The following is a 57,671-nucleotide window of genomic DNA, read 5'->3' as shown; positions in this document are numbered from 1 at the left end:
CAATAGTAAGCAAGATCAAATAGAATTTACAACTGCTGTTTCTTGGCCAATCGCCGTCGCCTTTATTCAAGGCTATTTTGAAATTATTAGGCAGAACCCTCAACCAGAAACCCGCTATGACACACTCAAACAATATATTTCTTTCTTATATAAAGGCTTGCAATCATTCATTTGATTAAACGAAAAAGAGGTCCTCTATTATGGGTAAAATTGTTGACTGTTACGTGACTAGCTCTGGACACCAACTCGAATACTCCATTCAAGGAGCAGGCATCCCCATTCTCGTTTTACATGGTGGACATTCGAATTGCCATGAGGATATGGGATATACCGAACTTATAGAACAGGGGTATTCCATTATCACACCATCAAGACCCGGCTATGGACGTACTGCTAAAGCACTTGGATCATCTCTTGATGATGCATCTTCTGCCTATGTGGAACTACTCGTCTATTTAAATTTACAGCGTGTACATGTTATCGCGATTTCAGCAGGCGGTCTGAGCGGGATATATCTGGCTTCTAACTACCCTAATTGCGTAGAAACCCTTACCTTGCAATCAGCCGTTACCAAGCAATGGCTAACACCTCATGATCGATTGTATAAAGCTGGACGGATCATGTTCAATCCTTTTACAGAACAAATCGTATGGACACTCCTCCGTCTTATGAATAAGATTTCCCCTAAATTTGCTTGTAAAAGCATGATTGCATCCTTTAGTTCGCAAAACCCACAACTCGTCACCCAACAATTCAGCGATCAGGATTGGCTTAAATTCAGTAGGATGTTAACTAGACAACGGTCTGGATCTGGCTTTATGATTGACCTTACACAAACTTGTCAGAATATCGCCCATGAATCCAAGCTATCCAGCATCCAAAGTCCAACACTCATCTTACATAGTCAATACGACGCATCTGTCCCAGCGGAACATGCTTATCACGCTCAACAAATGGTTCCTAAGTCAGAGCTACATATCCTTAAGACGTGGGGGCACCTCATCTGGATTGGTGATACGAGCAAGGAAATGTATCCGATATTATTTGAATTTTTAGAAGCAAATCAGATACGTAATAAAGGAGTTTAAACCATGGCAGAACGAACACGAGTTATTGAAATTGTACCGTACAAGCAAGAATGGAAAGAAGCCTTCGAACAAATCGCAGCCATGATTGGATCGTACATTGGTGATCTCATCTTGCGAATTGAACATGTTGGCAGCACTTCTGTCGAAGGCTTACCTGCCAAACCCATCATTGATCTGGATATCGTGATCGATTCATACGAAATGCTTCCTGCAATCGTTGAGCGATTAGCGAAGGAAGGCTATGTCCATCAAGGCAATATGGGGGTTGAAGGTCGCGAGGCATTCCAGCGTACGTTCAATGATGGGCACATGAAATATCACCTCTATGTGTGCCCGAAGGACGGTAAAGGATTTCTGGAACATATTGCACTCCGTGATTATCTCAGGCAGTATCCAAGCGCTCGGGATGCTTACGGTGAATTGAAACAACAGCTCGCCAAGCAGCACCCAAGCGATATTGATCGTTACGTAGAAGGTAAAACCGACTTCGTAAGAAGCATTCTCGATAAAGTATTGTTCACACCAACAACAGGTTGGAAGAGTGGTGCTGACGGCCGAACGTTCGTCGCTTTGTTTAGTGGTGGTAAAGACAGCACACTAGCTTTATACAAAGCGATACAAGTCGGTACATGTATCGGTGTCATTACAATGCTAGAAGAGGAAGGTACGCGCTCAAGAGCACACGGAATGCCACCCGAAGTCGTCAAAGCGCAAGTGGAATCCATCGGTGTTCCTCTCTACGCCTCCGCCACAAGCTGGAAAGCTTACGAAGAAAACCTCATGCGTCTATTAGCCGAAGCAAAAAGCCAAGGTGCCGAGGTGCTCGTATCTGGAGATATTGATGTTCCTGCACATGGCAACTGGCTCGATCGCGTCACGCAGAATGCTGGCTTAAAGCTTGGGATGCCGCTTTGGGAAATGGGTCACCGTGAAGCAGTTGAGGACTTTATTCGTCATGATTTCATTACAATGATTGTCTCTGTCGATTTAACGAAAGGGATGACCGAGCAGGATTTAGGTCGTATTTTCACACTTGATTATGTACAAGAATTAGAAGATCGTGGCATTGATCCTTGTGGTGAAAGTGGTGAGTTTCATACGACTGTAATTGATGGTCCATTGTTCCAACAGCCGATTCCGGTCCGCAAGAGTGAAATTACCTACGATGGGAAATATGCATTCCTCCCCCTTGAACTCGATCTATAAATAATTATTATGTTAAAACAAAAAGCAAGCATTCCGACGAACGGAACGCTTGCTTTTCTTCATCATATTCGCTTACTTCTTAAGTGTAACCGGCACTTTTACATCTGTATAAATGTACGGTTTGGAGGAAGAAGCGATTCTCACCGTTAAATTCACCTTCACATCTCCCTTGCGAGGAAGATTATACAACCTGCCTGAATCGCTGATGTAGTAGGAATCACTGCTATCCACTACGCGATACGTAATGCCTGGCGTATTCGGGAAAGTGAGTACATCGGATCTGAGCTTCGTCGTATTCACGCTAGTAGGAGCGAAGCTGCTCTTCGCATCTGCTACACGCTGTTTCTCAGCTGCATCTGCATCCTTCAGAACCACTTTAACTTTCACTGTATCGCTTATGAATGGATTACTAGCAGAAGAGATCGTCACTGTCAGTTCTACATTCACATCACGACCACGTGGCAGATCAATTAACTTACCACTATTGCTAATGTAGAAGAAATTACTGCTGCGAGTTACCTCGTACTTAATTCCTGGCGTACTTGGTAATGTCAGTACAGGTGAGCGAAGCTCCGTCGTATTTACTTTAACTGGAGCAAAGCTACTCTTCGCTGCTGCTACCTTCTCCTTCTCAACAGCATTTACATCACGGAGTACAACTTTGAAAGTCGTTGTGTCCTTGATTTGTGGCTTCGCCACGGATGAGATCGTCACTGTTAGATCGGCATTCACATCACGTCCGCGAGGAAGATCAATTAATGTGCCACTATTGTTAATATACTTCGAGTTATTGCTGCTCGTCACTTCGTACTTGATATCTGCTGTAGTCGGGAATGTCAGTACAGGCGACTTCACTTTCGTCGTATTCACGCTAGCAGGCACAAAACCGCTCTTCGCTGCAGCAACGGCAGCTTTTTCTTTCCAATCACGCTCTTGAAGCGTAACTTTAACCGGAACAGTTGTATTGATGCTCGCTTTCTTCGCCGATGCAATCGTAACCGTTAAGTCCACAGTTGCACTGCCTGACTCTGGCAAGGAAAGAAGCGTACCACTGTTATTAATCAAAGAAGCGTTGCTGCTGCCCGTTACTTGATAGGTCACACCTTCAGTAGTAGGCAACGTAAGCACGGGTGCGTTTGTAGCCGTTGTATTCGTAATGTTCGCAGTGAAGCTATTTCTAGCATTCATCACCTTCTGTAATTCAGCAGCATCACCGTTTACAGGTGGTGCCTTAAGAATGACATTAACGTTTACTGTAGCTTTAACCGCAGGATTGACTTTTGATGCAATCGTGACTGTCAAATCCGCATTCACAGTGCCACTTGGAGGCAAGAATTTCAGAACACCATCGTTGCCGATGTATGTCGGCTTGCTGCTGTTGGTCACTTGATACGTGATACCATCTGTAGTCGGGTGTGCAAGAACTGGCGAGCTAATGACCGTTGTATTCACGATGTTAGGAACGTATTGATCTTTTGCTGCATTCACTTTTTCTTGCTCTAAGGAATCATTGTTCTTAACAGCGAACGAACGGCTTCCCTGATAGATGAGCAATGTTCCATCTGGTTTACGGACGAATTGACCCGTTTTTGGATTAATCTGTACTGCTGCAATGCTCAATTGATATTGACCAACAGGAAGCATCTTAGTCACTGGTGTTGCACCTGTATCATCCGTGTATTCACGATTCACACCAAATGAATAATAACCAGTTGAAAGCATGCTCAAGTTACTATTGAAGAATGCGCCAAAATTACCTACATAATCGTTATTGTAGTCGTAAATTTCGAGGATGATGTAGTTAGAATCTTTAGCTGTAAGCTTAAATGATCCTTTTATTGGCGTTCCATTAGCGCCATCATCATTAATCGATGCTGTATCAATGTTCAATTCCTGTATGCCAAATCCGTTATCCGGAATCTTGCTACCTACATTCACAGCGAACGGAAGATGCAGAGAAGGCAGACCACTATTGCTTGTTAATAGCACTTCACCTTCATAGACACCATCAACTGCAGCAGCAGTAGGATTTACAGTAAGGGAGAATGCTTGTGTATCATTGCCGCCTACTGTAATGGATTGACCCACACCAACGCTATCAAGGGATACTTGAATGTTGGAGACGTCTGGTGTACGTACAGGCTTCGCCGGATCAGACGTGACGCTTGCATGCATACGAACTTCAGCTTGATAGGAAACTGTGCTGCCAGATGTGTTCTTCAATTGAAGCACATTCGTCTTCACATCCCCTTGCTTCATCAGACCGAAACTCGTGCTGCTGTTGTAATTCGTAACGACTTGTGGATTCAAGTTCTTATCCAGAATCGTTAACTCTTCAACTGCTTGTAACAAAGCTGGTGTTTGCAGTGCATTCTTCACGTTTACACGACCAGCACCTTGTGAGTACACATCGTACAACGTACCAAATTCATCACGAGTTTGATCAGCCGTATTCGCTAATGCAGCACGAATATCGAATGGGGACCATTCTGGATGAGCTTGCTTAAGTAATAGCGACAGACCTGCAACATGCGGTGTAGCCATACTTGTTCCGCTCATACGTTGATACCCCTCAGAGTATGAGGCAGACGGATCGAATTTACTGTATTCTGGTTTTACTGAAAGAACGTTAACCCCTGGTGCCGTAAAATCTGGCTTGATGCTAAATTTATCATCCGACTCAGGGCCTCTAGAGCTGAATGTAGCCATTGTATCGCCAGCTGCAATAGCTGGAATGTAGTTGCTGCCAAATGTGAATGTTAATTTGGAACCTGGATTATCCAGTAATTGCTTTGCAAGCTTACGTCCGTCTTTACCTACCATATCAAATGCAGGAATGAAATCGAATGAATCGCCAACGTAACCGGTACCGCCTACTTTACCATCTCTTCCTGCAACGGATTCAGATAAATCAGGCGTGCTTGTTCCTGGCAATACGTTACCATTGAAAATAATGATTCCTCTAGCATTGTTAAGCTTCGCGATCTTAATCTTATCGACAAATGCAAGGGAACCTCTGGAAACAAGGACAACTTTCCCTGTCACATCTTTACCAACGTAATCAGATACATTCCCAATTCCAACATAGACCGTCTCAATTGGATCCGTTCCAAAGATGGACGCAAAATTATCTTGACCCGAATACCACGCCATCAAGTCAAAATTGTTGGAAGCTGTGGATGCCGCATCAATCGCCTGCTGTGCGGGTACCAATTCTGTTGCTGGAACAGAAACTTGATTGTCTGAAGCTGGTGATACAACCGTTACTGGTGCAGAAGTTTCAACCGGTGCAGCTGTTGCTTCTACCGCAGGTGTTTGATCTAAATTTGTTGCCAAACCACCTTTGAATGCAACAACAGAAGCTGGAGCAGGTTGAATGGTTTCTTCTGGTGCAGATGTAGATTGCGGTATTGGTGTCGGAACTGCGCTTGGTGTAGGAGAGACTTCTGGTGTTGGGGCTGGTGTTGGGGCTGGTGTCACGCTCGGTACAGGCGTAACTTCTGGTGTTGGAGCTGGTGTTGCACTTGGTGTTGGTGTAACTACTGGTGTCGGAGCTGGTGTTGCGCTCGGTGTTGGAGTAACTACTGGTGTCGGAGCTGGTGTTGGTACAATTGGAAGTGTTACTGTACTTGTAGCATCCACTGCATAACGCTTCGAAGGACTATTAACTGCACCTACGGACATTGCAAGAAGTGAAGAAGCTGGGGAACCCATGGAATAGTAATACGGACCTTTATCTCCCGCATTACCACTTGCTACTGCTACAACAATACCTGATAATACAGCATTGTTCAGTGCAATGGATTCCGGTGAGTTCGGATCTTTATCTGAATCCGACCCGAGTGAAAGGTTAATCACGTCCATACCATCATTTACAGCGTGCTCAATACCATCTAGCACCTGTGCGGTGCTACCTGACGACTTGCCAGTTTCCGTATTGTAGCCGAGCACTTTATAAGCGTAAAGTTCTGCATCATATGCAAGACCTTTTTGCACAATATCAGAAGTTTTATTGGCAGCTCTACCAACGATGGTACCTGCAACATGTGAACCGTGAGATGTACCTGCAAACGCAGTTCCAGGCACAGGCGGTTCTTCATAAGGGTCATTATCTTGGAAATAAGAGTCAAATCCGCCTTTGTAGGCACCTGCTATATCTGGATGCAGATAATCGATACCCGTATCAATGACACCGATCTTAAGTCCCTTACCTGTATACCCTTTACTCCATGCATAATCTGCACCAATCTGCTGAATCGGTAAGGATTCATAATTCGGTCCACTTGCATCCATTGGCGAAACGCTGTTCACTGGGAGTTCATAGTAAACATGGTTCTCATGAATGGACTTTACACCTGGAAGCTGCGCAAGCTGTGGAATTTGGTTAGCTGGAATTGTGACTTCCATACCATTAAACACCGTGCTGTACGCGTAATTCTTCGTGAGTTGAATTCCTTCTGTACTCGCTTGACGAAGGAGATTCGTTTGTTCCGTGCGGATTGTAGTCTCAGATGACGTGCTCATGGACCGAAGGCCCATCTTGGAAGCATATTTGCTCATAGCCACGGGGTCACTTTGCAATTGAACGATAACCCGTACTAGTTGTGGGGATTCTGTGTTAATCTCAGGAGAAATGGTTGCAGGTTGCTGTGGAGCAGACTTTGCTAAAGACGGTGCGAGAATCTTGTTTAACGCAGGTACAATCGTCTTTTGGAGAGCAGGTCCAGTTGTAGCTGCATACGCACTGCTTCCGGCAAATACGCCACCTGAACCGAGTAGGGTGAGTGAAAGTGCCACTGCTGAGATTTGTTTAAATACCTTCTTTCTCAAACTTTTCCCTCATTTCTAATGTAAAATGATAATTCACTTCTACAACCGAACCGAAAGCACTTACACCGTATCAGTCATAGAATAAATAGTACATTCTACTATAGTGGGACGAATTCCTTTTTATTCTTTTATAGCAATATTAAGTTTAGTATGTAATATTGTGTAAATATTTGCGGTGAAATTTTTGTCTTTCTATTGTCCAAATCGAACTTACATCCAGAGTTATGCACGCTACTCTTATCCCAAAGACATTCAATAATGGAGAGCTTTAAAGTAATACAGAAATGAAGCGCTTGCGAAATATATCTGATTTTGATGAATTATGATGATAAATAATTTTAATTTTTTTATCATAAATTGTAAGCCACAAACAAATGGCTGCCCTCCCATGCACGGAAGGCAGCCACAAGTCATTTTCTATGAAATACAGACTAATTACTTTTAACTACTTTCTTGCGACCAGTTAAACGGAATACTTGCTCCAGTACAATACAAGTTACCATACCCATAATAAGTCCATTATTAGCAACCGTCCGAAGTAGTCCTGGCAAATGTCCAATTGCAGATGCCGGTATAAACATACATCCAATCCCGATCATAAGTGATGTACCCAGAATAAATTTATTGTTATCATTCAGTTCAATGTTGCTGTATTCTTTCAGTCCCAATGCGAACATCGAAGCAAATGGAACGAATATCGTTGCATATCCAACTGGCATCGGAATTGAGGAGAAGAATGCAGTAAGCGGCGGGAAGAAGCTAATTCCCATCATAAACACACTCGCAATGATAAACGGCAGACGTTGGAAAATCCCTGTTGTCAGGATAAATCCTGCTGTCCCTGAGATCGGTACACAGCCCATCGCCGAGAATACGCCGCCAAGTACGCTGTTCACACCCATGATTGCTGTTGTACGGTTATATGGGATTGGCTTTACGTCGCCGCCCTTACTTTTCACCACATCTGCTGTGACCTTAATGCTCGTAATCATGTTCGTTAAAAGCAACAAGCTAATGAAGATTGAAGTAACCAGAATACCCGAATCAAAGACCGGCATGCCCCACTCGAATGGCTTCGGTGCGGAGAATACGGTGCTTACAGGTGTTTGTGGCTGACTGACACCAAATAGGATAAACAAGATCCAACCCATTGCAAGACTAAGTAAAATCGAATTGTTCCGGAAGAATGTAATTTTCACTCGTGGCAAGATCATCGCTATAAATAGCGTTAGTATGGACGGAACGGCCACATGTAAATTCACTTCTGTTGAATCTAAATAACCAATCCCCATCATGCCTTTCATGAAGGAACCACTTAACTGTGCGACAAGTAAAATCAAATAAGTACCAACAACAAGCGGAGTAAATAATTTCGTGATCTTCTCTGTCCATTTAAAAAGAGCTACGATCGCGAACAATACACCCGCAATGATCATCCCCATCTCAAGCTGTTGCAAGCCCGCAGATAGCCCAAGCGTACCGGATGCAATTAAACCTGCATAAACGGTAAAAACACCCCACCAGAGCCCGGCAGGGTTTTCCATAAGAGGTAAACGATGACCGAATACTGTCTGTAATAAACCTGAAATACCAATAAGTAAGAATGTGCGTTGCATCAAGCTGGATATTTCCTCAGGCGGCAATCCAAATGCATGCCCTGCTGCGATTGGTGCAACCAAGCTACCTGCCAGAATGAATACAACCCATTGGAATGAAGAGAAAAATACTTTCATGAGTTGTCGCTCCTATCTTTGTTACAAAACTATCTCATTGTAGAGGAACTGGAGCCTCTTGTAAATAACAATAATAAGAAGGATATCACAATAATGCAGCCGCACCATGCCCATGCAAGCTGCATTTGACCTGTTTCAACGGCTACATAAATCGCAGTTGGGATCGTCTGTGTTTTCCCCGGAATATTGCCTGCAAGCATTAATGTTGCACCAAATTCACCAAGACCACGAGCGAATCCAAGAATGAGTGCGGTCAGAAGTGAGCGTGATGCAAGCGGCAGCATAATCCACCTTAACACTTGCCATTCACTCGCACCACTGGAACGCGCCGCTTCCATATAGCTTGAATCAATGGCTGCAAAACCATTCTTCATTGTCTGATATACAAGCGGGAATGCCACCACGACCGCTGCGATCACCCCTGCCCACCAAGTAAATACAACGGGTTGGTTAAACACCCATTCGATAGCCTGGCCGATTGTACTTTTTCTTCCTAATAACATAAGCAAAATAAAACCAACAACCGTTGGCGGCAGAACGAGTGGCAGCATAAAGCACGTTTCAACCGCCGTTTTCCCCCAGAAGGATTTACTGCTCATCCACCATGCAGCAAATCCACCCATAACAAACACAATAACAGCAGATAAGCCTCCAATTTGTAAGGACAGTAGGATTGGCTTTAAGAAGGATCCCCAGTCCATCATTTATTTCCCTGGAATAACGAATCCATATTTCTCAAACACTTGCTGTGCAGGTTTACTTTGTAAAAATTGAATCCAAGCTTGCGACTCCTTCACATGCTTAGAACCTTCTACTATTCCTATTGGATACTCAATCGGCTTATGACTGCCAGCCTCTGCCGTAAACGCAACCTTCACTTTATTCGAAATTCGAGCATCTGTCTTATACACGAAACCTATGTCTACGTTACCGCTCTCTACATAAGTCAACACTTGGCGAACGTCTTTGGCAAATACCATCTTCGCGTTAAGACTTTCCCATAGACCATTATGTACGAGCATTTCCTTCGAATAGCTGCCAGCTGGCACTGCTTCTGGCTCACCTAATGCAAGCTTCTGAATATTTGCCTTGCTTAAGTCTTTTGCCGACTGCAACTGTAAGCTCGATTCCGATGGAATAACAGCTACCAACTCATTGTTCACGACATTTGCAACATATTGACGATTCATCAAGTTTTTACCCACTAGTGCGTCTACTTGCTTCTTCCCAGCCGAGAAAAATACATCAACTGGTGCACCTTGCTCAATTTGTTGTTGTAAACTGCCTGATGCACCAAAGTTAAAAGTGAGTTTAACATTCGGATGTTCCACTTCATACAACTTCTGAATTTCATTAAGACTATCTGTTAAGCTCGCTGCTGCTGAAATCGTTAACTCAATCTTGGGCTCATCCTGCTGCTTCGCACCATTCGAACAACCCGCTACTAATGCCAGTCCTATAATTAAAGCAAAAATAAATCTAATCTTTCTCATTTATTTCTCTCCCCTTATAAGTAACTATCTTTTCTTCACAAAAAACCGCCGACCATAATCGACGGTACTTGCTTGCCTCTTATTTTTTTAATAAATCATCATCATTCTTGCCTAAGATTTGCGTCAGTTCTTTTAAGAACATATTAATATCCTTGAATTGACGATACACCGATGCAAAACGGATATAAGCCACTTCATCTACCGGATACAATTGTTCCATGACAACTTCTCCAATAGCCCGCGCTTCCACTTCTGCTAGTGCGGTTGTGCGAAGCTGCAGCTCGACTTCAGTCACTACTTTCTCTAAGCGTTCCATCGATACCGGTCTTTTCTCACAAGCACGAATTAATCCGCGGAGCATCTTCTCGCGCGAAAACTCTTCCCTGGACCCGTCCTTCTTAATGACGATTAGCGGCGTTTCTTCAACCGTCTCAAATGTTGTGAATCTTTTTAAGCATTTTTCGCATTCTCTGCGGCGGCGAATAGACTTATTCTCGTTCGCAGCTCTAGAGTCGAGTACCTTCGTACCCGAATGATCGCAATATGGGCATTTCATATGACTTCACCACCTTAATAATTGTTCGAATTTGCCAATTATAACTTGTAATGAACTTTGAAAAAACGAGCATAATAGATTTACCAACCAAGAGGAGGTGAACACACATGGCAGGTAACAACACTTTGGTCGTTCCTCAAGCTAACGCAGCTTTGGATCAAATGAAATATGAAGTAGCTCAAGAGCTAGGTATCGCTATCCCTCAAGATGGATACTATGGCAACATGGCTACTCGTGACACTGGTTCCATCGGTGGTAACATCACTAAACGTCTAGTCCAAATCGCTGAACAACAATTAGCAGGACAAAGCCGTTAATTCACCAACGATACTTCAAAAGTAAGGGGTGCTGAAGGAAACTTCAGCACTTCTTGCTATACCTATTGGGTCAAGCTGTGTACCAGCTCTCTCCATAAAGTTTATAATATTTATGATAATAGTACAAAACTCTTTGAACAAAATGTCTGGTCTCCCCATAAGGAATTTGCACCGAATTTTTCTCTGTACCATCCCAAACACCGTTCATGATCCATTTCTTCACATTACCTTGTCCAGCATTATAAGCCGCGACTGCCATTACCATATCACCATTATATTGATTGAGCAGGAAGTTTACATACCAAGATCCCATCTGAATATTAAAATCGGCATCCATCACCTTGTCCATCGAACCGGAAAGCCGACCAAATTCATTAATCCACTTTGCGGTCTCTGGCATAAGCTGCATGAGTCCAAGTGCACCCTTCTTGCTCGTCTCATTGGGCTTATAATTACTTTCCACACGGATGATTGCCGCAACTAGTAGAGGATCAACATTGTAGGTTGTAGCATGCTTCTTAATTTCTTCTTTATAATGAATCGGATATAACAAGCTAGAGAACACATCAGAGAACACAAACATCGTAAACGTAATAATGAGCAGCAGCATCGCGAAGAATCGTTTCTTTCGAAAAAAACTCATCCGCCTTCGATTCCTTTCCAAAAGGTTTCGATCTGCTCTTCTGTTGCTGCGATTGTACCACGATTATCAATAACGATATCTGCACGCTGGCGCTTCTCTTCAATGCTCATTTGAGATTGAAGACGGCTCTCTGCCTCTTCTAGACTATAACCATCTCGTGCCATCAAACGCTCTACTTGTAATTCCCTTGGGATATAGACGACCATAACCTGATCAACAATAACCTCATACTGGGATTCATAGAGTAGAGGAATATCGACGACTACCAGCTTGTCCGGATTAGCAAGCTGCTCTTCCGCGAGTCGACTCTTGATCCTCGCTCGAATGAGGGGATGCAGGATCGCATTTAATGCGAACCGCTGCTCCTCATCACCGAATATTAGGCTGCCAAGTGCTTTTCGATTCAATGTATAATCTTCTTGTAAGACTTCCGGGCCGAAGTGTGCTGTTATTTGCTGCAAACCAGGTGTTCCGGGCATGACTACCTCACGGGCAATCACATCTGCATCAATTAGAATAGCTCCAAGCTGTACGAGCTTCGCAGCTACTGTACTTTTCCCACAAGCTATACCGCCGGTAAGTCCGATGTTCATTACTTCTCCCCCTTACATCCTACAATAATTTGATGACTCCCATTATGATGAGTACGCATCCAGGCAACAATGACATTTTACGAACCCAAGCGAGGTCAGCGAACTTCAAGCCAAAATGAAGACCAAGCGCAATAAACGTTCCACTTGATAGGGCGATGACAGTTGCAGTTAATGCAGGTGCAAACCCGATTAATGCTGCGCCAATTCCCGCGCCGAATGAATCAAGGGACAATGCTAAGCCTAGAAACACAGCTTCTGAAGCCGAAATGGAGCCCGATTTATCAATATCTGCTGCCGCTGGAGTTCGAAGAATTTGAATGACAAGCCCGAATCGACGTAATTCAATGTTAAGTATTTCTTTAACGGTGGAAATCGTACTTTCTTCATTTTCACTTTTTTGAGCGATTGTATCTGATGATGATTCTTTCGAATCATGATTCTTCTGCATAAAAAGTTGAACAAGTGCCCAGACACCAATACCGATCAGGATGATTGCTCCAACCCGACTTGACCATGCTGGACTCAAGAATGAAGATAACCACTGTCCAATTCCCATCGACATGTAAATAATAATTCCTGAGAAACAGGAAATAATCGCGACTGAAAGTAAACCAATTCGAATTCTACGTAATCCATACATCATACCTACGCCAAAACCGTCAAGCGAAACGGCAATAGCCAGAACCAGAAGTGATAAGATAGGCAGCATAGATAAATCCCCCTAATAGAAAGCATTTCGAAGCATTTCTATCTATCATATGGAGGGGCATCTGTCCATGGTGCCTATTTCACGATTATTTCTGGCAGTTTGTACAAATATGTGTGCCGCGACCCGCGACAACGAATTTCGTAATGGGTGCACCACACTTCTTGCAAGGTTCGTCTTTACGCCCGTAAATTTTGAACTGATGCTGAAACATCCCCATCTCACCTTGTCCATTCACGAATGATTTAATGGAGGAACCACCAACTTCGACAGCGGTTGTTAGCGTGTCAATAATGGCTGTGTACAAAGCCTTCAGTTCAAGTTCAGCTAAAGATTTGGCTTCCCGCTCCGGATGAATGCCTGCTAAGAATAGCGACTCGTCCACGTAAATGTTACCAATACCAACGACACGCTCCTGGTTGAGGAGTAGCGGCTTGATCTTGGTGGATCGATTCGCAATCGCTTTGTGGAAAACTTCGAATGTAAACGACTCGTCCAGTGGTTCTAATCCCAGTTTATTAAGCGGAGGCTTCACTAATTCCTCCCCTTTGGGAAATAAATGCATGGTGCCGAATTGGCGTACATCTTTATATCTCAGCTCGGTTCCGTCGGTGAATGTAAACAAGACATGAGTATGGAGTTCAACTGGCTCCTGTTTATCATACAAGCCATATCTACCTTCCATACGCAAGTGAGACACGAGTACGAAATCTTCAAATACGATGCGAAGAAACTTGCCTCTGCGACCGACTTCTTGGATGGTCTGTCCTTCAAGGAGTGCTGCGAATAGAGCTGGATCGTCCGGCAGTTGGATGATACGGTTCAGACGCACATCGACGGATTGAATGGTCTTGCCAACGACAAGTTCGGTGAGTGTTCTTCGTACGGTTTCGACTTCGGGTAGTTCGGGCATGGGATTCTCACCTTTCGTTCAATAGCGGTTTTGCGAAAATATAGTCACTGCGTAAAAAGAGGTACTTCCGGTCGCTGTCTCAATCGTGAATTTTGAATTGATTACATGGTAGTTTCACGATTTCAAAGGCGAGCACTTCGTTCCTCCAGTACCTCTTTTTACTCCGTTTTACTTTTAGCGCATGGCATAATTCACTCAATTTCACTAAATCCAATAATCTCACATCAATATTATAAACTTAACATTTTCTAATCACAGAACATGAAATTACTTCATACATCTTCATTTTCACTTCAAAATAATTCAATAACCCAACGGTCTCAGCGCCGAGATTACTTCGCTTCGTACCAGTTCATTCCGAAGCTGACGTCGGCTTTGAGAGGGACGTCAAGTTTGAGGGCAGATTCCATAACCTCTGGAACGAGTTGCTTCATGCGCTCAAGTTCGTGCGGTGGTACTTCGAATACCAATTCATCATGTACTTGAAGCAGCATGCGAGATTCGAGTCCCTCTTCGCGTAGTCGTGCAGCCATATTGACCATGGCAAGCTTGATGATGTCAGCCGCTGTACCTTGGATTGGTGTATTCATAGCCGTACGCTCTGCGAAGGAGCGAAGGTTGAAGTTAGATGCATTGATTTCAGGTAAGATACGGCGTCTGCCGAGCATTGTTGTAACATAGCCATTCTTGCGAGCTTCGACTACGACGTCGTCCATGAATTTGCGAACACCGCCGAATACAGCGAAGTATTGTTCGATAAATTGCGCTGCATCTTTACGTGTGATGTTCAAGTTCTGAGACAAACCATAATCAGAAATACCATATACGATACCGAAGTTTACTGCTTTGGCAGAACGGCGCATGTTGGAATCAACTTGCTCCTGCGCTACACCGAATACGTCCATCGCGGTCTTCGTGTGAATATCTAAATTGTGTTGGAATGCTTCAATTAATTTCGGATCTTGGGAAATATGTGCGAGTACACGCAGCTCAATCTGCGAGTAGTCCGCTGCTAAGATCGACCAACCTGGTTCAGCAGGCACGAATACTTTACGAATTTGACGACCTTCTTCCATCCGAATCGGGATGTTCTGCAAGTTCGGGAATTGAGAAGATAGACGTCCCGTTGCTGCAATCGTCTGTCTGTAATACGTATGCACTTTACCCGTGCTTGAACGTACCTCTTTAAGCAAGCCTTCTACATAAGTAGAAAGAAGCTTGGACAATTGACGATAGTGCAAGATATTCCCGATTGCGTCGTGATAAGGCGCAAGTCGCTCTAGCACTTCCGCATCTGTGGAATATCCAGTCTTGGTTTTTTTCTGAACCGGTAAACCTAACTTTTCAAAAAGAACTTCACCCAACTGCTTCGGCGAGCTGATGTTAAACTCTGTACCTGAAAGCTCATAGATGCGGTTCATGATCTTGTCCAGCTCAGCAGCGAAGCCATCGCCGAGCTGTTTCAGAGCAGCCGTATCGACCTTGATACCCTGCTGCTCCATTCCTGCGAGAACGCCGGTCAGCGGCAGCTCAAGCTCATGGAACAGCGCGCCCATGCCGCTGTTTTCGAGCGCCTCACCCATCGGCCCTGCCAGATGGGCAATGACCTGCGCCTTGCGACACAAGTGTGACGCAAGGGCTGACTCTTCCGGCAAGCGGAACTTCGCTCCCTTGCCGTAGACATCTTCGTCGGCACGTAAGCCTAGCGTGCCGTAGCGTGCTGCCATGCCGCTAAGCGATAGACTCGACTCTGTCGGGTCGAGCAAATAAGCGGCAAGCAGCACATCCTGCGTCACGCCTCGAAGCGTGACGCCGTGCCAGTGCAAGGCGATGTCCGCACGGTGAAGGTCGCAGACGACCTTCTCCACACTTGCATCGCCGAGCCAAGCGCGCAAGCTTTGCGCGCCCTCTCCTTCGCCGCTAAGCGCAGCGAACGGAACATAATAACCCATCGCCGCCGTGTGCAGCGCGGCGCCGATCACTTCCCCGTGGTGAGGGTTGTCCCCAACCACCTCGATATGTAACGCTGTAACTTGCGGCAGCGCCGCGATCAGCGCTTCGTAATCCTTTTCGCCGGATACAATTGTCACTGGCAACTCTTCAACGCTATTTAATGAAGCTTCTTGATCGGAGTCTGCAAAATCCAGCTTCGCTAAGAGCGATTTGAACTCCAGCTTACTGAACATATCCTTAAGTGCAGCCCCTTGATATCCCTCGAACTTAAGTGTCTCCCACTCCGATGTCATTGGCACTTCACGGTAAATCGTTGCCAGCTGCTTACTCATTCGAGCATCGTCTGCGTGCGCAACGACCTTCTCGCCAATTTTACCTTTGATCTTATCCGCATGTGCGAGCACTTCTTCAACAGTTCCATACTCATGCAAGAACTTCAGTGCTGTTTTCTCTCCCACACCCGGAATACCCGGAATGTTATCTGAGGTATCACCCATGAGACCTTTAAGATCGATAATTTGGTTTGGAGTTAAACCATACTTGTCCTGAATTTCCGCTGGACCGAAGCGATCCACTTCTGTAATCCCTTTGCGCGTAATCGCAACCGTTACATGGTCGGAAGCCAGTTGAAGCATATCCTTATCCCCTGATACGACAAGCACTTGCTTACCTTCCGCATCTGCAATGCGAGTTAACGTACCAATAATATCATCAGCTTCAAAACCATCGAGCTCAAATTGCTCAATGCCAAAAGCCGTAATCAGCTGCTTTAATACAGGGAATTGCTCCGAAAGTTCAGGCGGTGTCTTCTGTCTTCCACCCTTGTATTCGGTATATTCCTTATGTCGGAATGTCGCTTTCCCCGCGTCAAAAGCAACAAGGAAATGCGTAGGTTTTTCTTCTTCTATAAGTTTCAACATCATCGTTGTAAACCCGAACAAGGCATTCGTATGTAGACCACTTGAGTTGCTGAGCAAAGGCAGAGCAAAAAAGGCACGATATGCAATACTATTTCCATCAATGATGATTAATTTTTCCATTAGGAGCACCCCAATTTTTTCATACTAACTCCATCATAGCATAGCTGAACTAAATCCCAAAGCAGACATTGATACAGGGCATTCCTCATAAACATAAGGTATGGAAACATATTTCGGTTCAATATAGAGGAGGAGCTTCGATGGGCCCCTTTTTTACCCAGAGCGGCAAAAAAGTGATTTTTTTTGATATGAACAATACGCTCGTGGATCGTCGCAAATGCTTCGATATGGCGTTTCATGAGGTATTGCAAGATTTTACAGGCAGGTGGAAGGAAGGGAATGTGAGCTGGAGCCCAAGCGATGTGCTGCAAACCTACAAATTAGAATGGAGCAAACATCGTAAAACCCATGTGAAAGGCTCCTCTCAAGCTGAAGATTTACGAATGCAATGTTTACGTAAAGCGCTCGAACCCTATTCTTTTAAACTAACCCAAACCTTCATGAAAGCTTTCTTTGATTCCGTGGACGATGCAGAGGAGAGCTATGTTACATTATTCCCTGGTGTGGATGATACCTTACGTACCCTCTCTGAAAAATACACTTTAGCCATCATCTCCAACGGTTCCCGCAAACGGTTGGAGAAGAACTGGAGTCAGCTCAAGCTTGGTAAATGGTTCACACATGAACGCCTATTCTCCTCGCATCAAGATGGATTTCGCAAACCTCACCCAGCTATATATGAAAGTGCAATGAAAACGATGAATTGCACCCCCTCACATGCGATCATGGTCGGCAACTCCTGGAAGAATGACGTGCTTGGCGCGACCAAGTGTGGAATGGACGCCATCTGGATACACCCGAATCATATGAAAAAGATTTCCCAGCGTAAGATCGGTAAACAGCGGGTCATCATCATTCGCGCCCTCCGTCATTTAACACAAGTTCTATAAGTTTTACACTCCGTTAATAATCCGTTGGTATGGAATTTACATTTCATTGCTAAGATAACCCTTGTAAACAAAACACAAGGGGGAACATTCCAGATGTTCAAACAATCCAAAGTATTCGCTATTTCAATGAGTATCGTATTATCCATGGGTTTACTTGCAGGCTGCGGCAACAAAGAAGAAGCTAAGACAGGCAACAGCACGACTACTACTCCTCCTGCTAAGACAGAAGAAATTTCAGGTACAGTAACTGCTTCAGGCTCCAGCGCACTTCTACCACTTGTGAAGCAAGCAGCAACAGAATTCCAAGATAAGCACGCAAAAGTAACAGTAAACGTAACAGCAGGTGGTTCTGGTACAGGACTTAAGAACGTAGCAGACGGCACTTCCAACATTGGTAACTCCGACGTTGAAGCTGGTGATGAATATAAAGACAAAGGTTTGGTTGATCACATCGTAGCAATCGCACCATTCGCACTAATCGTAAATAAAGACGTTAACATTGAGAACTTAACGAAACAACAAGCAGCAGACATCTTCACTGGTAAAATTACGAACTGGAAAGAAGTTGGCGGCGCTGACAAGAAGATTACACTTGTTCACCGTCCAGACAGCTCTGGTTCCCGTAAGCTTGTGAAGCAAGTTGTACTTGGTAGTGCAGACTTCTCCAAAGACGGTATTACACAAGAAAGCAGCGGTGCAATGAAAACTGCTGTTGCTCAAACTTCCGGTTCCATTGGTTATGTAGATGCACCTTACATCGACGCTGAAGTAAAAGCATTGAAATTCGATGGCGTTGCTTACGCTAAAGAAACAATCAAAGACGGTTCTTACAAATTGTTCGGTATGGAGCACATGTACACGAAGGGTGAAGCAACTGGTGCAGTTAAAGCATTCATCGACTACATCCTTAGCCCTGAATTCCAAAGCACACGTGTAGAAGAACTTAAATTCTTACCAGCTACTTTCTTGAAAAAATAAATCGTTCTAATTAAAAACAACTTCCCTTTCGGAAGTTGTTTTTTTTCGTGAATATATGTAGACATCATGTACATACAATTATATATTTTTCTAGGAAATCAGTTTTTTGCACATGACGGAGGCATTATGACGATATTAGCCGGTTTTATTTTTCTTCTTACCTTAACATTTGTAATTTGGCAGCCTAAAGGCTTGAACATCGGTTGGTCAGCAAGCGCTGGAGCTATACTTGCCCTTATTTGCGGCGTTGTCAGCATCCAAGATATTGCCACAGTAACAGGAATCGTCTGGAATGCGACACTCACTTTTGTTGCGGTCATTATCATTTCTCTAATTCTCGACGAAATTGGATTTTTCGAGTGGTCTGCCTTGCATATGGTTCGTATCGCCAAACGTAACGGGAAGCTCATGTTTGTTTATGTTCTTCTGCTTGGAGCTGCTGTTACTGCCCTTTTTACCAACGATGGCGGTGCATTAATCTTAACCCCGATCGTACTAGCCATTGTTCGAGCCTTGCGATTTGACGAGAAGACCATTCTTCCCTTCATCATGGCAAGCGGCTTTATCGCGGACACAACTTCACTCCCTTTTGTCGTGAGTAATCTCGTCAATATCGTATCTGCCGACTTTTTTGGCATTAGCTTTGTGAACTATACCGTAGTTATGTTCGTCGTCAGTTTATTTTCTCTTGGGGCAAGCATGCTTGTTTTGTACCTATTTTTCCGCAAAAATATTCCGCATCACTATGAGCTTTCACAATTAAAGAAGCCAGCTGATGCGATCAAAGACCCTAAGATGTTCAAACTTTCTTGGGTCATCCTCGGTGTGCTATTGGTCGCTTATTTTACAGCTGAATTAATTCACACTCCCGTATCGATCATTGCAGGCATAATTGCAATCATCTTTATCTTATTTGTACGTACAAGCAAGGCAATTGAAATTAAGAAAGTCATTCGGAATGCTCCTTGGGCAGTCGTCATTTTTTCTATTGGGATGTATGTCGTCGTTTATGGTTTGAAAAATGTCGGGTTAACCGATGCACTTACAGGCATCATTAACACTTTTGCAGACAAAGGACTTTTCGCAGCTACGATGGGCATGGGATTCTTAGCCGCATTTCTCTCTTCATTCATGAACAACTTACCTACTGTCATGATAGATGCACTAGCCATTCAAGCAAGTACGTCCGAAGGCATCATTAAAGAAAGTTTAATCTACGCCAACGTCATCGGCTCAGATCTTGGTCCGAAGATCACCCCAATCGGCTCACTCGCCACTTTACTCTGGCTGCATGTCCTATCCCTTAAAGGCATCAAAATCACCTGGGGCTATTACTTCAAAGTTGGCATCGTCTTAACAATTCCAACATTATTCATCACTTTGTTAGGCCTATATCTCTGGCTAATTGTTATTCGTTAGTGAAGTTGAAGCGAAGCTTAAAAGTTTTATTGTTTATGGTTTATCCGGTAGGAGCCGCGGCGAGAATCGCCACGGCTCCTTTTTTGCTGCCTCGCAGCCAAAAAACATTTTGAAGATGGGTAAAGAGTTATCTATGTCCTGGAGAGAGTAAGCGGTCCGATCTCGAAAATATGTCCCTACTTTCACAACCAATCTAATCAAAGGGACATATTTGCGGGCAGAGGATGGAAGGATATAGATAACACGTCGCCGATACCACTGCAAAATGTTTTTTTATCAATCTTTTTACACTGAGTTTACAAAACCTTAAAATCACGTTTACAAAAGTATTCTATGATGAATTTGATTCACTCCATTAAAAACAAGCAAAGGGGGATTCCGGGTTGAACTCATTCTCAGCATCCAATAACCAGCAGGGAACCACCGCGAAATCCAATCACTCAAAATCACAAACTCGATATGACCAAATCATGCGATACATATTTATTGGTAGCGCAATAATCGTATCCGCAGTCATCTTCTCCATCATCGGATTTGTCGGTATACAAGGAATCAAGACATTTCAAGGTGTTTCACCATGGGAGTTTTTCTTCTCAACCAATTGGAATCCAACCAACAATGAATTTGGTGCTTTCCCGTTTATATTCAGTACAATTCTTCTAACCTTGTTCTCTATCGTGCTTGCCGTTCCTCTCGCTGTATCTGGTGCTGTATTCATGGCAAAAATTGCACCGAAGTGGGTACGCTCAATTCTGCGTCCAGCTACAGACTTATTCGTCGGCATTCCTTCTGTCGTATACGGTCTAATCGGACTCACGGTCATCGTACCTTTCATCGGTAAAGTCGTAGACGGAACAGGATACGGTATTTTGCCAGCAGGAATTATCCTTGCCATTATGATTTTGCCAACGATCCTATCCATCTCGGAAGATGCGATACGCGCTTTGCCTCCAAGACTAGAAGAAGCATCTCTAGCACTAGGAGCAACAAGATGGCAGACAATCTGGCGTGTCCTATTGCCAGCAGCTAGACCGGGTATTATTACAGGTACTGTTCTTGGTATTGGACGGGCAATCGGTGAGACAATGGCAGTATTCATGGTCATCGGTAACTCTCCACAATTGCCGAAATCGTTAATTGATTCCACAACAGTGCTAACAACAGCCATTGTTAAAGATATGGGTAATACGAATTATGGTACGACTTGGAACAATGCGCTTTATATGATGGCACTCTTACTCCTACTTATGTCTCTAGGGCTCATTATTATCATCCGTGTCGTTGCTAAAAGGAGTGAGCTGAAATAATGAATAAGAATAAATTAACAGATCGGATTGCGACCGCTTATTTTTGGGTAACGGGTCTAATCATCGCTTTCATTCTAGCGTGGTTCTTAATACGTATTCTTGGGGACGGACTTCCCCATATCTCATGGAAATTCTTAACTACCAAATCACAAGACATTATCGCTGGCGGCGGTGTTGGACCCCAATTGTTCAACTCCTTCTATATTTTGTTCCTATCCTTGGCTTTTTCCTTGCCAATCGGTATTGGAGCTGGGGTGTATCTCGCAATCTATGCTCGTAAAAATAAATTTACCGATCTCATTCGGATATCAGTTGAAGCTTTATCATCTGTACCATCGATCGTATTCGGTTTGTTCGGCTTCTTGATTTTCGTTAACCTAATGGGACTTAAAATTTCAATTATCAGTGGTTCACTTGCCTTATCCTTATTGAACTTACCCGTTCTCGTTCGTGTTACAGAGGATTCTCTACGCACAGTGCCTGAGTCCTATTGGGAAGCGAGCCTAGCATTAGGTTCGACCAAATGGCAAGCCATTCGTAAAGTCATGTTGCCTGCTGCTCTACCCAACCTCATTACAGGGATTACGCTTGTAGCAGGACGCGCACTTGGTGAAACCGCCATCTTAATCTATACAGCAGGTTTATCGACATCTCGTCACTTCCCGGATTTCAATCCGATGGCAATGGGTGAAACGCTTGCGACTCACCTATGGTACATCCAGTCCGAAGCGATTGTTCCTGACGCGAAGCAAATTGCGCAAGGTAGTGCCGCGCTACTCCTTCTAGTCGTATTAGTCTTTAACTTACTCATCGTCATTCCTAGTCGCATCTACCAAAGAAGACTATCGGGAGGTAAATAATTATGTCCATTCAAGTCAAAGATCTGAACTTATTTTACGGGGATCATCAAGCCCTTTATGATATTAACTTAAACATTCCAGACCAATCGGTAACCGCACTAATCGGTCCATCCGGTTGCGGTAAGTCCACGTTCTTACGTACAATCAATCGCATGAACGATCTTATCGATAACGTTAGAATTACAGGTGCTGTGAACGTTGACGGTCACAACATTTATGATACAGATACAGACATCGTGTCCCTTCGCAAACGCGTCGGCATGGTGTTCCAACGTCCGAATCCTTTTCCAATGAGTATTTATGACAATATTGCCTATGGTCCGCGTATACATGGTATTAAGAAGAAAGCTGTTCTTGATGAACTTGTAGAGCGCAGCCTGAAGCAAGCAGCGCTATGGGACGAAGTAAAGGATCGCCTCAATAAATCAGCACTTGGTTTATCTGGTGGTCAGCAGCAGCGTCTATGTATCGCCCGATTGTTAGCGGTTGAGCCTGATGTTCTCCTTATGGATGAACCTACATCTGCACTTGACCCGATCTCAACGTTAAAAGTCGAGGAACTTACTCAAACACTTAAAGATCGCTATACGATCATCATCGTGACACACAATATGCAACAAGCCGCGCGTATTTCGGATACAACTTCGTTCTTCCTAAATGGCGTACTTGTTGAAACCGATCAGACAGATAAAATCTTTACAAATCCAAGCAATCAGAAGACCGAAGACTACATTACAGGTCGATTCGGATAATTAAGGAGGATCTTTCATGGATAACAGATCTTTATTCCATCAAGCTGTAGCTGAATTACAAGCTCAACTGCTTGATATGGCTAGCCACGTTCAGCAATCCATTCATCAAGCAGTGGATGCTCTAGCTAGACTTGATGCAGAACTTGCTAAGAAAACGATCGCACATGATGATGTCATCGATCAAATGATGCTCGACATTGAAGAAGCTTGCGGCCGCTTAATCGTACGCCAACAGCCAATGGCTTCGGACTTACGCATTATTCAAACCGCACGCAAAATTTCAACTGATCTAGAGCGTATCGCTGACCACGCCGTTGATATTGCGAAGATCGTGCTTCGCATAGCGGATGAACAACTTGTTAAGCCACTTATTACAATTCCACAAATGGCGCAAATCACGATTGATATGCTGCAAGACAGCTTAAATTCATACACGCAGCGTGATGTGAACTTAGCTGCATCCCTTGCAGAGAAAGAAAATCAAGTCGACCGCATTTACGCAGAAGTGCTTCAAGAGCTCATCATGATGATGGGCAATGACTATACGCGTAACCGTCAACTGTCCCACTTAACCTTTGTCGTACACTACTTAGAGCGCGTAGCCGATCATGTGACGAACATTGGTGAAGACGTGATCTACATGCTGACAGGTAAACGCAAAGACTTGAACATCTAATCTGACAGCTATCTACTATAAAGCCGTTTGATCACTCTTAAGTAGAGCCGATCAAGCGGCTTTATTTTTTTACAATTTGTTAACAAATCTCAACATCTCCGCTAACCTTCACTCAGTACGATGGAAGAGAAATCTTACATAAAGAAATTACATAAGGGGGAATCTGCTTCGTGCTTTTTTACAAAAACACCTTAAAAGCCCGAATGATATGGAGTTCATGTTTCATCTTACTCATCATGGGTTGTGTTAGCTTGTTCAATCGCAGTCAAATTCTTAATCTGCACAGTACGATGGGACTGCAAAATTACGAGAATAGCAAGCAACAGCTTGTGATGGATCTGAAAGTAAAAATGAACGAGCTTGAAACAATTAAGAGCACAGTCATCATTACAAAAAATACCGATCACTCCACTAAATTTGCAGAAACCAAGACGAAGATCGAACAATTAATTGAGCAGATTGCACAGACGACATCTACGCCCCAAGAGAAGAACATGATCGCTCAATTAAAGGATAACACGAACGAATATACCGCTACATTTGATGCGGTTAGCCGAATTTTGAAAAACCCATCACTTACCGCTTTAGACAAAGATCGCGCACTCGAAAGCAACTTCAATCTTGCTCAAATTCATAAAGACTACTTTTTTCAAATGGTCGATAAATTTTATGCAAATTATGAAGAGTCCGCTCAGCAAGCGAAATTAGCGTCTGAAGAGACCGTGAAACAGGCTTTATATTTTGCAATGATTGCCTTTATTCTCGTCATGCTTGTATCGAGTAGCATTACTTTCCTACACATTCGTGCATTCATGCGACCGATTCGGCGCATACAGACGGTTGTTAGACAGATTGCTCAGGGTGATCTCACCAAGCAAATCAATAACAACTCCAAGGATGAACTCGGTGACCTCTCTCGCAGTTTTGATCAGATGATTGTTCAGGTACGTAGCATGTTAAGCCACACGCAAGTGATTGCTTCCTCTTTATCGAATCATGCACAAACGTTTCATCAATTTTCTCGGGGCACAGCCTCTGCCAACGCTGATATTGTACGAGCCATCCAAGAAATTTCTGTTGGAACGGATCAACAAGCACAGCATACGGAACTTACATCCCAGACGATTACAGACTTGCAACATGACATCCATAACATGACCGAATTTGCACTAGACATGCGCCAGAAAAGTGAGCACGCCATTGTTACAACCGAGCACGGCTCAGTGTCAGTCAAACAGTTGGAACAGTCCGCTCTAGAGTCTAAACGACACTTACAACAAGTGATGTCCGTGATGGAGACGCTTCGTGCTTCATCCTCTCAAATCGAACTCATTATAGGGACAATACAGAATGTGTCCACTCAGACTCAAATCTTATCACTTAACGCTGCAATTGAAGCTTCTCGGGCGGGTCAACAAGGCAAAGGTTTCTCTGTTATCGCTGAAGAAGTACGCATTCTCTCGATGCAAACCAAAGATTCATCCCAGACAATCGCCGACATTGTTCAGAATTTACAATCACATGTACATGAGCTATCGCAGACGTTTGAAGATGCCGAACGGGCTGTATACACCCAGCAAACCCATGTCCATGACTCTCTACGCTCATTTAGCGCGATTGAGCAGGTCATGAATGGTATGTCACAGCAAATCGAGAACATGCAACAGCGCACGGAACATGTTCAGATGAAGAATAAATCGATTGTCGAAGCGATGGTACAAGTTGCAGGTATTTCCCAGCAAACCGCTGCAGGCGTTGAAGAAGTCAACTCCACTTCTTGCGAGCAAGATGCGGCCATCCGCCAAATCGCTGAACAAGCTGAGGATATTTCCTCCTTATCTGCACAATTGTTTGATGAGATCAATAAATTTACGATTGTGGAGACGTCAAAGAAGCTGCAGTAATCACTGCAGCTTTTTTCTATCTCACATTTATTTAAAAAGTCCCTGCGGTACTTTGCCTTCCCATGTCACTGGCGCTTCAAGCCCTAGAGCATGTGCTACTACGGCTGCTGTGTCCATAATAGATAACTCCGTTAGCACGGTTCCCGCTTCGATTCCAGGTCCGCTAACAGCCCAGAATACCGTCATATCATGTGGATGGTCTGAACCATGATCATGCGTGCGTACACCACCGCCACCGTGATCGGTCACGAGTATAATTAAGCTTTTCTCCACCAGATAGTTACGCTCAAGCGCCTCCAGCATCATCCCAATGTATCGATCAGATCGCGTAATCGCCTCCAAGTAACCTTCCGAATGAGCACCAAAGCCATGCTTGTGCCCCGAAATATCCGGATCATCCAATTGGACAAATAACAACTTCACATCTGGGTTTTGATCAATGTAGGTACAAATCGCTTCCGTATTATCCGCATCTGGTGAAGAATCCTTATGTATATCAAGTCCATCTTCAATAATACCGTTGTTAATGGGTCTCCATGTGGTGAAAGAAGCCATCTTCGCATCAGGGAATGCCTCTCTCGTTATTTTAAAAATAGACGGGTATGGCGAATTAAGAGGATACTTTTCCTGCCCAGCGATATTATTCGTCAGTCCGTGTTTCTCAGCAGGCACACCATGCAGCATCGATCCCCAGCATTGCGCACTAATAGATGGCATCACCGCTTGTGCATCATACGTGATTGCTCCACGACTTGCCAATTGGTCCAAATAAGGTGTCGGTGTATCTTTTACAAAAATACCTGCGCCATCCATCCCGAATATAAATACACGTTCTACCTTCTGCTTCATAACCCTCATCCCTTCAACTGGATTGATTTGTACCCCCACATTCTCTAACCCCATAAGCTTAACGTTATCATCCCTGCTGTAATGACGAAGGAGAATAGTACCCTTGTCCCGCCTTGTTTTTCTTTTAGAATTAAGATACCAAGAACCGAACCTATCACGATACTAAACTCACGAATTGGCGAGATGTGACTAAGTGGAGCAAGCTGCATGGCGACCAAGAAAAGCAAGTAAGAACCCGGTGCTAACACCGAACCAACTAAGATCGTCTTCCAATTGAGCTTCCATTCTGGCTTCAACTTCCCACTTCGCAGAGCCGGAATACCTAAGAAGAGTAAACCCGAGATGTTACTGATCTGAAGGAGTCCGAGTGGTGATAAGAACCCTAGAATCGATTTGTCTACAAGTGTATAGCCAGTGATCGATAACCCAACACCAAGTGCTGTAACAAATATGATCATGAATTTTCGATCCATACGCGTCGTATAAATACCACTTAGTGCGAACAATCCCACTACGATTAATGATAAACCAATCCAACCATACATACTTAAACGTTCATGATACAAAATCATACTCACAATCGGAATAAGCAGGGCTGCTGATCCACGCATCATCGGATACACTTGCGACATTTCTCCAATTCTGTACGCTTTCGTAAGCAATATTAAATACAATCCCTGGAATAAAAAAGAAGCTATCATCAAGGCGACTTGCTTTATTCCAAGATCTACAGTTAGCAGGTCACGAACAAAGAACGGCATAAACACCACACATGCGATCGTCTGGATCGACCATAGGAAGCTTTCCTTATGTATACTTTTTTTCGTAAATAAGTTCCATAAAGAATGAGTAAAAGCGGAAGCAATCACAAGGAATAACGCATACGTTTCATTCATGCAGGTAGCACCCCCAAGGCTCAATTCTTTACAGTCTTTATACCTATTCAGCAACACTGATTTTACACCCGTTTGCAAGCTCCGTCGATATCTTTTCCAACATTTCGAATGATTCAATCACAATTATTATCTTTTCACTCAAAAAGAAAAACCCTTCCAAACTAAGTTTGAAAGAGCCCTTATTCCTATGCATGCTTTATTCGATGCTTTGCTTTGCCCGATTCTGTACAGTAAGCTTATAGCCAACCCCACGAATGGACTCAATTTGAACCGATTCCTGGCTCATTTCTAATTTCTTACGAAGTGAACTGACATGTACATCAACTGTTCGTTGCCCGCCAAAATAGTCAAATCCCCATACGATATTCATCAAGTCATCTCTCGACACTACAAATCCTGGTCGCTGCGCTAAATATAGCAGTACTTCGAACTCCTTGGGACGGAGTGTAATTGATGTATGGTGCAAGATAACTTCATACTTTTCTGGATAAATATGCAGGTCGCCAATTACGATCACTTTTTCATTGGACTTTATAACATCCTCCGACATCAGCTCGTCTGATTTCGTTCGACGAAGAACAGCTGATACTCGCGCAAGCAATTCAGCAACACCGAATGGCTTGGTCATATAATCATCAGCACCATGCTTCAGCCCTTGTACGACCTCTTCTTCAGCATTGCGAGCTGTCAGGATAATGACAGGCGTACGTATCCCTTTTTGCCGTAATTTCGTTAGAATTTCAAATCCGTTCATACCCGGTAGCATGAGATCCAGAATGATCAAATCATGCAGCTGCTGCATCGCAACTTGCAAACCTTCCCCACCATGTTCGATCACTTTTACTTCATAGCCATCCTGCGTCAAATTATAAGAAAGAAGTCTAGCAAGAGTCGGCTCATCTTCAATAACTAATATTTTGGATGTCATGGGATAATCCCCTAACTTTAATTAATAGATTGTTCAATTATATTGCCATCATAACACTCGTTTGTAAAGTTTGTGTAAACTCAATTGTAAACGCCGTGTAAATCCTAGTGAATAACAGGTAGCTCAATCATAAACTTCGTACCAATACCAATCTCGCTTTCCACTTGAATCGTTCCATGATGGATTTCCACGAGATGTTTAACAATAGACAGACCTAAACCTGTACCACCTGAACTACGAGAACGTGCTTTATCCACACGGTAAAATCTTTCGAATACACGCGGTAAATCAGACTTCGGAATACCAATACCAGTGTCAGACACCGTTATTCGGATGTGTTCATATTCCTCTTCGTCTTCAGACCTTGCCCGAATAGGTTCGGCTATGATACGAACTTTACCGCCATCCATCGTATAATTAATACCATTAGACAAAAGATTAATTAAAATTTGTCTCAGACGATCTTCATCTGCTTCTAAATACAGATCTCCCTCAACTCGCATATCAAGCTGAATTGATTTCTGCTCCGCCTCCACTTGCATCATATGGATGGAGTCTTCAATAATCGTTGTGAGCGAAACCGGTGATAATTGCAGCGGTACACGCTTGGATTCAATCTTCGATAGCGCAAGAATATCGCCGATCAATCGGTTCAACCGTTCCGACTCATCATATATAATTTTCAAGAATGCCTTTGCCGTTTCTGGGTCATTCATTGCACCAGCAAGCAGCGTCTCTGCAAACCCTTTTACCGAAGCAATTGGAGTTTTGAGTTCATGAGACACATTGGCAACAAATTCACTGCGCATTTTCTCCAATCGACGAATGGCTGTAATATCATGCAAGACGATAAGCACACCTGTCCATGTATCATCCCCTTGAATAATTGGAATCGCATTGACCTCCAGTATACTCTCCGCAGGATAATAGAACACCATCTCTTCACGTAAAGGCTGCTGCTTCTCCATACAGTGCTCAATTAATTGAATGAGCTGTGGCTGTTGCTTCGCTTCATCAAAGCGATGACCGAGCAATTCATGATCTTCAAACCCTAATATTTGCTCCGCCGATGGATTAAGAAGCACGATATTACCTTCCCTACCAACCATCATCACGCCGGCAGACATATTGCCGAGCACCCCTTTAAGACGGCTCTCACTTTCCAATATGAGGTTCATCTGCTCTTGCAGGCTATCTGACATTCGATTCACAGCATGACCAAGCTGGCCCACTTCATCTTTACTTCTAATATTCACTCGTGCTCGATAATTCCGATTCGTAATTTGCTGTGCAACCCGAGTGATCTTCTCAATCGGACGCGTAATTCCTGCTGCAAACCGGTAAGAGATAAAGCTCACAAGGAGGAACAAGATCAGCATGCCTACAATCAGATATACCCACAATTGATTAACAGTAGACTCAACTTCGGCCAGGCTCATGGCAATTCGCAGCGCACCAATCGATTGACCTTGATCGTTATCGACGGAAATCGCAGCATAGAGCATATTCTCCTTAATTGTATCACTATAACGTTTATAAAAGCCGATTTGATGCGAGAGTGCATCTTGTATCTCTGGTCTTTCCTTATGGTTATCGAGCGTCATGGGGTTAACTTCAGAATCTCCCATTACTTTCCCATCCGAACGGACATAAGTGACCCGTGCTTGTGTAAATTTACTAAGTCTCTCCGTCTCTTTCGTATAGATTTCGATCAGATTTGCATCTTCACCTACTCGATTCCAATTGCCCGTATGTACCATAACATTAAGCTCACGAACGAGATTGCCTTTGAGTTCCGTAATATGAGACTTCTCAAAGATTGAAGCCATATACACGCCCGCGCATAACATGGAAAAACCAATCAATAGGATTAACATTAACGTTAGCTTCACACGGAATTTATTCATTGCTATCAAACTCCTTGTCCAAAAAAATCTACCTTCCATGGTAACCTGTGACATCTAGTTTATCCAGTTAATTTTGTGTAAATCATCGTTTATATGAAAACGAAAACCCGACTGCATATGCAAATCGGGTATCTTGTAATGAAACTTTTATTTAAAAACAGGCTCTTTGAAGCTTGCAAGCTTCTCTAAAGAGTTCTTCTCGATATCAGCATGTAGGGAATTACCATGAGAATCCATCGTAACGATTGCCGCAAATCCTTCTGTATCCAGGTGCCACATCGCCTCAGGAATACCGAACTCCATGTAATCCACGCCATCTACTTTCTTAAAGCATTTCGCGTAGAACTGAGCAGCTCCGCCGATTGCATTCAAGTATACTGCGCCGTGCTCCTCTAGTGCCGCAAGTGTCTTCGCACCCATACCGCCTTTACCAATCACTGCGCGAATACCGAATTTACGGATAATTTCGCCTTGGTAAGGCTCCTCACGAATGGATGTCGTTGGACCTGCTGCTTTCACTTCCCACTCGCCTGCTTCCGTTTTACCCATTACAGGTCCACAGTGGTAAATCACTTGACCATTAAGATCGATCGGTGCATCATGATCCATCAAGTATTTATGTAATGCATCACGTCCTGTGTGCATCGTTCCATTAATAATCACAACATCCCCTACGCGAAGTGAGCGAATATCTTCTTCAGAGATTGGTGTCTGCAATATAATTTCACGACGCTCCTCTACATCCGTACTTGCAACTTCATTTGCTGCAGTAGGCTGCATCGGTGTTTCTTGACCTTCTGGATAAACCCATTCTTGAATTTCGCCTGTAACCGCATTCAATACAACGCCTTGTCTACGGAATGCCCAGCAGTTATACGCAACAGATACGAAGAACGATGCTGGTAGACGGTTCATTACACCGATCTTACAACCTAGAAGCGTTACTTGACCACCGAAGCCCATTGTACCAATGCCAAGCTTATTCGCGTTCTCCATTACATACTCTTCTACTTGACGTAAATCTTCGTTCGAATTCACATCATCCGTATGTCGAAACAACTGATGCTTCGCTAGTTCATAACCACTTGTACGGTCTCCACCAATACCCACACCAATGAAACCAGCTGAACATCCTTGACCTTGTGCTTGATATACCGCATGCATAATACACTTGCGAATACCATCTAGGTCACGACCTGCTTTACCGATTCCTTCAAGTTCAGCTGGCAAGGAGTATTGAATGTTCTTGTTCTCGCAGCCACCGCCTTTAAGAATGAGCTTTACTTCAATATCGTCACGTTCCCATTGTTCAAAATGGATCACAGGCGTTCCCGGACCCAAATTGTCTCCGGAGTTTGCACCTGTTAAGGAGTCCACGGAGTTCGGACGCAGCTTGCTTTCTTTTGTTGCATTTCGAATTGCAGATAAAATCTGCTTTTTCATTTCAATTTGGTTTGCTCCAACTGGGCAGTGTATAATAAACGTGGGCATACCCGTATCTTGGCAAATCGGCGATACGTTATTCTCTGCCATTGTAATATTGTCCGCAATCGTTGATAATGACAAGGCAGATCTTGTGCCCTCGTCTTCTTTTAGTTGAGCTTGTTGGATTACTTTACGAACGTCTCCTGGTAAATTCGTCGAAGTCTCCACAATTAGCTTATACACACTTTGTTCAAAATGCTGCATAATGCTGTTCCCCTCTCTATTTCCTACACTTGTGTTAGTTTTTGAACTGTTTTTAATTATAACATAATTCAAGCAAACCAGACCCTCTTAGACTTAAAAAAGGAGTACGAAATCATGCGCAAATTCCTAGCAGCAATTCTCCTCATCAGCATTGTCTGTATGAGCGTTTTTACTGCGCCCAAAGCATCCGCAGAGCATCCTACTGTGTATTATCAAGATCAAGTTGCTGTACTCATGTATCATCATTTTCACGATATTGACAAAAGTTCATCTACGATGACACCCGAACTATTCAAGCGACAGCTCGACTATTTACTCGCGAAGGGATACAACTTCATTTCGATGGATGATTTCAAGCAATATCTGGATGGTGCAACCGTTCCAGATAACGCAATTCTACTAACGATTGATGATGGGTATCAGAGTGTACATGAAAAAGCTTTGCCTATTCTAGCAGAGCGACATATTCCGGGTACCGTCTTTATGATTACGGAGACACTTGCGAATCCCAAGGGATACAACATTCCGTTCATGAACGAAGAGGAAATGAAAGAACTTGTCTCTACTAATAACTTCATCACAACGGGTTGTCATACAGATGCAATGCACATTAAGCTACCCGACGGTGAAGCTTCACTTATCGGTCGCGTGACCAAAGCTGACGGTACGAAAGAAACAGAATCTGAATATAAAGATCGTGTCACGAATGACATCAAAGGATGCATTAGTAAAGTGAACGATTCACACCGAGATCCAGTTGATTATCTGGCTTATCCATTCGGTATCGTTGATGATCTTGCTGCAAGTTTAGTCAATCAAGCAGGGATCAATTACGCCTTCACGATTGTTCCTGATATGGCGATAAGAGAAGTCGATCGCATGCATATTCCGCGTATTAATGCGGGAAGCCCATGGATCACACCCGAAATGCTTGATTTTACAATTAAACAACGCGTTGAAGCCAAAGAGCAGAAGGACTATAAAGTGCCTGTTACGAGTGCACTCACAGCGCTAGGAGCAACTGTTGAGAATCAGAACGGTTCCATGATCGTGAAGTGGAATGAGCAGCAATGGACAATTCGAGACAATCACACTTACATTGAACGTACAGATGGGACGAAGTTGGACTTACGCGTTCCTGTTAGTAATAATCAAGGGCACCTCATGATGGATTGGCGTGATGTTCAAGCGATGCTTGGCACACCCATTATGTATCATCCTGATACCAAGCTGATTACATTACGAACTGTACCGAAGATGTTAACCTCCTAAGAAGGACGTGTAGCAGATGACGAGTGATTTCTTAGCTTATATGTATCGCCTGCGTTATATTGAACGTTGGAGTCTCATGCGTAATGTCGTTAAAGAGAACGTAGCCGAACATTCCTATCACGTGGCTACACTGACACATCTCCTGTGCTCCATTGCAAATGCTGAGTTCGGACGTAATCTCAATAGTGGCTTAGCCGTATCGATGGCCTTATTCCATGATGCAACAGAATCCTTCACTGGTGACATCCCTACTCCGGTCAAGCACCACAATCCTGACATGCTAAGCTCATTCCGTGAGATTGAGCGCCTAGCCGCAGTCCGCTTGCAGGATATGATTCCACCGAAGCTTCAGTCGGTCTATGCACCGCTTCTAACGCACTCAGACGAAGATGAGGAATTGCGCGCCTTCGTCAAAGCAGCCGATCTGCTCGATGCGTATCTCAAGTGTGTAACTGAGTTATCTGCTGGCAACCGTGAATTCGGAACGGCGAAGAAGCAGATCGAGCAGTCGCTGCATCAGCTTGGGCTTCCTGAAGTGGATTACTTCTTGGAACATTTCGCGCCGAGCATGGAAAAGACGCTCGATGAGTTGTCGGAGTGAGAGTTACTACGTTTATCTCATGAAAAAAAGGTACAGTTCCTCAAGAAAGTTGATGAGGCTGTACCTTTTTTTGCTTATTTATTGCTCCCTTTGATTTTGACAGCTTGGCCTTCGTGCAGTCTCGAATGTTCGGCAGCAAATGCCATGAGGTGGCTTTGCAACGAAGCCGTTGCAGAAGTTAAGCCTTGCGATGAATTGCTATCGAATTGACGAACGTCCCGTAGGAACGAACTCACCATTCGTTCATCACCGCCTCCATGGCCATCACCTTCAACATTGCAGCTAACCTCAATCTTTTCCCCTGAAACATATCGGTATAATGTAAAGGCTCCTTTGTCCATATCTCCTATGATTTCGCCTTGCGTTCCCATGATTTGCACCCTGCGCGCACCGCTTTGCGTCAATCCTGACATGATGAACGACGCGTTCGCTCCATTTGCGAACTCCATATTGACCACCTGATGGTCGACAACATTGTTGTCGCATCGATATACACAGCGGCCAAATGGCCCTTCTTTAAGCGCTTTTAAGATGCCTTCTTGCGACAAATCATTCGTCATGTAGCGCGCCCAAGGGTGATGCGGTGGCTGCATATACATTTTCAAAGCGGAGAAGGCGCATTCCTTCTCGACCTCGCAACCATCGATACAGCGATCGGTGGAGCCTTCCGGGGCATTCTCCAATCTGAAATGAAGCAGAGAACCGTAAGAGCTCACGCTTGTACACGGCTGCTTCATAAGCCAGGAGATGATATCCAGATCATGGCACGACTTAGCTAGAATCATCGGACTTGTCTCCTCTGAATTGCGCCAATTCCCTCGCACGAAACTATGCGTCATATGAGGATAACCGACGTTTTCAGTTAATTGTATCGTACCCACCGTTCCGAGTTCTCCGTCTTCGATGCATTTTTTGATTCCTGACCAGAAAGGGGTATATCGAAGGACATGGGTTACAACGAGCAGACGCTTATGTTTAAGTGAAGCCTGCTCCAGCTCGATACATTCCTCCACTAAAGGAGACATCGGCTTCTCCAGCAGGACATGATAGCCCAGTTCCATTGCTTTCATCGCTGGTATATAATGCATCCGATCAAGTGTACAGATGATCATGACATCGGCAAACCGTCCTTGATCAAATACTTTCTCCCAAGAATCGTAGACATGCTCCGGGGCGATCTCATGAATCTCTGCAAATCGATTTCTACGTTCATCGTCTGGCTCAGCTACTGCAACAATCTTTAATTCATTTGGAAACTTCTCTGCATAGGGACCATAAATATATCTTCCTCTACTGCCAGCGCCTAGTAGTACGGCTGTTAATGTTCTCAAGACTTCTCCTCCTCTTGTATACGCTTATACTTTCATTGTAAGAGGGTAGATTGGGAGGCGAAAGAGATCGTTACTGACATTTCATATACACTTATTGACCTTGATTCTGCCTATGGAATCGAGTCATTCGGAATTCTTGCGGCGTCGTTTCGTTCTTCTTTTTGAAAAAGCGTATAAACGCAAGTGCCGAGTTGTATCCTAGAGCAGTGGCAATTTCATTTACTTTCTTCGTCGTATTAAGCAGCATGTCTTTGGCAATCAAATTCCGATAGTCATTAACGTATTGCGACAACCCGATCCCGGTGCTTTGTTTGTAAAGTCTAGATAAATAAGAAGGATTCAAGTCTACGTAATCCGCCAGTGCATTTAAGGAAATATCGGTAGATATATGTTCCTTAATATATCGATGTACCTTATTCACGACCTCCGTCGGCAATTGGGTGCCTCGCTGCGCATTCCATTCGAAGAAGCAATCTGCCATTTGCCAAAAGTATTGGATCAATTCCGGCCATGAAGCCGAATCGCTATGACGAAATAGCTTATCCAAATCCAGAAGGGTATTCATGTAATCACGAATTCCTCGATTTTTATGGATATAGAATAGAAATACAGCTGAAAGGGAATGGTACAATTCGGTCTTCCGCTCATATGGAGTTCCCTGATCGTTCCATATGACTGTCAGCTCGGCATACAGCTTGTTGAATTGTTCCCGATGATTGTTCTCAAGACAGGACATGAGCAATTGAACACGAGCATGATAGAAACTATCGTGATAGCTGCCGGTTTTATCGTTATCTTGTTTCTGGACGTCTTTATCGGTCATAATGACCCCACTAAGCAATCCATGACCTTGTACCAAACCGTATTTTATCGAATGGAACTGGTCTGAGACATTATCCCATGTGGTCGGTTCGCTTCCCAGAAGGAAAGAAACAGAAAGCCCCAGCAATCTCTTGCAGGTTGCTTGTACGGTCTTCAATATACCGCTCGTAAAGCGGTGGGCTTCAATCCAGTCGAAGTCACTAGACGATGAAACTGACGACGCTTTCGGTTGAATCATCCAGACGATTTTCGATAGCTCGAATACGACGGAATAGCTTCTTACATGCGTGGACAAATACTCATCACCAATGTTCTGGAGTGCATACGAAAGCAATGTTTTATCCGGCGTTCTGAACATCTCTCTCCAAGCGTCTACCCTTCCAATGAGCAAATAGACCGGCAATGTTGCATCGAGTGGAATATCGATTTCTCTGAAATCCTGCACGAGCTGACTCTCTGTTACATGCTTGCCTTGAAAGAGTCCCCATATATACTCTTTTTGAAGCGTTGGCATTGCCAATCTCATTTTGGATTGTGCGCTTGCAAGCCTCTGCTCCTGATTATGTTCTTCTTCAATTTTCTCAATGGCTCGTTCCACCGACTGAATAATTTTCTCATCACTTTCAACCTTTAGAATATAATCGAAGCCTCCATAGGTAATCGCGTTCCTTGCGTAATGAAAATCGTTATATCCGGTTAGAAAAATAACTTTGGAAGGCCATTGGGATTTAATCTCTTGAAGCAGCTCTATACCCCCTAGCCCGGGCATCTTAATATCGGAAATTACGATATCGATGTGATGATACGACAGAACCTCCAAAGCCTCTTCACCTGAATAGGCTTTCATCACTTCAAGCGGCAAATGAACGGTCTGCTCGAATAGCTCAAGAAGACCATCGACGATTATGGGAAGATCATCAACGATAAGCAGTTTATACATGCTGGTTCCTCCTCTAGCATACGCTCAGATTGATTCTTACCTTCAGTCCCCCCAGATCAGAACGTGACATCGTAATGCCATATCCCTCTCCGTAGTGAAGTTCTAATCTCCGATGTACATTCATGATTCCTGTTGTTTCTTCTATCCGATTGGAAGACTCGCATAGTCGCTTTTGGAGGCGCTCGATATCCTCATCACTGATGTTTCTTCCATTGTCTTCGACATACAGTGAGAACACCTCTGCCTTAAGTTCGCTGTGAACCCAAAGCTCACCACGTTGAATCATATTGCCTAAGGCATGCTTATAAGCATTCTCGATGATCGGTTGCAGGACCAGCCTCGGAACGAAGATATCTGGAACATCTCCTTCAAACTTGACTTGAATGCGGTCTCCGTAACAAATGGATTGCATATCGACATACGTGCGAGAATGCTTTACCTCAAGCTCTAGCGGAATCTCGTTCTCATCATTACGTGTAATGAATTGAAAATATTGACCGATATATAAGCAGAATTGATAGGCTTTCTCCTTCTGATTCTCGGATTTTATCAGTCGACATAACACAAAAAAACAATTATATAAAAAATGAGGGTTGATCTGCGCTTGCAATCGTTTCAGCTCCGAGCGTTGACTTCGAATTTGCTGCTCATAATTTTCCTCAATTAATGTTTTCAAAGATCGCACGGTATCGTTAAAAGCTTGGTACAAATAGCCAAATTCATCTGATCCGCGATCGATCACGATCGGTTCCAGCCAGTTCTGCTGAACACGTCGAAATGAATGTACCAACTTCATGAGGGGTCTGTAGATGAATCGCAATAGAAAATAGGAAAAGAAAAATAGAATGCACACGCCAAGCGCGCATGCCACCCAAAACCACATTCGATACTTCTGCAGCGAACCTAAAATCTTTTCCTCCGGAATGCAAGTAATGGAATAGGAATTCCAGAGGCTAGAATATTTATAAACTGTGAGATAGCGTTGTCCTCCATAATTCAGTGTTTCGTATCCTTCTTCGGACGCAGCATTTTTCTCCAAAGCAAAAGATTTCATGCGTTCTAGCAGCTCTGTGTCCACACCGCTCTCGACTTTCCACCCTCGGTCCAAGTTAAACAATATGCTCTGTCCGCCCCGCGCGCTGCTAATCTGCATCAAGGTCTCCTTGATCTTACTCGTAGATAGCTCGACCCCAACGACGTATATCGGATTCTTCACTGTACTGGTGGGATACTGCATAGTAATAAATAATCGATCGTTCCAATAAACGAACGGTTGCTCTAAATGCTTTGCGCTTTGTTGCATGGCTTCGTATTCTTGCCGGTCAATTGAGGTTTCATAGTTGGAACTAAGAATCGTACGTTCAATCACGGGCACATAAGCCCTCGCTTCTTGAATGAATGGACTTGAATTTTTCATCAGATCGAGTCGCTTCTGTATGTCCAGTATTTTGCGTGCGCGATCGTAATCGCTCATGGCTGTGCCCGTTGTGGCAATTTCCATCAAATCTTTATCCATCACATAGTTCGGCAAATAACGGCTAATCCGGTCTCCTTCCTTATCCAGCGAATCCAGATAGAACCGTGTCGTATTCAGAATTGACTCCGAAATTTCGCTGCGAATCTTCTGCGCGCCCATCTCGTTAATCATCCAGGTAATTGCCATCAGAGGCAACAAGGCAGCCAGAAAGGCAGCCATAATTTTCTTAAATATGGAGGAGTCATGCAAAAAGAATAACATTTTCATCGCTTGTTCTCCTGGGATCATTTAATAGAGTACTACGATATTAACCTCTATTATTCTTTGACACTCCCCATCACAATTCCTTTTATGAAAAACCGCTGCATGAACGGATAGACGATGAGGATCGGAAATGCCGCCACGAAAATCTGCGCTGCTCTGCTCGTACGATCGGACAACTTCATCATTAGCTCGGCATTTTCTGCTTTAATGAAGCGAAAATCCAGTTTAATAATAACCGACTGCAAGAAGGTTTGCAGCGGGTAATTTTCAGGATGATTCATGTAAATCATGCCGTCAAACCAACTATTCCAATGTCCCACCATGGTGAAAAGACCTGTTGTCGCCAGTGCAGGCAAAGATAGTGGAACGTAGATCTTCCATAAGGTCGTGAAATGGCCAGCCCCGTCGATGCGCGAGGATTCTTCGAGTTCTTTGGGCAGATTGCGGTAGAAATTCAGCAATAGAATAACGTTGAACACCGCAACAGCCCCTGGTAGCACCAGAGCCCAAATGGTATCAATCATCCAAAGCCCCTTCACAGTTAAATACGTCGGAATGAGTCCACCGCTGAATAAAATTGTAAATACGAATACCCATGCATAGAAGGTTCTTAGCCGAAATTGCTGAGAATCTTTGGATAATGGGTAGGCGGTAATAATCGTCAGCAACATGCTGATGGTTGTTCCCAGAACAACCCGCTGAATAGATACCCAGAATGCCCGCAAATATTCCGGTTTTCCAAATACGTTATCATATGCAGCTGTCGTAAATTCAATTGGCCACAGAGTGACTTTGCCGGCTGCTGCTGCTGAACCAGAGCTAAACGAGATCGCCAAAATATGAATAATAGGCATAAGGCACAACAAGGATATGGACAATAGAACGATGAAGTTGAATATCAAAAACAATCTTCTTGCGAATGATCTGTTCGTACGCACGATGTGTCTCCCTTCTGAATGACCGCCGATCACATTAGAAAATGCGGTATTTCGCTAACCGATAGGCTAAGATATAGGAAATCGATATGAATATTAAAGATACGACGGATTTCAGCAACCCAACGGCCGTAGCGAAACCGAACTGTGATTGCTGAATCCCCATGCGATATACGAAGGTGTCGATAATATCCGCGCTTTCATAGACCGGAGGACTGTAAAGGTTGAAGATTTGCTCAAATCCAGCATTGAGTACATTTCCGATATTGAGTGTAAACATGAGAATAATGATAGGAAGCATCCCAGGCAGCGTCACATGTAACGTCTGCTTGAAGCGTCCTGCACCGTCGATTTCCGCAGCTTCGTAGAGTGACGGGTTAATGCTGGTGAGCGCAGCCAGATAGACAATTGTACCGAATCCGAATTCTTTCCATACATCCGAAATGACCATGACATAAGGGAACCAGTCATTGTTACCCAGAAAAAAAATAGGCTTGATGCCAAATAAACTCAGCACTTGATTGATCACACCGGAGGATGGTGACAATACATCGACTAGAATTCCGCTTAACAGTACCCATGATAGAAAGTGAGGCAAGTAAACAAGCGTCTGAAAGGTCCGTTTGACCCATTCTCTCCGCAGCTCATTGAGCATGATCGCAATCGTGATGGGAACAAGAAGTCCTGCTATAATTTTCATCAAGGCAATGTATACTGTATTGAAGAATATGCGGCCAATATCAGGGTACTCGATCAATAACTGAAAGTTCTTGAGACCAATAAAGGGTGAGCCGAACAAACCTTTATTCGGAACGTATTTCTCAAAGGCCATCACAATGCCGGCCATCGGGATATAACTGAAAATGATGACTAATGTTAGCCCTGGCAGCAACATCAAGTGAAGCGGCCATTCCTTCTTCCACCTGCGTATGAATCCATTCATGCCTTTCACCTCTCTGCATGACTATTAAATATGAACTAGGTTAAAGAAAAGAGGGATTGTTTTTGTCCAACCCCTCCATTCATCCACTTTGCGATTATTTGTGAGTGGCGTACCATTCGTTGACTTCTTTGGTCATTTTGTCGCCGCCAAGCTTCTTCCATTCTTCTACGAATTTATCGAATTCATCCACGGATACTTGATTCATGATAATTTTGAAAAATATTTCATCCCGCTTCTTGATCAGAATTTCTTGTCTTTCCGTCATTGTCGGTGTAGGTGCACCGTAAAATTTATTTTGTAGGTACTGTTTATTTTGCTGAATTGCCGGAACTAGCGAATATGCGCCTTTCGGTCCCGAAATCAGGTATTCCCACCACATGTTGATATCACTGCCGTCAACATATTTCATTGCGCGCTCATACCGTGTTTTTTGATCCTTTGTTTCTAAAATGCTCGCGTTTTTGGTTTCAATGGCTTTTGGTAGAATGTCGCCGTTATTGTCCAATTGTCTACCAACGCGAAGTGGGTTAAGCAACCAGTAGTTTGCGCCTTTTTCCTTCAAATCTTTACCGTATTCATATACTTTCTGCTCTTCTGTTGGATGTTGTTGAGTAACGATATATTGATTTAACAGCTTAATAACACCTTCCGGATGCTTTGCTTTCTTGGAGACGACATAATATTCGTCAACACCGATTCCGATTTGCGATCGTGCAGGATTGCTATCCACCGATGGAATCGGGAATACGCCCCACTCTTGTACGACTTTACCGTCCTTCAAAGCGCCTTTAACGAGCTGCGCCGGTACCCAAGACGCACCGTATACAATACCGATGTTGTTGTTGTAGAGGAGCTCTGCTTCTTTCTCCGTGTCTTTAACAGCGAACTCAGGATCAATTAATCCTTTCTTGAACATATCCTGTAGTGCCTTAAGCGCTTCCTTCACTTGAGGCTGGATGTCACTATTGACCAAACCACCCTTTCCGTCTTCTATCCAATTATTCTCATAAGCATGGTAACTATTTAGGAATGGCCATAGTCCTGTAACACCTGTGTCCTTATTATTAAATGGATCTTTGCTTACTGCAATTCCATACGGTTTCCCGGTGCCGCCAGGGTCTTTCGTTTTGAACGCCTCGGCAATCGTCAATAGGTCTGCCATCGTCTTCGGTTCCGGCAGGTTCAATTTCTTCAACCAATCCTTACGAATAAAGAGAAACTGGTATTGGTACGGATTATACGAACTCGGAATCCCCATTAACTTATTGTCGAAAGTGGCCGTCTTCATCTGCAAACCGCCATCCATCATCAAAAATTTCTTCGTTTCATCCGTTGCATACTTGTCGTATACAGACTTCAGATCCATAATCATATCCGCTTCTGTCAACTCTTTCAGCTGTGTAGCATTGACTCGCATGAAGTCTGGAATATCATTGGAGGCGATGGCCATCTTCAATTTTTCTTTGAATTGAGGGTCATCGGCAGCTACCCATTTGTTCGTGATCTTCACGCCGATGTCTTTCATATACGCATCATAAACCGCATTCTTCTCAAAACTCTCGCCTGGATCAAATTTAAGATATTGATCACTAAGTGATACCGTTGAAACCTCTACAACTTCATTCTTTTCACTTGCCGGAGTCGGTGTCGTTGTTGTTGTCGTCGGTGTCGCATCGGTCGGCTTTTTCTCCTCCACCTTCGTTGTACTGCTGCATGCCGTTATCGCTAGGCTGAGGGTTAAGGCAAAGATGATAAGACTTTTACTTCTTCTTCTCATAGTACCCCTCCATCATGTTTCAAAATAGGTCGCAGACGTTGCTGCTTCCTTTCATAATCTTAGTATAGAAATGATAGCGCCTTCATTCCATATACTAGTCTTTACTTTCGTATACACCTCTCGACTACCTTAATAATTCAATTGCTTTTGAGAAAAAAAAGCCCCTGCTTTTCAGCAGAGGCTTCTTCATCTATCCTTTATACATTTACAACAGCTGTAACGTTACGTACGGAATGTGCCGATTTATCAAGAGCCGCTTGCTCTTCAGTTGTCAGCTCAAGCTCGAAGATTTTCTCAATACCAGCTGCACCAAGAAGAGTCGGTACACCCATGAACAAGTTGTCATAGCCGTATTCGCCTTCAAGAAGAGCAATTGCAGGAATGATACGCTTCTTGTCCTTTAGAATCGCTTCTGCCATCTGTACTAGGGACGCAGCAGGTGCATAGTATGCCGAGCCGTTACCTAGTAGGTTAACGATTTCGCCACCACCTGTACGCGTGCGTTGTACGATTGCTTCGATGCGCTCTGAGGAAATCAGCTTCTCGATTGGAATCCCGCCAACGTTGGAGTAACGAACAAGTGGCACCATGTCATCGCCATGACCACCTAGAACGAAACCACGAACATCTTCGACAGATACGTTAAGCTCTTGCGCAATGAATGTGCAATAGCGAGCTGTATCTAGTACACCAGATTGTCCAATCACACGAGACTTATCGAAACCTAATGCATTGTAAGCAACGAAAGTCATTGCATCGACTGGATTAGATAGAATGATAACGATTGATTCTGGGCAGTATTTTTTAACATTTTCACATACGGATTTTACAATTCCAGCATTCGTATTTACCAAATCATCACGGCTCATGCCTGGCTTACGAGCAATACCTGCAGTAATGATCACGATATCAGAACCAGCTGCATCTTCATAGTTGGAAGTACCTACGATATTCGAGTCAAAGCCTTGTACAGGACTTGCTTCCATCATATCAAGTGCTTTACCTTTTGTCGGGTTTTCCAATTGAGGAATATCAACAAGAACCACGTCTCCGAGTTCCTTCTGAGCAAGCATTAATGCCGTAGTTGCGCCTGTAAATCCAGCACCGACAACCGTAATTTTATTGCGACGAATAGCCATGTAAGAACCCTCCCATTGTTAAACTGCCTTAAGAATAATAGTAATTGCAATAATTACATGTTTTTGATAATTTCGTTTGCGAACTCAGAACATTTGATTTCAGTAGCGCCTTCCATAAGACGAGCGAAGTCATAAGTAACAGTCTTGTTACCGATTGATGTGCTCATACCTTTGTAGATCAAGTCAGCCGCTTCTTGCCAGCCCAAGTGCTCAAGCATCATAACACCAGAAAGTGTTACGGAACCTGGGTTTACTACGTCAAGACCTGCATATTTCGGAGCTGTACCATGAGTCGCTTCGAAGATCGCATGTCCAGTTAAGTAGTTGATGTTCGCGCCCGGTGCAATACCGATACCACCAACTTGTGCTGCTAGAGCATCAGACAAGTAGTCACCGTTCAAGTTCAATGTAGCAATTACATCGAAGTCAGTTGGACGAGTCAATACTTGTTGAAGCGCGATGTCAGCAATCGCATCTTTTACGATGACTTTGCCAGCTGCTTCTGCTGCTTTTTGAGCTGCATTCGCTGCATCTGTACCTTGCTCTTCTTTAATGCGGTCATATTGTGCCCAAGTGAATACTTGCTCGCTGTATTCTCTTTCTGCAAGCTCATAACCCCAGTTCTTGAATGCACCTTCAGTAAACTTCATGATGTTACCTTTGTGTACAAGCGTAAGCGTCTTACGTCCATGCTTAATAGCATATTCGATAGCAGCGCGAATTAGACGCTCGGAACCTTCTTTGGATACTGGCTTAATACCGATACCAGAAGTTTCAGGGAAACGGATTTTGTTAACGCCCATTTCATTTTGCAAGAAAGTAAGAACTTTCTTAACAGCATCAGTTCCTTCTTGGTACTCAATACCCGCATAGATGTCCTCTGTGTTTTCACGGAAAATAACCATGTCAACAAGCTCAGGACGCTTCACTGGGGAAGGTACACCGTCGAAATAACGAACTGGACGAAGACATACATACAGATCAAGCTCTTGACGAAGTGCAACGTTCAAAGAACGAATACCACCGCCAACAGGCGTAGTCAAAGGACCTTTGATTGCTACAATGTACTGACGAACCGCTTCAAGCGTATCGTTAGGCAACCAGCTGTTATATTTGTTAAATGCTTTTTCACCTGCATAAACTTCGTACCAAGCGATTTTCTTCTCGCCGTTATAAGCTTTCTCAACTGCAGCGTCAAGAACGCGCTTGGAAGCTGCCCAGATGTCTGGACCTGTTCCGTCACCTTCGATAAAAGGAATGATTGGGTTGTTAGGAACAACAAGCTGTCCATCTTGAATCGTGATTTTTTCGCCTTCTGTAGGCAATTCATAATTTTCAAACTGTGCCATGTAGGTTGCCTCCTCAAAATATTCTAACTATTTGGTATAGCTCTCTTGGATTTGATATCCCTGCATTCATTATAGTATAAAAGTAGAGATTGCCAAGCCTATCCCTACACACAATTGAACGGGAGTCCCTAAACTTTATGTTCAAAATGCAATTTGCATCCTGACACAAGTCGAAACTGCCCGTCGATAGGGTAAATTCATCTCAATAAATGACTATCTATCTTCGATTGGTATGTAGCGCTGATTTGATAATCCTGTGTATTCTGCACGAGGACGAATCAAGCGGTTGTTGTCATATTGCTCTAAGATGTGCGCTGTCCAACCAGATGTACGAGAAATTGCAAAGATCGGTGTAAACAGATCACGAGGGATACCAAGTGATGTGTAGCAAGAAGCGGAGTAGAAGTCTACGTTCGGCTTCAAGCCTTTTTGTCCAGTTACAAGATCTTCAATGTGAATGGACATCTCGTAATATGTCGTGTCGCCTGTCAATTGACCAAGCTGTCTGGACATTTTCTGTAGATGTTTCGCACGTGGATCACCATTCTTGTATACACGGTGTCCGAATCCCATGATTTTTTCCTTATTATTCAGTTTATTGCTGATATACGTATCCACATTGTCTGGACCACCGATTTCTTCTAACATCGCCATAACCGCTTCATTCGCTCCACCGTGCAAAGGTCCTTTAAGTGCACCAATTGCGGATGTCACACCTGAATACATGTCAGACAACGTTGCTACAGTTACGCGTCCTGCGAATGTGGATGCATTAAGCTCATGATCCGCATGAAGGACTAGTGCTTTATCTAGCGCCTCAATTGCAATTGCATCTGGCTCTTCGCCTGTCATCATGTATAGGAAATTAGCTGCGATGGAAGGATAACCTTTGGATGCAATCGGCTCTTTGCCTTCACGAATACGGTAAAATGCAGCGACAACTGCTGGCAATTGTGCTTGCAAGCGAATCGCTTTACGCACGTTAGCCTCTTTGCTCATATCCCCAGCTTCTGGGTCATATAACCCAAGGCTAGATACGGCTGTCCGCAGAGCAGACATGGAGTTTGCATCTTTTGGATACGTTTGCATTTGGTCGATAACTTGTTGTGGGATCGTGGAGCTGTTATTCAAATCATTTTGAAGCTGATCTAGTTCAGACTGCGTTGGCAACTTGCCAAACCACAATAAAAAAACAACTTCTTCAAAAGTTGCGTTTTCAGCAAGGTCGTCAATATCGATACCACGATAGGTCAACACGCCATCAATAATTGAACTAATGGAAGAGGTAGTAGCTACAATGCCTTCTAATCCTTTGGTTGCTGTCAAAAGAATCACTCCTATCTTTCGCTTAATAGGCAAACTTACCATAAGTTTAGTTATCACATAATATTAATAATAAAGTATTTTGAGCTTTCTGTGAATGTGTTTTGCATAAAAATTCATTATCAGTGGCATAAAAATTGCTTCTAACTGCTTGGTCAATTTACTACCTTCTGAAGAAAAAATTTATGCGTCCACTCGAAATACCTCTGCGAATGACTAATAGAATAAGAGCCTGAAAGATAGGTCGTGTAAACGGTAATAACATCAATATTCCGAGTAAATCAGAGATAAACCCCGGAATAAGCAGGAAAATCCCACCGACTAGTATACATAAGCCTTCTAGAATCGTCGTAGCCGGCATCTGCCCTCTACTTAATTGCATCCGCGCACTAACCCACACCCGAGGTATTTCACGTTTCACAAAATAGACACCAAATACAGCACTCAGTAAGAGGAGTAGGAACGTATAACCGGATCCGATCCATTTTCCAACCAAATAAATACTTAGGATTTCAAGTGCAGGTGCAAGTATTAGCCAAATGAACATACCGCGGCGCATAGGGACAGCCTCCTTAAGGTTGATTGATTAATGCATATAACTCAGGTAATTCCTTATCCAAGCGAACTGGACGAAAAGCACGATTGACCCAAACATGCCGTGTTGCCCCGCTAACGAGAAGCTCTCCTTGCGGATCACCATCTGCTTGCATATTCATCTCATCACTTGCCATCGCATCCTCAGAAATTCGACGAATCTGACTGTTAAACTCCACTTTGATCGCTGTATACGACTGAATGCGTGTGTATATCACGATGCGGTCATCATAACGAGCCGGTGTATGAAACTTCATCTCTGCCTCGACTACGGGAAGCAGCAAACCTTTCTGCTCCACAACTTGATAGGGATAACCCATTTCCCGAATGAGTTCCGTTCTTCCAATTTCAAACCAGTTCAAATAGTTCGCATGATACACGACCCCCATCTGATCCGTTTCCTGATAACGCACGCGCTGCTCATGCTTAAACCATTTTGACTCCATGACAATACCTCCAAACCTCAACCACATTCTTTACTTTTTAAAAAAGAGTGAACACAGAGGATGCCCTCTATATTCACTCTTGTGTGTCATGTGTTTATCTTATAGAACCTTGCAACGACCGCAGTAGATAACACCCATCTCAGGGTAAAGCGTTACTTCTTCGCCGTCTTTGAAGCATTCCATCGCATTGTTTACACCTACGATTACTGGAATACCTAGAGATACAGCGACAACTGCCGCGTGAGAAGTAATACCGCCTGCTTCAACAACAAGCGCGCTTGCTTTCTCGATTGCTGGCATGTAATCCTTATCTGTTGCTGGTGCAACAAGGATATCGCCTTGGCTCATTTTTGCTACAGCTTCAGCTGCATTTGCAGCGTGGCAAACTTTACCATTAATGGACTTGGAACCAATTCCTGTTCCTTTAGCAACCATTTCGCCCACTTGGTGAACTTTCATGATGTTTGTAGTACCTGCACGGCCAACTGGAACACCTGCAGTAATAACTACGATATCACCAAGAGAGATGCGACCCGCGTTAAGTGTACACTCAACTGCGTTGTCGAATAGCTCGTCCGTTGTGTGTGCAGCTGGCGTCTGAATCGTCTCAACACCCCATACAAGGGATAGACGACGCATGATACGCTCGCTAGTCGTAACAGCAACGATTGGGGACTTCGGACGGTATTTGGATACCATGCGAGCTGTATAACCACTCTCAGTAGCTGTAAGAATCGCACCTGCATTTAGTTCAAGTGCAGAGTTAGCAACAGCTTGAGAGATTGCTTCTGTAACTGTCGTTTGTTGTGCTTGTGCTTGACGCATGAAGATCTCACGATATTCAAGGCTTGATTCTGCACGCTCAGCAATACGAGCCATTGTTTGAACGGATTCAACTGGGTATTTACCAGCAGCCGTCTCACCAGATAGCATAACTGCATCCGAACCGTCGAATACAGCGTTCGCCACGTCACTTGCTTCCGCACGAGTTGGGCGCGGGTTACGTTGCATGGAATCCAGCATCATTGTTGCAGTAATTACTGGCTTGCCCGCTACGTTACACTTTTGAATCATTTGCTTTTGAACGATTGGCACGTCTTCAGCAGGGATTTCTACACCCAAGTCCCCACGAGCTACCATTAAACCGTCAGAAACTTTAAGGATCTCATCCAAGTTTTCTACGCCTTCTTGGTTCTCAATTTTGGAGATGATTTGAATGTGCTCCGCGTTATGCTTCTCAAGCAATTCACGGATTTCCATTACATCACTCGCTTTACGAACAAAAGAAGCTGCGATGAAGTCAACATCTTGCTCAATACCGAATACGATATCGTTCGCATCTTTTTCCGTGATGCCTGGTAATTTAATTTGAACGCCTGGTACGTTAACACCTTTTTTGCTCTTAATCGTACCACCGTTAGTAATTAAACATTTGATTTCTGTTCCAGTGATTTCAGCAACAGAAAGACCGATAAGGCCATCGTCGATTAGAATCGTGGAACCTACGGAAACGTCTTTAGGTAGGTCTTCATACGTAATTGAAATACGGTTTTCATCACCCAGAATTTCTTCTGTAGTTAATGTCACGTACTGATCTTGAACAAGCTCGATTGGTTCTACTTTAAGTTTACCTGTACGAATTTCTGGTCCTTTTGTATCCAGCAAAATAGCTACAGTCTTACCCACTTCTTTTGCTGCTTGACGGATGTTCTCAATACGAGCTCCGTGTTCTACATAATCACCGTGTGAAAAGTTCAAACGAGCGACATTCATGCCCGCCTCAATTAATTTCTTCAAATTCTCCAGGGATTCACTTGCCGGTCCAATAGTACATACGATTTTTGTTTTACGCATTATTTCCCTCCTGAGTAAATGTATAGCGACCGATGTTTCTAAATTTCTCGTATCGGTCTGCTTTTAGCTGCTCCTCGTTCATGTCAAGCAGCGGCTTTATATGCTCTAGAATAGCCGATTTAACCAGTTCCGCCTGCTGCGCCAAGTCCTTGTGAGCTCCACCTTGTGGCTCAGGAATAATCCCATTAATGATACTGCCTAGCTTATGAATGTGATCAGCCGTAATTTTCATCGCTTCCGCCGCTTGCAGCGACTTGGAAGCATCACGATAAATAATGGATGCTGCACCTTCTGGACTGATGACGGAATAAATCGCATTTTCCAACATGAGCACACGATTGCCGACGCCAAGCGCCAGCGCACCCCCACTACCGCCTTCTCCAATAACAATACAAATAATCGGTACGCGGAAGGATGCCATCTCAAGCAAGTTGCGTGCAATAGCCTCGCCTTGTCCGCGCTCTTCTGCAGCATTACCTGCGTAAGCACCTTTTGTATCGATAAAAGTAATGATCGGTCTCCGGAACTTATTCGCTTGACGCATCAAACGAAGCGCCTTACGAAAACCTTCCGGATAAGGAGAACCAAAATTTCGAGCAATATTATCTTTTGTATCTTTGCCTTTTTGATGCCCGACTACTGTAACTGGTAATCCATTTATTTTGGCTACCCCGCCGACAATCGCAAGATCGTCGCCGTAGAGTCGGTCACCGTGCAATTCTACGAAATCAGTAAATATTGCCCCAATATAATCAAGCGCGGTTGGGCGCTGGGGATGTCTTGCTATTTGCATTTTTTGTGAGGCTGACATATTTGCGTACAGCTCACCTTGAAGAGTGACATAGCGCTCTTCTAAACGCTTAATTTCATCGGTAAAGTCGATTCCTTTCTCTTCACCGAATTTCCGTAGCTCTTCAATCTTTGATTTCAGCTCGGATAGAGGTTGTTCAAAAGGCATTTCTCCCGCCATGTTACTTGTCTCCCTTCAAACTATGCAGATCTAACAGTTTAGCAAGCGTTGCTCGTAAATCTTTGCGGTGCACAACCTTATCAACCTGGCCGTGCTGCAAGTTAAATTCAGCTGTTTGAAAGTTGTCAGGTAGCTTTTGGCGAATGGTTTGTTCAATTACGCGGCGTCCCGTAAATCCGAAGGATGTACCCGGCTCCGCCACGATAATGTCACCTAGCATTGCGAATGACGCAGATACGCCGCCAAATGTAGGGTCTGTAATTACAGAGATAAATAAACCATCTTTTTCATTTAATTTGGAAACCGCAGCACTTGTCTTCGCCATCTGCATGAGACTAAGAATACTTTCTTGCATTCTTGCTCCACCAGATGTTGAGAAGATAATGACAGGCACTTGATGTTCAATCGCATACTCAATTGTTTTAGTGATTTTCTCACCCACAACTGATCCAAGTGAACCTCCCATGAAATCGAAGCTCATTGCACCAATTGCAACTGGAATGCCGTCGATCTCAGCTGCACCTGTAACAATCGCATCACGAAGACCCGTGGCAGCTTGTGCTTTTTCTACTTTTTCCGTGTAATCTGGAAACTCTAGAGGATCAACAGACACCATGTTAGGGTCTGACTCTACAAAGCTTCCTTCATCCACTGTCAAAAGAATGCGTTCAAGAGCATTTAATTTGTAATGGAAACCGCAAGAACTGCAAACCTTCAAGTTTTTCTCTAGCTCTTTGCTGTACTGAATCGTGCCGCACTGCGGGCATTTATTCATTAACCCTTCAGGAATATCACGCTTTGTCCGTTCGGAAGGAATGGTTGCGTATTTTCGCTTTTGGAAAAGATCCTTTAACACATGGACACCTCTTCTTGAATCAAAATCTGTATCTGTAATCATTCATCAATCACTCACGAAAAAGACATGTCTGAGGGTCAGACATGCTGCATAAATGACTATCTATGTAAGATTGAATTAAATACTTCCTGAACTTCTTCAAGTTCTCCCTCAGGAACTAAAATTTCAAACTGGTTTTTTGTCATACTAATGGCGCGAACTTGAACGAGGAATCCTTCAATCGTCAAATCTTGTTTTATACGCTCGGCGATTTTAGCCGTTGGAGCTATATAAATCACCGTCCACATTGCAAAAAACCCCCTCGTTTCATTCCAAAAGTCGTTCAGCGCCTACCTCATATATGCTTGTTCATTGCCATTATAATAACATAATTTCTCTTTTTCCCGCAAGGAAGCCCCTTGCATCTAACACAAGGGGAATAGTGGAAATCGTCCTATAGGAGGGGGTAAACATAGGGCTCATGCACTATTTATCGGAATTTTCTTGTTCTAACGTTGTATCGCCAGTATAGTTTGCCGCATGTACATTCTGATGTGCGATACGTGCAGACGCTGCCGCTGCAAGTGCTGCAACGAGATCATCGAGGAAGACATGAATGCCAGCTTTATCATCGTTTAACGTGCGAATAATACCGATTTTTTCCTTATCTAGATAACCAAAAGATGTTAATCCGATCATTCCGTATACATGAACAATACCAAGTGCAAGTGTCTCATCGACCCCAAATAATCCTTCATCGACTTCCATAATCGATTGAAGCGGCTCAGGAAGCAGCTTTCGCTCTGCCAGCTCATCCAAAGCAATACCTGTATATAAAGAATATTGCACTTCCCGTTTGGCAAGCACAGAGAGCACGCTTTCCACACATGCTTCCAATTGAAGCAGATCATTATAAGGTTTTTGCAGCTTGTACACAATTTCTGCGATTTGCGTTACGGTAACCCCTCGTTTACCAAGTAATTGCAAAATGTGCTCCTGTCCCATGGTAAAGCCTCCCTTTTGCACGATGATAATCATAGTGATTATACAAATTATGCGGGAGGCTACTTTTTTATTTCACGACGACACAGTCTTTGCCTAATAAATTTTCAATGTGCTGAAATAATACAGGTGTTGGGTTCACTTGATATTTCTCACTAAGCGCAAGGGATCTACGGTCACTTTCATAAAATAGAATGACAGGTGATGATCCGCTGTGCTGTTGCAACATGAGTTTTAAGACGACTAGCTGTTCAGGTCGTTCATGTATAGCCTTAATCTTAATATACACCTTCTTCGGTTTCGTTTCCGTGGAGAAACTCACACCTTCCTCCGAAATTTGTGGCTTCGCCTCAAGGGTCGCGGATTGCGTTTGTTCCGATTGACGAACAGGTGCTGTAGATCGGGTTTCGGGCTTGTTATAAGGTCTTCGTGCAGACGTGTTGTTGCTCGAATTACGACTAACTCCTGATGAATATGGAGGTCGCACTTGCTTCAGGCGTTTGATCCCATCTAGATCATCCAAGCGGCATACATCATCGGCAATAATTTTGATCTCATCCTCATCGCCTAGCTGCAGCTTCCCTTTTACAAGTAAAAGATTGCCTTTCTGCACAGCAGAAGCTGCCATTTTCCAAATACGCGAGAAGAGAACGACTTCAACTTTCTCAACACGATCCTCAAGTTCCATAAAGGCCATTGGATCGCCCTTCTTTGTCACTATCGTCTTACTGGATGCGACCATCCCTGCCACAAGTACCTCACCGTTATCCAGATACTCTAACAATTGATGCATCGGATCGACTTCAAGCTCCTGCAATTTCTCCTCATACGCATCCAGCGGATGACCGGATATATACAGTCCAAGCAGCTCACGTTCATACTCGAGCACTTGTCCTTGTGTGTAGGGCTTTAAGTTCGGATACTCCACTTCCCAGTTCGGCTCTTCTATAAAGCCAAACAGGTGAAGCTGCAGATCGTCCCGTTCTTTGCGCCACTTAATGGCTTGTTCAACGGTTTCATCCAGCATTGCAATCAGCTGTGCCCGATGACCAGGCAGACTGTCCATTGCTCCGCTTTGAATCAGAGATTCAATCACTCGCTTGTTACACACACGCAAATCGACACGCTGGCAGAAGTCTAGTAAAGAGACAAAAGGTCCTGTCACTCGTTCCTTACGGATCGCTTCAATCGCTTGTGTCCCAACGTTCTTAATTGCTGCAAGTCCGAAGCGAATGGCATCCTGATCGGTTAGCGGAGTAAAGGTAACTCCACTTTCATTCACATCAGGCGGGAGTACAGCAAGCTTCATACGACGACACTCATCCACATACTCTGCCACTTTACGATGACTACCCATTACAGCCGTTAACATCGACGCCATGAACTGGCGCGGATAGTGGGCTTTTAAGTACGCAGTCTGGAAAGCAAGTACGCCGTATGCGGTAGCATGAGCGCGCGGGAAGCCGTAATCTGCGAAGCGAACGATCATATCATAGACATGATTCGCTTCATCTTTGCCATAACCTTGTTCAATCGAACCCGTTACGAAATGGGCCCGTTGTTCATCGAGAATCTCACGCTTTTTCTTCGAAACAGCACGACGTAACAAATCTGCTTCTCCAAGCGAGAACCCTGCCATCTTAGAGGCGATCTGCATGATCTGCTCTTGATACACGATAATGCCATACGTATCTTGCAAAATATCAATTAACGTCGGATGTGGATATTCCACCTCGACGAGTTTATGTTTACCTGCGATATACTTTGGGATAAACTCCATTGGGCCTGGACGATACAGGGCAACAACAGAGATTAAATCTTCAAACTCCGAAGGCTTCATATCCTTCAGCACACGTCTTACGCCTGCAGATTCCATTTGGAATACACCAGAAGAATCCCCTCGACCGAGCATGGCGTACGTTAAAGGATCGTGATCCATATTCACGTCTGTCCATTTGAGCGTTAAGTCTTGCTCCTCTTTGATCCAATTCATTGTCCGCTCGATAATAGATAACGTACGCAGACCGAGAAAGTCCATTTTGAGCAAACCAATCGCCTCTAAATACTCCATTGAGTATTGGGTGAGCGGTGTCCCAGCAGTCCCTTCTTGCAAGGGTACGTAGTGCGTGAGCGGTTCTCGAGATATAACGACACCAGCCGCATGCGTGGAAGCATGACGAGGCATGCCTTCTACCCGCTTCGCCATATCGAGCAGCTCTGCTGTTCGCGGGCTGGAACGAGTCAGCTTATCCAAATCAGACCCTGCCACCATCGCATCTTCAAGAGTAATTCCAAGCGCTCGCGGAATCGCCTTCGCCGCTTTGTCTACATCGTTATACGGTATGTTCATTACACGTCCGACATCACGTACAGCCGCCTTCGCTGCCATCGTACCGAACGTAATGATCTGCGCAACATGCTGATCACCGTACTTCTGAACGACATATTCAATGACTTCATCCCGCCGCTCATCACTAAAGTCGATATCGATATCGGGCATCGTGATCCGCTCTGGATTCAAGAATCGCTCGAAGAGAAGCTTGTACTTAATCGGATCAACGTCCGTAATGTTTAGCACATATGCAACTAAGCTACCCGCAGACGAACCCCGTCCTGGCCCTGTCACAATCCCTTTTCGATGAGCAAAAGCAATGAAGTCCCATACGATTAGAAAATAGTCGGAGAACCCCATTCGCTCGATGACACCAAGTTCATATGCAAGCCGCTCCTCGACCTTCGCGCGGAACTCCCCGTCTTCGGCCGTCCATTCTGGCAACTTGCCATATCGAGTCTCGAGTCCACTCTGACACAATCGTTGTAAATAGGAGCCAGCTTCTATCCCCTCTGGAATTGGTTTAAAACTTGGCAAGATCGACTCGCCAAACTTAAGCTCCAGATTACACATGTCAGCCACTTTACGCGTATTTGCAATCGCTTCCGGTACGTGAGGGAACAAGCGCTCCATCTCTTCTGTGCTTTTTAGATACAATTGCGAGCTGCTGAACTTTAATCGACCCTCATCTTCAACCGTCTTACCCGTTCCAATACATAGCAAGATGTCCTGTACCTGCGCATCAGCTTCTCGAACATAATGTGCATCATTGGTTGCGATTAATGGAATGCCGGTCTCTTTGGACAAGTCGATCATTGCTGCCATGACTTTCTTCTGCTCCAGCAGGCCATGATCTTGAATTTCTAAATAAAAATCATCTCCGAAAATGTCACGATACCGCTCTGCTGCGGCGATCGCTTCATCCTTACGTTCATGGAGCAAATGTTGTGACACTTCGCTTCCTAAGCAAGCACTCGTACAGATTAGCCCCTCCGAATACTGCGCCAGATGCTGGGCATCAATCCGTGGCTTATAATGAAAACCTTGCAAATGTGCAATTGAGATGAGTTTCATTAAGTTCTGATAACCCTGCATATTCTTGGCAAGCAAAATAAGGTGATAAATCGGCTGCTCTTGCCGACTTCCCTTCACCGCAATCGAGCTTGCTGTATAGTAAACCTCACATCCGAGGATCGGTTTAATTCCTTTGGCCACGCACGCTTTGTAAAAAGCAATTGCCCCGTACATCACGCCATGATCGGTGAGCGCCAGTGACTTCATACCAAGTTCAGCAGCCCGGTCAACCAGATCGTGTATGCGTGCAGCTCCGTCTAGCAGGCTGTATTCGCTGTGTACATGTAAGTGCACAAATTCGCTCATGTTCTTCCCTCCCGTAGTAGCGTTTGTTTAAAACGATAAGTCGCTGCGAATAAAAGAAACACTAATGCTTACGCAGTGGCTTTCCTACCGAAAGCCTGTGAGTCTCAATCGTGAAATTTGAATTGATTTAATGGTATTTTCACGATTTCAAAGGCGAACGCTTCGCTCTTCCAGTGCATCTTTTATTCTCCACTAACGTTATAAACAAGCGCTATGATCTTTCTTTACAGTTTATCATAATTACCTACCCTCGTCCCATAAGATGATAGTATGAAACCTAAACGTGGAGAAGGTGTACGAATATGTCGTTCCTAACGAAAGTAATCGTCGATTTCTGTGTGGCATTCGGTGTTGTACTTGGCGGCTCAATGTTAGCTGGAATTGCTGCGGTCATCACCTTGCAATCGCCAACTGCCAAGATGCTACTTATTGCGGAGAATATTAAAATTTGGGCGATGGTCGCCGCTGTAGGAGGTACCATTGACCCGATTCGTTATATCGAAAGCAACTTTCTCGAAGGCAATATCGCACCTGCACTCAAGCAGATCCTACTCATCGTTGCTGCATTTATTGGCGCGCATATCGGAACTACCTTCATTGCTTGGATATGTCGTGGGGGCGGACAACCGTGAGCAAGTCCTCTGCTACAAATTGGAGAATGCTGCTTGCTGCATTTAGCCTCTTCGTATGCGGTGGAGTCGTAGGTGCTGCTGTATTCATGAGTACGCATCAGTTTAACTTCGACAAGTTAGTCACAGAGAACGACCAGTTGCGCCGCGAGAATAAGAACATTACTGATGACAACGATAACTTAATGAAATATCAGAAGAACAATTCACTCATCAAGCTCATCAACGTGTACTATACCAATGATTCTAGTGAAAAGCTGAATGAGAGCATTCAAGAGGAACTTAAGAAGCGCGTTAAGAATGAACTGAAGATCATTCGTGGACAACGCATTTCCTCTGCCAATCGAGCAACACCTGTCTATGAAAAACTCATATCCGATAAAACTTTCTATAATGTATTTGAAAAAAACTACCGCGTCCAAGTTAAATTCATCGAACTGATCGGGACAGAACTCAATGTCTGGTTTACCGCCAAAGAAGCACCTACTAACCCCCCGCGTTAATCGTGGACATCCTGTGACAGCTAGTTGCAATTACGAGTTAAAACAACTAGAGTAAAAGAAAAACACCAAAGGATGATCTTTGATGCTTGACATGATTCGTACTCTTTTGTTCGTCCTCGTACTCGTTACGCTAGTCTTATCTGTCTACTTTTCCTTCCGTTATCGTAGACACACCGACCCGAAACAACGTGGGGTTTATGCAGCTCGTATGAATATTTGTATGGGACTTATGCTTGTATTCATCTCTATTACACAATTGTTCTTCTTCTCTGACACGAACATGCGTCGTATATTCGGAACAGTCTGCTTATTGCTTGGATTTTTTAATTTATTTTCCGGCATTCGTAATCTGAATTATTTCAATCGTTATAAAGCCTAAGTAAAGCTTAGGACTGATCAATGAATTGAGCGGTGAGAATCGCTTTGGCGACTAACACCAATCCATGATAAATTGAAACATCGATTTTCCCAAATTTCCGTGACACTTCAATAATGGTTGGACGAATTTCAATCACATCATCAATTTGCAGCGGCCTCACAAAGTAACTCGACATGTTGTCGAGCACGAGGTCGCCTTTTTTGTGTTCCTGAACAACACGATAGGCAGCTTTCGTCATTAATGAGGTTAGTACCCCTTCAGATGCTGTTCCTAAGTGATTCGTCATCTGCGGGGTAATCGTCCCACTAAACACCAAATTACCACTCTCATCTCGCTCCTCGATAAAACCTTCCCACATCAGCGCTTCGAATGTTTCTCCATGATGCGGCTGCTTCTGCATTTGCTGCATCGCCTTGAGCACATCTTGCCTGCTAATGACTCCGATAAT

50 protein-coding genes and 1 pseudogene (2 of these 51 cut by a window edge) are annotated in these 57,671 nt (G+C 44.0%); 18 read left to right on the top strand and 33 right to left on the bottom strand.

Annotated elements, in window-relative coordinates:
• The 4 genes and pseudogenes from NV379_RS13965 to NV379_RS13950 form a co-directional block, all read left to right on the top strand.
• Positions 1–175, top strand: partial view of a hypothetical protein gene (locus NV379_RS13965; protein WP_258207931.1) — the 3' portion only. Its footprint begins 35 nt before the window's first position; the window shows 175 of its 210 coding nt (coding positions 36–210); its start codon lies off the left edge, out of view; the stop codon is at positions 173–175.
• A gap of 25 nt (positions 176–200) precedes the next feature.
• The gene (locus NV379_RS13960) at positions 201–1,088 is read left to right on the top strand and encodes an alpha/beta fold hydrolase (protein ID WP_258207930.1); all 888 of its coding nucleotides are present in this window, start codon (positions 201–203) and stop codon (positions 1,086–1,088) included.
• Positions 1,089–1,091: 3 nt separating this feature from the next.
• A pseudogene (locus NV379_RS13955) lies at positions 1,092–1,586 on the top strand (GrpB family protein); the annotation flags it as partial.
• A gap of 15 nt (positions 1,587–1,601) precedes the next feature.
• On the top strand, positions 1,602–2,294 hold the full coding sequence (locus NV379_RS13950) for a Dph6-related ATP pyrophosphatase (protein ID WP_258208127.1): 693 nt from the start codon (positions 1,602–1,604) through the stop codon (positions 2,292–2,294).
• Between the two features lie 72 nt (positions 2,295–2,366).
• On the opposite strand, the gene NV379_RS13945 is transcribed toward NV379_RS13950, so the two are convergent.
• The 5 genes from NV379_RS13945 to nrdR form a co-directional block, all read right to left on the bottom strand.
• Entirely contained in the window at positions 2,367–7,124 is a 4,758-nt protein-coding gene (locus NV379_RS13945) for a S8 family serine peptidase (protein WP_308860289.1), read from the bottom strand.
• 431 nt (positions 7,125–7,555) lie between these two features.
• Positions 7,556–8,857 (bottom strand): purine/pyrimidine permease, encoded by a 1,302-nt coding sequence (locus tag NV379_RS13935; protein WP_258207929.1) that lies wholly within the window; start codon positions 8,855–8,857, stop codon positions 7,556–7,558.
• A 29-nt stretch (positions 8,858–8,886) separates the two neighbouring features.
• Positions 8,887–9,561: a molybdate ABC transporter permease subunit gene (gene modB, locus NV379_RS13930; RefSeq protein WP_373426115.1), complete on the bottom strand. Its 675-nt coding sequence runs from the start codon at positions 9,559–9,561 to the stop codon at positions 8,887–8,889.
• On the bottom strand, positions 9,562–10,350 hold the full coding sequence (modA, locus tag NV379_RS13925; RefSeq protein ID WP_258207927.1) for a molybdate ABC transporter substrate-binding protein: 789 nt from the start codon (positions 10,348–10,350) through the stop codon (positions 9,562–9,564).
• Positions 10,351–10,429: 79 nt separating this feature from the next.
• Positions 10,430–10,906, bottom strand: a complete 477-nt coding sequence (nrdR, locus tag NV379_RS13920; protein ID WP_258207926.1) for a transcriptional regulator NrdR — start codon at positions 10,904–10,906, stop codon at positions 10,430–10,432.
• A 107-nt stretch (positions 10,907–11,013) separates the two neighbouring features.
• On the opposite strand from nrdR, the gene NV379_RS13915 reads away from it, so the two are divergent.
• Positions 11,014–11,223, top strand: a complete 210-nt coding sequence (locus tag NV379_RS13915) for an alpha/beta-type small acid-soluble spore protein (RefSeq protein WP_258207925.1) — start codon at positions 11,014–11,016, stop codon at positions 11,221–11,223.
• A 70-nt stretch (positions 11,224–11,293) separates the two neighbouring features.
• Here NV379_RS13915 and NV379_RS13910 read toward each other — a convergent pair whose 3' ends face one another.
• From NV379_RS13910 to polA, 5 genes are all read right to left on the bottom strand, one after another.
• Positions 11,294–11,866 (bottom strand): lytic transglycosylase domain-containing protein, encoded by a 573-nt coding sequence (locus NV379_RS13910; RefSeq protein WP_258207924.1) that lies wholly within the window; start codon positions 11,864–11,866, stop codon positions 11,294–11,296.
• On the bottom strand, positions 11,863–12,459 hold the full coding sequence (gene coaE / locus NV379_RS13905; protein WP_258207923.1) for a dephospho-CoA kinase: 597 nt from the start codon (positions 12,457–12,459) through the stop codon (positions 11,863–11,865). The genes NV379_RS13910 and coaE overlap by 4 nt, the downstream gene beginning before the upstream one ends.
• A gap of 19 nt (positions 12,460–12,478) precedes the next feature.
• On the bottom strand, positions 12,479–13,168 hold the full coding sequence (gene ytaF / locus NV379_RS13900; protein WP_258207922.1) for a sporulation membrane protein YtaF: 690 nt from the start codon (positions 13,166–13,168) through the stop codon (positions 12,479–12,481).
• 85 nt (positions 13,169–13,253) lie between these two features.
• Positions 13,254–14,078 carry a DNA-formamidopyrimidine glycosylase gene (gene mutM, locus NV379_RS13895; protein ID WP_258207921.1) on the bottom strand — a complete coding sequence of 275 codons (825 nt, stop codon included), beginning with the start codon at positions 14,076–14,078 and terminating at the stop codon, positions 13,254–13,256.
• Positions 14,079–14,410: 332 nt separating this feature from the next.
• Positions 14,411–17,071 carry a DNA polymerase I gene (polA, locus tag NV379_RS13890; RefSeq protein WP_258207920.1) on the bottom strand — a complete coding sequence of 887 codons (2,661 nt, stop codon included), beginning with the start codon at positions 17,069–17,071 and terminating at the stop codon, positions 14,411–14,413.
• 140 nt (positions 17,072–17,211) lie between these two features.
• Here polA and NV379_RS13885 point away from each other — a divergent pair, with 140 nt between their 5' ends.
• The 8 genes from NV379_RS13885 to NV379_RS13850 all read left to right on the top strand — a co-directional run bounded on the left by NV379_RS13885 (position 17,212) and on the right by NV379_RS13850 (position 25,857).
• Complete coding sequence (locus NV379_RS13885; protein ID WP_258207919.1) at positions 17,212–17,961, top strand: HAD family hydrolase; 750 nt, start codon at positions 17,212–17,214, stop codon at positions 17,959–17,961.
• Between the two features lie 93 nt (positions 17,962–18,054).
• Positions 18,055–18,939 (top strand): phosphate ABC transporter substrate-binding protein, encoded by an 885-nt coding sequence (locus NV379_RS13880; RefSeq protein ID WP_258207918.1) that lies wholly within the window; start codon positions 18,055–18,057, stop codon positions 18,937–18,939.
• Positions 18,940–19,065: 126 nt separating this feature from the next.
• Positions 19,066–20,358: an arsenic transporter gene (locus tag NV379_RS13875; protein ID WP_258207917.1), complete on the top strand. Its 1,293-nt coding sequence runs from the start codon at positions 19,066–19,068 to the stop codon at positions 20,356–20,358.
• A 470-nt stretch (positions 20,359–20,828) separates the two neighbouring features.
• Entirely contained in the window at positions 20,829–21,665 is an 837-nt protein-coding gene (gene pstC, locus NV379_RS13870; protein ID WP_258207916.1) for a phosphate ABC transporter permease subunit PstC, read from the top strand.
• Entirely contained in the window at positions 21,665–22,525 is an 861-nt protein-coding gene (pstA, locus tag NV379_RS13865) for a phosphate ABC transporter permease PstA (RefSeq protein WP_258207915.1), read from the top strand. The genes pstC and pstA overlap by 1 nt, the downstream gene beginning before the upstream one ends.
• Before the next feature lie 2 nt (positions 22,526–22,527).
• Positions 22,528–23,277, top strand: a complete 750-nt coding sequence (gene pstB / locus NV379_RS13860; RefSeq protein ID WP_258207914.1) for a phosphate ABC transporter ATP-binding protein PstB — start codon at positions 22,528–22,530, stop codon at positions 23,275–23,277.
• Positions 23,278–23,293: 16 nt separating this feature from the next.
• Complete coding sequence (gene phoU, locus NV379_RS13855; RefSeq protein WP_258207913.1) at positions 23,294–23,953, top strand: phosphate signaling complex protein PhoU; 660 nt, start codon at positions 23,294–23,296, stop codon at positions 23,951–23,953.
• Between the two features lie 170 nt (positions 23,954–24,123).
• Positions 24,124–25,857, top strand: a complete 1,734-nt coding sequence (locus NV379_RS13850) for a methyl-accepting chemotaxis protein (protein WP_258207912.1) — start codon at positions 24,124–24,126, stop codon at positions 25,855–25,857.
• 27 nt (positions 25,858–25,884) lie between these two features.
• On the opposite strand, the gene NV379_RS13845 is transcribed toward NV379_RS13850, so the two are convergent.
• From NV379_RS13845 to NV379_RS13825, 5 genes are all read right to left on the bottom strand, one after another.
• Entirely contained in the window at positions 25,885–26,745 is an 861-nt protein-coding gene (locus tag NV379_RS13845) for an alkaline phosphatase family protein (protein ID WP_258207911.1), read from the bottom strand.
• A 5-nt stretch (positions 26,746–26,750) separates the two neighbouring features.
• Entirely contained in the window at positions 26,751–27,602 is an 852-nt protein-coding gene (locus NV379_RS13840; RefSeq protein ID WP_258207910.1) for an EamA family transporter, read from the bottom strand.
• 196 nt (positions 27,603–27,798) lie between these two features.
• Complete coding sequence (locus tag NV379_RS13835) at positions 27,799–28,530, bottom strand: response regulator transcription factor (RefSeq protein ID WP_258207909.1); 732 nt, start codon at positions 28,528–28,530, stop codon at positions 27,799–27,801.
• Positions 28,531–28,634: 104 nt separating this feature from the next.
• Positions 28,635–30,437, bottom strand: a complete 1,803-nt coding sequence (gene pnpS / locus NV379_RS13830; RefSeq protein WP_258207908.1) for a two-component system histidine kinase PnpS — start codon at positions 30,435–30,437, stop codon at positions 28,635–28,637.
• 147 nt (positions 30,438–30,584) lie between these two features.
• Entirely contained in the window at positions 30,585–32,126 is a 1,542-nt protein-coding gene (locus NV379_RS13825) for a fumarate hydratase (protein WP_258207907.1), read from the bottom strand.
• 114 nt (positions 32,127–32,240) lie between these two features.
• Here NV379_RS13825 and NV379_RS13820 point away from each other — a divergent pair, with 114 nt between their 5' ends.
• Together NV379_RS13820 and yfbR are read left to right on the top strand one after the other, a co-directional pair.
• On the top strand, positions 32,241–33,398 hold the full coding sequence (locus tag NV379_RS13820; protein WP_258207906.1) for a polysaccharide deacetylase family protein: 1,158 nt from the start codon (positions 32,241–32,243) through the stop codon (positions 33,396–33,398).
• 16 nt (positions 33,399–33,414) lie between these two features.
• Positions 33,415–33,999 (top strand): 5'-deoxynucleotidase, encoded by a 585-nt coding sequence (gene yfbR / locus NV379_RS13815; RefSeq protein WP_258207905.1) that lies wholly within the window; start codon positions 33,415–33,417, stop codon positions 33,997–33,999.
• Positions 34,000–34,073: 74 nt separating this feature from the next.
• Here the strand turns inward: yfbR and NV379_RS13810 are convergent, their stop codons facing one another.
• From NV379_RS13810 to NV379_RS13730, 17 genes are all read right to left on the bottom strand, one after another.
• Positions 34,074–35,330 carry a Gfo/Idh/MocA family protein gene (locus tag NV379_RS13810; protein ID WP_258207904.1) on the bottom strand — a complete coding sequence of 419 codons (1,257 nt, stop codon included), beginning with the start codon at positions 35,328–35,330 and terminating at the stop codon, positions 34,074–34,076.
• 91 nt (positions 35,331–35,421) lie between these two features.
• On the bottom strand, positions 35,422–37,092 hold the full coding sequence (locus tag NV379_RS13805; protein WP_258207903.1) for a response regulator: 1,671 nt from the start codon (positions 37,090–37,092) through the stop codon (positions 35,422–35,424).
• A gap of 13 nt (positions 37,093–37,105) precedes the next feature.
• Complete coding sequence (locus NV379_RS13800; RefSeq protein ID WP_258207902.1) at positions 37,106–38,836, bottom strand: sensor histidine kinase; 1,731 nt, start codon at positions 38,834–38,836, stop codon at positions 37,106–37,108.
• A gap of 50 nt (positions 38,837–38,886) precedes the next feature.
• The gene (locus NV379_RS13795; RefSeq protein ID WP_258207901.1) at positions 38,887–39,771 is read right to left on the bottom strand and encodes a carbohydrate ABC transporter permease; all 885 of its coding nucleotides are present in this window, start codon (positions 39,769–39,771) and stop codon (positions 38,887–38,889) included.
• 34 nt (positions 39,772–39,805) lie between these two features.
• A complete protein-coding gene (locus NV379_RS13790) occupies positions 39,806–40,711 on the bottom strand; it encodes an ABC transporter permease (RefSeq protein ID WP_258207900.1) in 906 nt (301 codons plus the stop codon).
• Between the two features lie 94 nt (positions 40,712–40,805).
• Complete coding sequence (locus NV379_RS13785) at positions 40,806–42,488, bottom strand: extracellular solute-binding protein (RefSeq protein ID WP_258207899.1); 1,683 nt, start codon at positions 42,486–42,488, stop codon at positions 40,806–40,808.
• Between the two features lie 197 nt (positions 42,489–42,685).
• Positions 42,686–43,627 carry a malate dehydrogenase gene (gene mdh, locus NV379_RS13780; protein WP_258207898.1) on the bottom strand — a complete coding sequence of 314 codons (942 nt, stop codon included), beginning with the start codon at positions 43,625–43,627 and terminating at the stop codon, positions 42,686–42,688.
• Between the two features lie 53 nt (positions 43,628–43,680).
• Positions 43,681–44,976 (bottom strand): NADP-dependent isocitrate dehydrogenase, encoded by a 1,296-nt coding sequence (icd, locus tag NV379_RS13775; protein ID WP_258207897.1) that lies wholly within the window; start codon positions 44,974–44,976, stop codon positions 43,681–43,683.
• A gap of 213 nt (positions 44,977–45,189) precedes the next feature.
• Positions 45,190–46,302 (bottom strand): citrate synthase, encoded by a 1,113-nt coding sequence (gene citZ, locus NV379_RS13770; RefSeq protein WP_258207896.1) that lies wholly within the window; start codon positions 46,300–46,302, stop codon positions 45,190–45,192.
• Positions 46,303–46,462: 160 nt separating this feature from the next.
• Entirely contained in the window at positions 46,463–46,858 is a 396-nt protein-coding gene (locus tag NV379_RS13765) for an FxsA family protein (protein ID WP_258207895.1), read from the bottom strand.
• A 13-nt stretch (positions 46,859–46,871) separates the two neighbouring features.
• Positions 46,872–47,339, bottom strand: a complete 468-nt coding sequence (locus tag NV379_RS13760; RefSeq protein WP_258207894.1) for an acyl-CoA thioesterase — start codon at positions 47,337–47,339, stop codon at positions 46,872–46,874.
• Positions 47,340–47,438: 99 nt separating this feature from the next.
• Positions 47,439–49,193, bottom strand: a complete 1,755-nt coding sequence (pyk, locus tag NV379_RS13755) for a pyruvate kinase (RefSeq protein WP_258207893.1) — start codon at positions 49,191–49,193, stop codon at positions 47,439–47,441.
• On the bottom strand, positions 49,186–50,163 hold the full coding sequence (locus NV379_RS13750; RefSeq protein ID WP_258207892.1) for an acetyl-CoA carboxylase carboxyltransferase subunit alpha: 978 nt from the start codon (positions 50,161–50,163) through the stop codon (positions 49,186–49,188). Before NV379_RS13750 ends, pyk begins: the two co-directional genes overlap by 8 nt.
• A 1-nt stretch (position 50,164) precedes the next feature.
• Complete coding sequence (accD, locus tag NV379_RS13745; RefSeq protein WP_258207891.1) at positions 50,165–51,019, bottom strand: acetyl-CoA carboxylase, carboxyltransferase subunit beta; 855 nt, start codon at positions 51,017–51,019, stop codon at positions 50,165–50,167.
• A gap of 98 nt (positions 51,020–51,117) precedes the next feature.
• Positions 51,118–51,306, bottom strand: a complete 189-nt coding sequence (locus NV379_RS13740) for a glutamate decarboxylase (protein WP_258207890.1) — start codon at positions 51,304–51,306, stop codon at positions 51,118–51,120.
• Between the two features lie 178 nt (positions 51,307–51,484).
• Entirely contained in the window at positions 51,485–52,003 is a 519-nt protein-coding gene (locus NV379_RS13735; RefSeq protein WP_258207889.1) for a phosphatidylglycerophosphatase A family protein, read from the bottom strand.
• Between the two features lie 67 nt (positions 52,004–52,070).
• The gene (locus tag NV379_RS13730) at positions 52,071–55,712 is read right to left on the bottom strand and encodes a DNA polymerase III subunit alpha (protein WP_258207888.1); all 3,642 of its coding nucleotides are present in this window, start codon (positions 55,710–55,712) and stop codon (positions 52,071–52,073) included.
• A gap of 302 nt (positions 55,713–56,014) precedes the next feature.
• On the opposite strand from NV379_RS13730, the gene NV379_RS13725 reads away from it, so the two are divergent.
• The 3 genes from NV379_RS13725 (at position 56,015) to NV379_RS13715 (ending at position 57,223) form a co-directional block, all read left to right on the top strand.
• A complete protein-coding gene (locus tag NV379_RS13725; protein WP_258207887.1) occupies positions 56,015–56,344 on the top strand; it encodes a YtrH family sporulation protein in 330 nt (109 codons plus the stop codon).
• Positions 56,341–56,844: a sporulation membrane protein YtrI gene (locus NV379_RS13720; protein ID WP_258207886.1), complete on the top strand. Its 504-nt coding sequence runs from the start codon at positions 56,341–56,343 to the stop codon at positions 56,842–56,844. Before NV379_RS13725 ends, NV379_RS13720 begins: the two co-directional genes overlap by 4 nt.
• Before the next feature lie 82 nt (positions 56,845–56,926).
• Positions 56,927–57,223, top strand: coding sequence for a YtpI family protein (locus NV379_RS13715; RefSeq protein ID WP_258207885.1), 297 nt, complete (start codon positions 56,927–56,929; stop codon positions 57,221–57,223).
• 7 nt (positions 57,224–57,230) lie between these two features.
• Here NV379_RS13715 and NV379_RS13710 read toward each other — a convergent pair whose 3' ends face one another.
• Positions 57,231–57,671: the final stretch of a DRTGG domain-containing protein gene (locus NV379_RS13710; RefSeq protein WP_308860288.1), read on the bottom strand. The gene runs 903 nt beyond the window's last position; the window shows 441 of its 1,344 coding nt (coding positions 904–1,344); the start codon falls outside the window, past its right edge; it ends in the stop codon at positions 57,231–57,233.

The organism is Paenibacillus radicibacter (assembly GCF_024721995.1).
In the GTDB taxonomy this organism is placed as follows: domain Bacteria; phylum Bacillota; class Bacilli; order Paenibacillales; family NBRC-103111; genus Paenibacillus_AM; species Paenibacillus_AM radicibacter.
This window is presented reverse-complemented; position numbering and strand designations above follow the sequence as displayed.

Coding starts and splice junctions, on each gene's coding strand:
- NV379_RS13885 (WP_258207919.1), top strand. CDS start 17,212: ATGGGCCCCTTTTTTACCCAGAGCGGCAAAAAAGTGATTTTTTTTGAT.
- NV379_RS13740 (WP_258207890.1), bottom strand. CDS start 51,306: ATGTGGACGGTGATTTATATAGCTCCAACGGCTAAAATCGCCGAGCGT.
- mutM (WP_258207921.1), bottom strand. CDS start 14,078: ATGCCCGAACTACCCGAAGTCGAAACCGTACGAAGAACACTCACCGAA.
- NV379_RS13790 (WP_258207900.1), bottom strand. CDS start 40,711: ATGAATGGATTCATACGCAGGTGGAAGAAGGAATGGCCGCTTCACTTG.
- NV379_RS13960 (WP_258207930.1), top strand. CDS start 201: ATGGGTAAAATTGTTGACTGTTACGTGACTAGCTCTGGACACCAACTC.
- pnpS (WP_258207908.1), bottom strand. CDS start 30,437: ATGAATAAATTCCGTGTGAAGCTAACGTTAATGTTAATCCTATTGATT.
- NV379_RS13800 (WP_258207902.1), bottom strand. CDS start 38,836: ATGAAAATGTTATTCTTTTTGCATGACTCCTCCATATTTAAGAAAATT.
- NV379_RS13825 (WP_258207907.1), bottom strand. CDS start 32,126: ATGCAGCATTTTGAACAAAGTGTGTATAAGCTAATTGTGGAGACTTCG.
- NV379_RS13875 (WP_258207917.1), top strand. CDS start 19,066: ATGACGATATTAGCCGGTTTTATTTTTCTTCTTACCTTAACATTTGTA.
- modB (WP_373426115.1), bottom strand. CDS start 9,561: ATGATGGACTGGGGATCCTTCTTAAAGCCAATCCTACTGTCCTTACAA.
- nrdR (WP_258207926.1), bottom strand. CDS start 10,906: ATGAAATGCCCATATTGCGATCATTCGGGTACGAAGGTACTCGACTCT.
- icd (WP_258207897.1), bottom strand. CDS start 44,976: ATGGCACAGTTTGAAAATTATGAATTGCCTACAGAAGGCGAAAAAATC.
- pstB (WP_258207914.1), top strand. CDS start 22,528: ATGTCCATTCAAGTCAAAGATCTGAACTTATTTTACGGGGATCATCAA.
- NV379_RS13935 (WP_258207929.1), bottom strand. CDS start 8,857: ATGAAAGTATTTTTCTCTTCATTCCAATGGGTTGTATTCATTCTGGCA.
- mdh (WP_258207898.1), bottom strand. CDS start 43,627: ATGGCTATTCGTCGCAATAAAATTACGGTTGTCGGTGCTGGATTTACA.
- NV379_RS13730 (WP_258207888.1), bottom strand. CDS start 55,712: ATGAGCGAATTTGTGCACTTACATGTACACAGCGAATACAGCCTGCTA.
- NV379_RS13765 (WP_258207895.1), bottom strand. CDS start 46,858: ATGCGCCGCGGTATGTTCATTTGGCTAATACTTGCACCTGCACTTGAA.
- yfbR (WP_258207905.1), top strand. CDS start 33,415: ATGACGAGTGATTTCTTAGCTTATATGTATCGCCTGCGTTATATTGAA.
- ytaF (WP_258207922.1), bottom strand. CDS start 13,168: ATGCTGCCTATCTTATCACTTCTGGTTCTGGCTATTGCCGTTTCGCTT.
- pstA (WP_258207915.1), top strand. CDS start 21,665: ATGAATAAGAATAAATTAACAGATCGGATTGCGACCGCTTATTTTTGG.
- NV379_RS13835 (WP_258207909.1), bottom strand. CDS start 28,530: ATGACATCCAAAATATTAGTTATTGAAGATGAGCCGACTCTTGCTAGA.
- pstC (WP_258207916.1), top strand. CDS start 20,829: ATGCGATACATATTTATTGGTAGCGCAATAATCGTATCCGCAGTCATC.
- NV379_RS13880 (WP_258207918.1), top strand. CDS start 18,055: ATGTTCAAACAATCCAAAGTATTCGCTATTTCAATGAGTATCGTATTA.
- NV379_RS13760 (WP_258207894.1), bottom strand. CDS start 47,339: ATGGAGTCAAAATGGTTTAAGCATGAGCAGCGCGTGCGTTATCAGGAA.
- NV379_RS13725 (WP_258207887.1), top strand. CDS start 56,015: ATGTCGTTCCTAACGAAAGTAATCGTCGATTTCTGTGTGGCATTCGGT.
- NV379_RS13910 (WP_258207924.1), bottom strand. CDS start 11,866: ATGAGTTTTTTTCGAAAGAAACGATTCTTCGCGATGCTGCTGCTCATT.
- polA (WP_258207920.1), bottom strand. CDS start 17,071: ATGGAAAAATTAATCATCATTGATGGAAATAGTATTGCATATCGTGCC.
- coaE (WP_258207923.1), bottom strand. CDS start 12,459: ATGAACATCGGACTTACCGGCGGTATAGCTTGTGGGAAAAGTACAGTA.
- NV379_RS13915 (WP_258207925.1), top strand. CDS start 11,014: ATGGCAGGTAACAACACTTTGGTCGTTCCTCAAGCTAACGCAGCTTTG.
- phoU (WP_258207913.1), top strand. CDS start 23,294: ATGGATAACAGATCTTTATTCCATCAAGCTGTAGCTGAATTACAAGCT.
- NV379_RS13750 (WP_258207892.1), bottom strand. CDS start 50,163: ATGGCGGGAGAAATGCCTTTTGAACAACCTCTATCCGAGCTGAAATCA.
- pyk (WP_258207893.1), bottom strand. CDS start 49,193: ATGCGTAAAACAAAAATCGTATGTACTATTGGACCGGCAAGTGAATCC.
- NV379_RS13805 (WP_258207903.1), bottom strand. CDS start 37,092: ATGTATAAACTGCTTATCGTTGATGATCTTCCCATAATCGTCGATGGT.
- NV379_RS13785 (WP_258207899.1), bottom strand. CDS start 42,488: ATGAGAAGAAGAAGTAAAAGTCTTATCATCTTTGCCTTAACCCTCAGC.
- NV379_RS13715 (WP_258207885.1), top strand. CDS start 56,927: ATGCTTGACATGATTCGTACTCTTTTGTTCGTCCTCGTACTCGTTACG.
- NV379_RS13735 (WP_258207889.1), bottom strand. CDS start 52,003: ATGGGACAGGAGCACATTTTGCAATTACTTGGTAAACGAGGGGTTACC.
- NV379_RS13840 (WP_258207910.1), bottom strand. CDS start 27,602: ATGAATGAAACGTATGCGTTATTCCTTGTGATTGCTTCCGCTTTTACT.
- modA (WP_258207927.1), bottom strand. CDS start 10,350: ATGAGAAAGATTAGATTTATTTTTGCTTTAATTATAGGACTGGCATTA.
- NV379_RS13820 (WP_258207906.1), top strand. CDS start 32,241: ATGCGCAAATTCCTAGCAGCAATTCTCCTCATCAGCATTGTCTGTATG.